This window comes from Cupriavidus lacunae, assembly GCF_003353055.1.
GTDB lineage: Bacteria > Pseudomonadota > Gammaproteobacteria > Burkholderiales > Burkholderiaceae > Cupriavidus > Cupriavidus lacunae.
Map to the genome: position 1 here is coordinate 1 of NZ_QKWJ01000055.1, position 49,254 is coordinate 49,254.

Below are 49,254 nucleotides of genomic sequence, written 5' to 3' on the forward strand. Positions count from 1 at the left end.
GGCCATCCGATAGCGCTCGATCACCCGACCCACGCGCAAGCCAATCTTGTCCTGGCCGCGCAGGCGATTACGGGGGCGTTCGGTAGCCTGCTCGATCGCGGCCAGCTCCACCTCGGTGGCCGCTAGCAGCTCGGCGCGCTTTCTCGCGCGCTCCTCGGCCAACGCCGGGTTGCGGCAGACCAGCAGCCGCTCACCCGGATAGCGCGCGCTATCCACTGCGATTAGGCCGCGCTCATCGAACAGCGAGGGCTGCCAGGGGCCGCGCTCCTCGATCAGCTCGGCAATCTGCGGCGAACGCAGCGCGGTGATCCAGCTCATGCCGGCCGGGCGCAGCACCTGCTCGATGCGCGCGGCGGTAATCATGCCGCGATCGCCCACCCACACCACTTGTGACAGGCCAAAGCGCTCCTTGAGCTTGCTGATCTGCACCGCCAGCGTGGCCGGATCGGCGGTGTTGCCGGCAAACACCTCGACCGCCACCGGACAGCCATCGGCGGCGCACAGCAAGCCATACACGATCTGCGGGTCATCGCGTTTGCCGTCGCGCGAGTAACCGTAGCGGGCCAGCGCGCAGTGCCGGCCGGTGACCCAGGTCGAGGTGAGGTCATAGAGCACCAGAACGCCTTCGCTCAGATGCTGGCGGGCAAGGCTACGCTCGATGCGCGGCTGCGCCGCGCCGAGCCAGTCCAACGCGGCGTAGAGCCGCTCGACCTCGAACGCGCCCAGTCCCAGCACCTGCGACAGCGAATGGGTGGCGCACTCGGGCTGCAACATGCGCCAGGTGGCCAGCTTGGAGCCTGGCGCCAGCACGCGCGCCACCACCAGGGCCAGCACCAGTGAGCGCACTGGGGCAGGCGNATAGAAACTCAACCCTGCAAATCAAGGAAAATATCGTCAAAAATAGATTATTTACATGGGAACAAATAAAACGATAGAAATGGCGCAAAGGCGCGCCACCTCTGGCTTGGCAGGGTTTCGGGCTCTCAAACTTCGGCCTAGTATTCAGAGTGGCCCGGAATTCTTTCCGGGCGCCTGGAAGCGGTGGAAGGCATTGTCGGAAATGGCAAGCACTTGCGGGATGTCTCCATCTTCAGGCGATGTGCCCTGGCTCTCAACCCTTTACCTGAGGAACTCTGCCATGAAGCGGATTCGCATTGCTGCCCTGGCGTTCGTGCTCGCGGGCTGCGCCATGAACCAGGGCACGCCAGGCAGCGCGCAGGCGTCGCGCACAGAGAGTTGCAAGGCGACGTCAGAGCAGGAAATCGCGGCGCTGTTCGATCGATGGAACCAGTCTCTGCAGACCGGCGATCCCCGCAAGGTGGCGGCCAACTATGCGGAGCGGTCGATTCTTCTTCCTACGGTATCCAACAAGCCTCGCCTGACCGTCGCGGAGAGAGAGGACTATTTCCAACACTTCCTGCAAGACCGTCCCTCCGGGAAGATTGACTTCCGCAGCATTGAACTGGGCTGCAATTCTGCCGTGGATGCCGGGCTCTACACTTTCACCTTTGCACGGACAGGTGCGGTCGTTAAGGCCCGCTATACCTACACCTATCGCTGGGATGGTACGCAATGGCTGATTACGAGTCATCACTCGTCGGCCATGCCGGAGAAGATGTAGCTGAGGCCGGCCGGCTCGCGCCGGGTTGCTCATCATTCGTGCCTGGCGATGAAAGCTTCAACAGCGTCGTGCAGTAGTGCGGGCTTTTCCAGGAAGATGAAGTGGCCACCGTCCAGGGTGGAAAACTCGGCTCCCGGAATCCGTTCCGCAAGCTCCGCGGAGAAGTGCGGCGGGGCGCAGAAGTCCCGCTCGCCCACCAGCACCAGGGTCGGTGTCGTGATCGAGGGAAGATCATCGAAGGCGTCGTGCCCCACGATCATGTCGATCCGGGCAAGGCCGATCTCCGGCTCGAATGTGCCAGCCGATGCAATGTTCACCCACGCCTGCACCTGCTCCGGGTGCTCGCGGTGGAATTTCGGGTCGAAAAGGAATAGTGCGTTTGCCTCGGTGGACGCGCGCAGCCCGGAATCCGCCAGCATGCGTCGCCGCATGTCGAACTGACGGCGGTAGAACGCGTCCGCGCGTGCAATCGAAGAGACGATGGTCGCGCTGCGCAACAGTTCGCGATGCTGGATCGCCAGCAACTGCGCGATGGCACCCCCGGTCGAGGAGCCGACCACGTGGACCGGCCCGCATCCGACCGCCTCGATAACCCGCGCCATGTCCCGAGCGTGTTGCGCAATGGTCATGTCGCGTGCGGTGCGCTCGGACTCGCCGGTACCGCGGTGATCAGGCACGATCACTTGGTGATGCCCGGCGAACAGATCGATCTGTGGGCCCCAGGATGCGCCCACTCCCGCAAGCCCCGCCAGAAGGAGAACGGGCGAGCCTTGGCCCTTTGCCTCGTAGTGGATCGAGACACCGTCGGACGTTACGTATGGCACTTTGCTTCTCCGGGTTCAATGCAACGTGAAGGAGAGGTCGAACGCGTCGACGATCGCGCCGTAGAATGGATATTAGCGCCGCCGGGCGTGTTTGCATCTGGTTGGTGCATCTGAACGTATAAGGGAAGGTCATCAGGCGGGTACCAACCAAAGGAGAAGGCACATGAAGTTCATGCTGACATTCGCGTGGGCTCCGAACACGCAGACACGGGCGGCAGCGATCGAGCGGTTCCTGGCAATGGGAGGGCTCCCGCCGGAGGGAGTCAGGTTACTGGGCAGATGGACGCAGACTGATCTCAGCGGTGGTTTCGATCTGCTTGAAACCGACGATCCGAAGAAGCTGACAGAATTCGCCCTTCAGTGGAGCGATCTGATGCGTCTGACGATTACCCCTGTCATCGAGGACCAGGAACTCGGCGAGGTTCTTGGGCGCGTGGTCAAGTAGATCCCTGCAAGCCACCCATCGGCGCCATTTTCCATGAACGCACCCGAACCCGCCCGCAGTTACCGCACGCGGCACCGCGATGCGCGCGTGGGTGGGTTTGGACGCCGCTGGCGTACAGCCCTGGTCGTCACGGCCTTGCTGCTGAGTTACGCGGCTGTCGATATTTTCTTGCCGCTCCGTCGTGACCTGACCCAGTTTGATCCTGTCGCAGTGGGCGAGCTGGAAGCGAAGATGTGGCGCTCTTACTATGAGCGCCGTCACGTTTCGCTGTTTCTCGAACTGGCGCAAACCTTGCGCACCCAGTATCGCTTCCCCTTGCTTCGCTCGTATGTCGGCGCCTATTACGGGGCATCGGCGGCATTTGTGTTCAAGGAAGGCAGAGAGCGCAGCGATTACGAGAAGGCATTGCCAACGCTGCGCACTTACTTCGGCATGATCCGGAATACCGGAAGCATCGATTTCGATGTTGGACGCGCCACCACGCTGGAGCTGGAGTGGTGGATCGTGCATCGGGAGCGGGAGCGCTATCCGTCTGATGCCTTGGGACATGCGTGCGCCGAAGCCGCGGCGGCACTCTACAGGGTTCCTGCGGCCTCAACACTCGAACATGGTCGCTTGCGCGCGCAAGCCATGCTCTTGCGCGATGCACGCGCCGAGGCCGGTGGTGTCACTGAACCGGAGTGGGCGAACATCGGGCTGCTATTGCAGCAAAGTTATCGCGCGCTTCGCGGTGCGGTTGCGTCGGCGTCAGGAACGTCTGGCAACCTTGACTCAGGCAAAGAACCCTGACGAGCTTCGACGCTGCGAGGAAATTTCTGGCGTTCGGTGATTGGCCTGGGCGCGTCGGATATGCGCACGTAGTCCCAACCGAGCTGGTCGGCATGCGGCGCCTTGCCGCTCAGTCCAGCGCAAGCCCAGCGTGCGCCAGCAACTGGCGAAACACAGCCAGGCGCGCATCGCCAGTCTGCGCCAGCCGGTCGCAGACATAGAGGTATTCAGGCATATCGCTGTGTCCGCGCAGCGCATCCTTGCACTCCCGCTCTGAGATCTCCAGGTGGACGCCAGTCAGCACCGCGCGGCCCTTGCCAACGCGTGTACTGACGATGGCGGGCGGCGTGCCATCGATGCCCGCGTAGACGGCCAGGACCTGCGTGTCGAGGCCGGGTGCGTCGCCAAAGTCGAAGCGGCAGCCACCGTGGTAATGCGTGTAGAGCGACATCGGCACATCGGTCAGCTTGTCCGTGGTCCGCAGTTCCACCGCGGCCGTGGTGCGCGGCGTGCCGTCATAGAGCATGCCGCCGGTCAGTTCGGGCAGCGAGCCCACTGCCACGGCATCGACAAAGCGTAGTTCGCGCGGGCCGCAGATTGCCCCCCTGGTGCCGGCATGAAAAGCCAGTTCCCGGCACGCGTAGTAAGCGCCCGCGCAAATCCCGAGGTAGACGCCGCCCTGCTCGACAAAATGCCGGATGCGTGCGTTCGGCGCGCCGTTGAGCAATGCGCAATAGGGAAGGTCGGCGCCACCTGGCATGACAAACAGCACCGCGTCATCGAACAGCGTGGCGTCGTGCCGGATCTCGTCTGCCATTACCGCACGGATTTCATAGGCGCCGGCATGAAGCTGGTGCCCGATGGTCCGCATCAGGCATGCGGTCCATTCGGAAGCACCGGCGTCGACATAGGTGAGGATCTGGGGTCTTGGCATGCCGGCATCCGTTTCTTGTAGTTTCCGACTTTAGCCGTTCCGGACCGAAAACTCCAAGCCGGGATCCTCGGCAGTCCTGGCCCCGACCGCGGGCGCCGCCGCGCCGGTCAAGGCTTCTGCGGCTGCCCCAAAGCCGGAGGCGCCGGTGGCGGCAGAGGCGTCGCCACGGGTTCCAGTCCCGTGCTGCTGACGATCGCGGCCGCCGCCGGCGAGGCCAGGAACCTGACGAAGCGGGAAGATGCCGGCGTCTGTCGGCCTGCGATCGCTCCGGCGGAAAAGTACACCTTCTGCTGCAACTCGGCAGGCAACGGACCGACGTAGTCCAGTTCCTTGAAGGGCAGCAGCTCGCTGACCTGCTGGAAGCCGATTTCGGCATCGCCTCGCGCCACCACGGTGCCGACACGCTCGCTGTAGATCTTGCGGGCCTTGTCCTTGATCTTGTCCGCGACGCCAAGCCGGGCGAACAGTTCGCTGGAAAGATACGTCCCGCTGGCGCTGGCGGAATACGCGATGGATTTGGCGTTGAGCAGGGTCTGCGTCAGCGCCTCGGTCGTGCTGATATCCGGCTTTGGCGTGCCCTTGCGCACGGACATGCCGATCAGCGAGCGGGCCAGGTCGACCCGGCTGCCGGCGGCCACCTTGCCTTCCGATACCAGCTTCTCAAGACCCGAGTCCGCCAGGATCACCACATCGAAGGTCTCGCCGCGTGCCAGCCGGCTGGGGATGGAATCGGGCGCATTGCCCATCGACGCACCGTAGGCCGTGATGACACGGTCCTGCGTGGCGGCCTCGTACAGTGGCACGAGCTGCTGGTAGGCGGCCGTAAAGCCGCCCGAGGTGATCACGCGGATCTCGTCTGCCTGGGCCGGAGCGGCCAGCCAGAGCATGAGAACCAGCAGGGCAGGCCTGGCGGCCAGGATGTTCAGCTTCATGTCGTCTCCCTGTTATTCACTGCTGCGGGCGGCGGCGCCCGTCAGTCTTCTTTCATATTGGCTGCGCGCGCGATCGGGCCGAGGCGAGCCTTTTCGCCTGCCAGGAACCTGGTAAAGTCCGCCCGCGTCCCGCCCATCGGCTGGATACCTTGCGGGATCAGCCTGGCGCGCAGTTCAGGGGACTTGATCGCGGCGTCGATGGCCTTGTTCATCTTGTCGAGGATCGCGTCAGGGGTCCCGCGCGGGGCGAAGACGCCGGACCAGTGGCCGATGAAGATGCCGGGATAGCCGAGTTCCGTGGCGGTGGGCACATCCGGCATTGCGGCAATGCGCGTATTCCAGGTGGAAGCGATCGCTCGCAGCTTGCCGCCCTTGATCTGCGGCAGCACCACGACGCTGGCCTCCGAGGTCGCGTCGACCTGTTTCCCGACCACGGCGACCATGCCTTCCGAGCCGCTCTTGTAGGGGATGATCTCAAGCCTTGCGCCGGTCGCCAGCTTCAGCATCTCCGCGACGAAGTGTGGCGTGCTGCCGGTACCCGCCGTAGCGAAATTCAGGCTCTTGCCGCCTTTGCCGCTGGCAACCAGGCCCTTGAGGTCCTTGATCGGGGAGTCAGCGGGCACCACGATGATCGACGGGCTGACCGCCAGCATGGCGACGGGGACCAGGTCCTGCTCCTTGTATGGCAGGTGGGTCTTGATCATCCCGTTGGTGATGACGCCGGCCGCCGGTGCCAGGAAGGTATAGCCGTCCGGCGCGGACTTGGCCACGTAGTCGGCACCCAATACCGAACCGGCGCCGGGCTTGTTCTCGACGATGATCGGTTGGCCGAGCTGCTTCGAGGCTGCTTCGGCCACGGCACGGGCAACCAGATCGTTGGCGCCGCCGGGGCCAAACGGCACGACGAACTTCACCGGCTTTGCGGGCCAGGCTTCGGCCCAGGCGGTCAGGGTGCAGGCGCTCAGGGTAAGGGCAAGCGCGAGATGGCGAACTGCGAGTTTCAAGGCAAGTCTCCGGGATCGGTCTCTTTCTGTGCGCTTTTCGGCACGACACGACGTCCCGATCAGGCATTGCAAGCCTACCGACGCGAGACTATTCTGTGAATTGCAATATTCTGATGACTCAATGCATGCCACGCATTAATTTCGCCCTGGAAGACTTACAGGCCTTTGTCGCGACGGCCGAAAAAGGAAGCTTCCGCATGGCCGCGGAAACCCTTCACATTTCACAGCCAGCGCTCAGCCGGCGGATCGAAAAGCTGGAAAAGACGCTCGGCTCTCGTTTGCTGGACCGGACCACGCGCCGCGTGGAGACCACGAATATCGGGCGGCAGTTCCTGGAAGAAGCCCGCGCCGCGCTGGATATCCTGGATAACGCGGTGTTCCGGCTCGGCGATGAGGCCACGCTGCAACGCGGCCTGGTGACGGTGGCGGCCATACCGTCCGCCGCACTGCATTTCCTGCCCCATGCGATCCACGTGTTTGCCAGCCGGCATCCGGGCGTGCGCGTGCGCGTGATTGACGAAAGCGCCAGCACGGTACTGGCCAGCGTCCTGTCGGGAGAATCGGATTTCGGGCTCAATTTCATGGGCGCGCAGGAGTCCAGCATCGAGTTCCGCGCCATCCGCGCCGAGCGCTATCAACTGGCAATGCGGCGCGACCACGAATGGTCCGCGCGAAAGTGCGTCGCCTGGGAGGCGTTGGCCGGGCAACGGATGGTCAGCGTGTCCAGGCAAAGCGGCAATCGCGCCCTGATCGAAAATGCCATCGCCCACCTCGAGCGACGCCCCACCATTCATTACGAAGCCAACCACGTCGTCGGCGTGCTGGCGCTGGTTGAAGCGGGTCTTGGCATGGCCGTCATGCCTGGCATGGCGGTGCCGCGGGATCATCCCCGGCTCTGCGCAATCCCCCTGGTCGAGCCTGAGGTAGACCGCGTCCTTGCGCTGATACGCCGTCGCGACAGGCCATTGCAGCCTGCCGCGCAGGCACTGTATGAGACGATCACGCTGGAAATGGCGGGTGCTTAGCTTGTTGCCTGTTCACCCGCGCAACATCTGCCCAGGCAGCAGGCAACTCACCACCACCTTATGCGACGGCCGGGAAATCCAGTGTCGTGTCGTTCACCCGATTCACCATGTTCGTGAAAAGAATCGCGCTTACCGCCTGAATCGCCTCGACGATCTGTCCATCGCTGTAGCCCGCCACGCGCACCGCCTCCAGGCTGGCCGCCGGCAGCGTGCCGCGGGTGCTGACCAGCTCCATCGCGAAGCGCGTCAGCGCGTCGATCTTCGCATCGTCCGGGTAGCTGCCCTCGCGCAACTGGCGCGTCTGCGCTTCCGTATAACCAGCCATCTTCCCCGTCAGCGTATGCGCGGCCACACAGTAATCACAGCCGCTGTGCTCGCTCACCGAGAGGTTAATCGCTTCCAGTTCGAGGGCGGACAGCGAGCCGCCCTTGAGCACCTGGTTGGTTTGCAGGGCCTGCGCCAGCACGGCAGGGGCATTGCTGCCGATGGTGGCATAGGCGTTGGGTACCTTGCCGACGGCCTTCCGGATGGCGCCGAACAGTTCGGCGGCCTTGCCTGTGGCTTGCGCGACGGGAGTGGTATGCAGGCGGGTGGTCATGAGCGATCTCCGGTTCATTCAAAGGTTGAGGGGAATCACCTGGGTTGACGTGCGGCGCTTCCTTGGACTTCATGGTAGGTGTCCCGGTGATCCGGAGGGATTAGAATCTGCTCATCTTTTTGCTCGATCGTCTCATCCCATGGACAGCCTCAGTGAACTGGTCCGCCTGCTGGCGCCTTCCGGCACGGTCGACCTGCATTGCCGCGTCGCCGGCGCCTGGTCTGCGCACAATGCGCAGGCCGCTCCCGGCCACGTGCCGTATCACGTGATCCTGGACGGCCGCGCGGAGGTCCTGTTTGGCAAGGAGGCCTTGTGGGTCTCGGCGGGCGATGTCCTGCTGTTTCCGCACGGGGCCGCGCACACTATTGTCGGCGTCAAGGGCAGGGCCCGGCGCGCTGCGGAATCGCGCAGTTTCAACGGCGTGATCACGGAAATCACGGTAGCCGGCGCTGCCGCGCCGCTGGACATCCTGTGCGGCACCTTTGTCCTCGGCAATTCCGCAGACATCCTGCTGCGCTCACTGCCCGAGGTGCTGTGCGTCACGACAGCCCCTCGCGACGCGGACACCGCCAGCCACGATTCCGACTGGCTGCGCGGTCTCATTGGCATGATGCATGTGGAGGCAGACCGGCCCCAGCCGGGCGGCGCGGCCATCATCGCGGACCTGTCCACCGCGCTCTTCACCATCCTGCTGCGCACGCTGATCGCGCGCGGATCGGTGGCACAGGGATTGCTCGCCCTGATGGCGGATGCCCGCATGGCGCAAGCCGTGGATGCCGTGGTGCGCGCGCCGGAGCAGCCCTGGAGCGTGGATCGCCTCGCGGCCGTCTGCAACGTCTCGCGCGCGACGCTGGCACGGCGCTTTGCGCAGCTGGGAGGCATCACGCCACTGGAACTGGTCACCACGCTGCGCATGGAGCGCGCCGCGCGGCTGTTGCGACAGGATGAGCTGCCCGCCGCCACCGTGGGCGAGCGATGCGGCTACGCATCGCAGGCCGCGTTTGGCCGCGTGTTCAAGCAGCATTTCGGCATGGGGCCGGGCGCATATCGGCGCCGGCATCGCGAGCAGCGCAGCGTGGCCCCTGATACCCCATAGCCCGGCGGCATGTCGGTCGCCGCATCTAGATCGCGCGTTCTTTTCCGGCCCGGTACGGCGCGCGGAGGTCCTTCTTCAGGACCTTGCCATTCGGGCTGCGCGGCAAGGAGGGCACGAGCGGCAATGGCCTGTGGCTGCTGCCGCCTGCGGAACTCGCCAGCATTGGCGGCAACTTTTCACAGGCGCTGCTGCGTGTCATGGCACTGCGCGATCCACCCGATCGCATCATCATCGAAGCGAGCGGAGTGTCCGACCCGTGGAAGATCGCCCAGGTTGGGCTGACGGGGCATCGCTTGCGCCTGGACTCGGTCATCGTCCTGGCCGATGCGACATCCGTTCGCCAGCAGGCCCGTGATCGTTACATCGGCGATGTCCTGCCAAGCCAGCTGTGCGCCGCCGACCTGCTGCTGCTGAACAAGACAGACCTCATTGACGAGCATCAGCGCTCCGAGGTTGCGCGCGTGGCTGGACACGGTGGCACCGCGAGCGCCCAACAAAGACACCGTGAACGGGGCCGTCTCCACGAACATCCTTCGTTTGCCACGAGTTGCCTGCGTCGGCTTGTTTGCAACTCGCCACTCGAGGAAGAAGAAAACATTGCCCCTTCCGCTTTTCGGAATGGTGCGGACGTGGATCCGTTGAATGCATGTCAGGCGGCACTAGAGCCAGAAGTGCCGGAGGATCTGCAATGGGCAGGTCTGGACGATCCCGGCAAGACGTGGGCGTGAGGCGTGGACGGTGAGGCCGGTTGCATAGGTCCCAATCCGTCCGCTGAACTCACGCGCCGCCGGTCGCAAGGCAAAGTTACTTCAGGTGAATGAGGACTGTTCCCTCCGATATCTCCGGCGCGCCCACGCCCGTGCTTCCGGCATTTTTCGCGATCCAGTCCTTTGCCTTCTGGACGCTTTCGTCAGTGCCTGTCTTGTCCTGGCAAACAGTCACCGAGAATCCGCCGTCGCCGCTGCGTGCGAGGGTGTAGCCGACAAAGCCATTGACCGAACGCATCAGTTCTTCGACCTCAGCCGTGCGCGTCTCCAGCAGATCGAACAACTCCTTTGCACCCTTTCCGGAAAATCTCCTTATAACAGTTTGCATGATTGCGTCCTCCTGTTTGACCAGTGAGACAAGCATGCCGCACGAACAATATTTGCAGCATGTAACTTCTCTTTCCGACAGCATGTAGTGCGTGGAAGTAATTGAGAGGGCCGTGCACCTGACGTCCGCGACCCATATCAAGTGTAGGAACTGTACCGTCGTAGTAAACGTGAGAAGTGGTGCAATATCCTGCTCTTCAGCCAACGTCTGCAATTGGCCGGAATGGGCCGCCACCGGAACATCGAAGTTCGGGCACGCGGGGGTTCTTGCATGGCCCGGCGGAAGCGGGACCGGCTCGGTGCGAACTGACAAAACCAAACAGCCTCCACGAAATCCCGGCGCGGTTCAGCTAGTATGGGAGGGCACCCTTGCTGAAGACAAGTGCTATGCCAAACACATGTGCGAGCACAGCGCACAAGCCAGCGCTTGTTCCTGGGTCACCTTCGTGAGGAGAGATCGCCATGAAAGGATCATCTATCAAGGTGGGGGTCATCACAGACCAGACCGGTCCGCTCTCGTTCATGGGTATCGCCAATGCCAATGTCGCGAGGATGGTGATCGACGACATCAATGCAAAGGGTGGCTTGCTCGGGCGACAGGTCGAGTTGTTTCTCGAAGACAGTGAAACCACAGATAGCGTGGCGGCGGCCAAAGCGACCACGCTGGTGCAGCAAGATCAGGTCGATGTAATCCTCGGCGGCATTTATAGCTCCACCAGGCAGGCCATCAAAGGTCCTGCGGTAGTGCAGGGCAAAAAGCTCTACATTTACCCGGAGCAATACGAAGGGCAGGAATGTGACCCGCTCATCTTCTGTACCGGTCCAGTGCCTGCCCAACAGGTCGAACCTCTCATTCCGTGGCTGATGCAGGAAACGGGGGTGAAAAAATTCTATTTGCCGTCGGGCGACTATATCTGGCCGCACACGATGAACAGGAAAGTCCGTCAGGTGGTCACGGATAATGGTGGCGAGATAGTCGGAGAGGAATACTTTCCACTCGATCACGCCGACTATGGCGGGACCATCGACAAGATCATGTCCAGTGGCGCGCAGGTGGTATTCAATACTATCGTTCCACCCGGGCTCACCCCATTTCTCGCCCAGCTTCATGACTCCGGCTTCGCGAAGCGAGGCGGACGCATCATCTGCACGTACTTCGACGAGAACTTCCTGAACCTGGTGCCAGCCGCACATGTGGAAGGTCTGTACAGTTGTCTCGACTACTACCACGACGTCAGCGACTCGTTCAGCAAGAACCTGGTCGGGCATTACGACACGCTCTATCCGGGCAGTGCCAAATTCACAGCTGGCAGTGCGTGTTCCGGGCTGTACCGAGGGCTGAGGCTCTGGGAGGCTGCCGTGAAAGAGGCCGGCTCGCTAAATCAAGACGATGTCATCAAGGCACTGGACCACGCGAGGATCGCCGAGGGACCGGGTGGTCCGGCCGAGATGGTTCCGGGCCAGCATCATGTCCGGATGAACATGTACCTTGCCCAAGCGTATGACGGGAATTTCAGGATCGTCAAGAGCCTCGGGGTCATCGATCCGAAAGAGTGCGTGCAGGGTGCCGGATAAGCCAACCGCCCGATCCGCTCAGTCGTCCGTCGACGAGCGGTTGGTGGGAACCGGCCTCCCCTTCTCAAAGAAAATGGGCTGTGAAGCGCGGGCCTAAACTTCCTTCGTGTCGAATATGAGCATGTCAACGCCGGCCTTGGCAAAATTGGCGACGTCTGCTGCCGCTGCGGCGCCCTCCGGCGAAGCCATTGCCTGCTGGAGCGCCGTCAGCGAATCAAAGCTCAGCACCGCAACCAGGTGGAACGGCGAATCGCCGCCCGGGCTTGCAACCGGGCCGCTGCTGACCTCGTAGCGCCGCAGGCCGGCGATCTTCTTGGCGATCGGAACATGGGTCGAGAAGTAATAGGAATCGAACGCCGCCGTGTCCGCAGGCTTCTTGTATAGCACCACTAGCTTTGCCATCGTGGTTTCTCCAAACGTGAGTTAGACAGAGCCTGAGCTCGCTAGGGATCAGTACAGGCATCAATGCAACCGGCTGGCAGCCGACCGTTGACCTGCATGCCGGGTAGTACTTGGGACTTGGCTTACGAGGGCGCGAGCCGGTTTCGTATAAGCTCGCTCACCTTGTTTGGGATTGTCGTGCTAGCCAAAGATATTGCGGCCGCTGTGCCTGGCGCGCTCCGTTTGGTCTTCGGCACAAGCCGACTGACTCTTACCGAATGCGGCGCACGGCTTCGAGCATGGAATGCCCTTGACTTGTCAGGCGGGGGTAGGCGTGGTCGCTAGCATGACCATGCTCCAACGTGACCAGCTTGTGCGCCAACAAGGTGTCCAGTTGCTCGGGCTCGAGGTCGTCGATCTCCTGCGCGTCGCCAAGCAGCAGTAGCGCGGCGATTTCATGCGGGCTTAACATGTCGGCCTCCTTTGTCGTGGTTGGAAAAAACGAACTACGACTGCTGCCCCGAGCTCGATGCCACAGTGGACGGTGGCGACGGCGGGGGGTGCCTCGGTGCGAGGATGCGCGGGGAGCGTGCACCGAACGGCCACAATAGACGTCTTTGTCGCCGGCATCAAGTCAGTTATATGCGGCAATGCCGCAAAGTGAGGCAGCGGCCAGAGTCTCGAAAGGTGGTTGCCACGGGCACGCGGCTTGCTCGCGGCAGGAATCCGGGGACGTTGCCCTCAGGTGATTGCCCTGAGCAGGCGAACGCAAACAATCTCCGGCGGCGTCACGATCAACGACTGCATCTGGCACTTCGGCCAGGAGTCGCAGCCTTTTGGCGGCGTGGGCGCCAGCGGCATGGGCGCCTACCACGGCGAATGGGGGTTCCGGACCTTCAGCAAGGAGAAGCCGGTCTTTCTGCAAGCGCCGGTGAATGGCGTCGGCTTGCTGCACCCACCCTATGGCAAGACGTTCGAACGGATATGGCGGGGAAAGCTGGACCTATCTGCAAACCGGCTACAAGGGCTCGTTCTGGACGGGCGCCGCTGACAAGGACGGGAATTTGCTGGTGGCAGGGATGCGGGGCACGATCTACCGTAGCGTCGATAACGGCCAGTCGTGGACCAGAATGCAGACCGGCGTCAGCAGTTCGATTACGGATCTGGTGACGACAACTGATGGCATTGCAGCGGTGGGGTTGGAGGGCGTTGCCTTGCAGAACACGAAGGGCGGGTCGTTCGCCCCGTTCACACAGGCGACCCAGGCGGATTGGGCCGATCTGACGGCGGCGGTTCTGGCAAAGGATGGGAAGCTGGTGATGTTCTCCGGCCAGGGACCGGTCAGTCCCCGCTGAATGATCCCAGGGCTATTGCCTTCCCGCATTGCAACAAAAATCGGGAGCCGCGCGACGATCGGCACGTTCGCTGTATATGGGGTCCATGGTGACAACACCAATGCTGTTGGCGAGTTCAACGTCTATGCTCTCAATGTCGGCAGGATGAAGGTGCCGGGGTGCTACGCAGACCGCTTCCGCCGTGGCTATAGCCAGGCAGAGACTGGGTTGGCGGGCCACAGCAGCGGCGACGTCGTTTGCGGCGCAGCAAGAGCAAGAGCCGGATCGGCGCTTGAGGGGTCAAGGATATCGAGGAGCAGCGGTGGATTCCTATGCCATTAGCGGTGAAACGCCAGGCGACTCGCACCTGCAGCAATCCCGCGCAGCCCTCACGCTTGCTGCCCTGGGCGTCGTCTACGGCGATATCGGCACGAGCCCCCTTTATGCGGTCAAGGAAACCTTCAATCCAGCCCACGGGATCCCCCTCGTCACCGAGAACATACTTGGCGGCATCTCCGCGATCCTGTGGGCGCTGATGGTGGTCGTTTCGCTCAAGTACGTGATCCTCATCATGCGGGCCAACAACAGAGGGGAGGGCGGCATCATGGCACTGCTCGCGCTCGCCCTGTCGTCCGTGAAAAAGGTCGGTCGTTCCCCGACGCCGATCCTGCTCGTGGGATTGTTCGGCGCCTCGCTCTTCTATGGTGATGCCGTGCTGACACCTGCCATGTCGGTACTCTCGGCGCTCGAAGGCATTGAGGTGGGCACTACCGCGCTGCAGCCTTATATCTTGCCGGCATCCGTGGGTGTGTTGATCGCGCTGTTCGTGTTCCAGCGGCATGGCACCGCCGCCATCGGCGCGCTGTTCGGGCCTGTCACGATCGTATGGTTTCTCGCTCTTGCCGCTGCGGGCATCCACGGCATTGTCCAGTATCCCGCTGTCCTGGGCGCGCTTAGCCCGCTGCACGCGCTCGGTTTCGTTACACAGCACGGGTTCGCCTCGTTCGCGGTGCTTGGGGCGGTGCTGCTCGCGTTCACCGGTGCCGAAGCGCTTTACGCCGATATGGGGCATTTCGGCAGTGCCCCGATTCGCCTGGCCTGGTTCGGCCTGGTATTCCCGGCGCTGGCGCTCAACTACCTGGGGCAGGGCGCCCTCATCATTGTCAATGCAAAGGCGATCGGGAACCCCTTCTACCTGCTCTATCCGTCGTGGGCCCTGTATCCGATGGTTGCCCTTGCAACCGCCGCAACAGTGATCGCGTCGCAGGCGACGATCTCGGGTGCCTACTCGCTGACGAAACAGGGAATCCAGCTAGGCTATCTGCCACGCATGAACGTGGTGCACACATCAGAACGTGCCATCGGTCAGATCTACATACCGACGCTCAACGGGATGTTGCTTGTTGCGGTTCTGGTTGCCGTGCTCGGCTTCGGATCTTCGTCCAATCTCGCTTCGGCATACGGTGTCGCAGTCACCGGAACGATGTTGACTACGACCATTCTCACCTTCTTTGTGATCCACTACGGTTGGCGCTACAACCTGCTGCTAAGCCTCTTCGCAACCGGGTTCTTTATCGCGGTGGATATGGCTTTCGTTTCCTCCAGCCTGTTGAAGGTTGCCGAAGGTGGCTGGTTCCCGCTCGTTGTCGGGGCCGGGATGTTCGTCGTGATGCTGACATGGGTCCGCGGCCGGCAAGCCCTGCTGGATCGGCTCCAAAGCACCGACATACCCCTTAAGTCGTTCCTGGATTCGCTGTTTCTCTCACCGCCGCCGCGTGTGCCCGGCACGGCGGTGTTCCTCACCCCGACACCGGATGTGGTGCCGCATGCGTTGATGCATAACCTCAACCATAACAGGGTGCTACATGAGCGCGTCGTGTTCCTTACCGTGAAGATGAAGGATGTGCCATCGGTGCCGGTGACCGAGTGCGCAGCCGTCGAAGCGCTTGGTCATGCCTGCTACCGGATGACATTGCGCTTCGGCTTCATGAACCGGCCCGACATTGCGCAGGCGCTCGCTGCACTGCCTCCAGCGTCAGGCCTGGAGTTTGACATCATGGAGACCTCGTTCTTCCTGAGTCGCGAGACCATTGTCCCTGCAGCCAGCGTCCCCAGTGGCATGGCGCCATGGCGTGAACGACTGTTTGCCACGATGACCAGGAACGCCGGCAACGCTGCCGATTACTTCAACATACCGGCAAATCGCGTGATCGAGATTGGCACGCAGATCCAGTTATAGATCGTCTCGTGCCCAGAGGATTATCGGGAACACGCAGCCTGGCTGTTCTCATCATGGATTCAAGGCTTAGGTCAAGGGGCGTTCTTGCGACGCGGGCACATCCTGCTCAACCGATGGTTGGGCGACTGCCGGAATCGGGGCGCCAGGAACGAGCCCGTAGCTGGACATGACTGCCAACAACTTCTGGCGGTCTGGCGGCCCGCCGGCGTTCACAACTCCCTGTACATCCAGAAAGTATTGCGCACCCAGGTCAGGGGTAAGGACGATCAGCGCCTTGGCAGTGGCTTGATGAGGGTTGCTGAACGCATGAACGGAGCCCTTGGGTGTGTGCATCCACTCACCCGGTGCCAGATCCCTGACAACACCGTCAACGGAATAACGGATGAGCCCCTCCAAGGCGTATATGCATTCTTCATTGTGGGTGTGACTATGTGGCGGCGGAACGTTTGCTCCCGGGGCGATCGTCAACTCGAAGACGCCCATGCCCTTCGTGGCGGATCCGTCTATGAGATAGCGCACTGTCAGGCCACCAATTGTGATTGGCTCAAGAGCGGATACGTCTGTGGTCATCGCGAATACTCCGAACAGGAAAGGTGTCATCAGCGGCGGCGCCGGGGCAACAAATCTGAGATGCCTGGCTACCAGGCCTGGCGCAGACGACTGGGTCGATAGTACAAGCATACTGTCTGCAGCCGAGCGCACAAGAATGTGCGGCCGCCCACGGAAGAAGCTGATTGAATCTGCAACCGGTTCGACCGTCTGGGTACACTGCCTGCCCTTGACTGCTGGACTGTGGGCACACCGTGGCGCATGCGGGCAGGCGTCGAGCTGTGTTTGCCAGTTGTTCGGCTCATTCTGGCATCCGTTCAGCGAGGTTCCAACGGCCGCAATTGGGGCCCGGCCAAGCCAACTTCCTGAAGAGTGTCTCCATCCTTGGCGGCATGCTGGTTATCCTTGCCACGGAATCATCGCGCGAGCAGGCAAAGAACTGATGACTGAGTCAGGCAGGCACAGGCTTGGCTTGCCACTGCTGGCGGCATAGCGCCGCTAACATGAGTACCGGCAGCAAGACACACCAGAAGCTAATGGCAGCGAATGCCAATGCACCCAGCACGGCTCCGGCAGCAAAGCCCGCCACAGCCGGCAGCATCTTACGCAGGCGCGCGCGGATCGCGCCCGCTTGCTCGGGCCCGGCTGTCAAGAGGTCAACCAAGTCGATCACGATCTGGGTAGTGTTACCGGTCATAATAGTGGTGGGTCCCAGGTCGGCCAGCGCGGTACGGGACAGTGCGTTCTGGATGCCCATCGCCACGACAGCTAACATGCCGGCCAGCGTTGCCAGCGAAGAGCCGGCACTGAGGCCCGCCCGGGCGAGCGTTGCCAACAGGCCAGTGCCCACAAACAGCAACAGGAATACGCATTCGATGGCAAGCAGCACGGCCACGGCCGGACGCCGGCGCTGCACCAGCCACGACTCGAGCAGCCGCGTTGTCGCAACCGCTCCAGCAAAAGCGGGCAAGGCAAGGAGCTTGGTCGCCAACCCCTCGGAGCTTCCTGTCAGTTCCACCCCGATCATGATGAAGTTGCCCGTGACGTGAGCCGTGAACAGCCCGAACAGGGAAATGAAGCCGACCACGTCCACAAAGCCAGCAACATATGACAGCACGCAGCCGTGCACGCTATTGTTAATGGGCTTGTGGCTCTCCGGAAACGATGTCCTCCCGACTTCCTTCATCGGCTTATCTCTGCTCGCGTCCGCGCTACGGCTCCCCATCAGCGTGAGACGTCGTCCCGTTCGACGGTGCCGTTGCTCCGGGTGCCTCCAAGTTCCGCCACAACCTTGGGCGGCGCGCCTGAGATCTTGGGCACGCATTCCGTGCGGAACCACGCCACGGTGATCGGCTCACCGGCTATCACGCGTTTGACCGTCGGCACGACCTGCTCGCCGATCAGCATGCCAAGCAGACCGAGCAGTGCGATTGCCGGTGGCGCGGGTGAACGCACTTGCAGTAGGGCATAGATGATCCCGACGAGGATCCCCGCTCCGAACGACACGAGATAGAGCTTCATTTCAGTCTCCCTGTTCCGATGCCGTCCGGCCGAGACGGCGCAGGTCGTGCCATGCCACCAGCACGAATCCCCCCGCCAGCCCGATGTGCTCGAAGAAGGCGTTCTCCATCATCATCCGATCGGGCATCGGCACATTCCAGAACGCGTTGGCCAGGAACGACGCCATCAAGGTGAACGCCGCCAGCGCCAGCGCCCCGACCCAGCGCCAGTATCCTGTCAGGATCATCGCCGACGCGCCGAGCTCCAGCGCGATGACCAGCGCCGCCATCGGAGCGGCCGGCCCCAGGCCAAAATGGTTCATTTCGGCGATGGCGGCCGGGAAGTCCAGCGCCTTGGTGAGCCCGCCCTGGAGGTAGGCGGCGCACAGTGCCAGGAGCGCCAGCCACCGGATTGCCGGCGTGGCCAAACGGGCCAGGCCGGCGCCCGCCGCTGCATGGGGATGCGGGATACGCTCGGTCATCGTTGCCGCCTCGCTGTCAGAATGCCCAGCAGGAACAGCCGAGCGCGCCCCAGAATTGCCGGTGGTCGGCAACCGGCACCTGCGCGGCCCAAGCGGCGGCATGGGCGTGGCCATGCACACCGCAACGGCGCGCGCAACCGCATGTCACGCTCAGCGCCGCGGCTGATTGAACACCCTGGCGGCGCGCCTGATAACCTCCGTACGTCCGCACCGGCGACCAGTCCGGCATGGCTGGAGGGATTTCGGGAGACAGTTTGCCGAAATCGCCATCGCCATAGACCACCTTGCCGCCGAGCAAGGTCAGTACCGAGGTGATATCCCGGATCTCATCGCCGGGAACGGTGAGGTAGTCGCTCGACAGCACGGCCAGGTCCGCAAGCTGGTCAACGGCAATCCGGCCCTTCTTGCCTTCCTCGTTGGAGAACCAGGTATTGGCCTCGGTCCAGAGCCGAAGCGCCGTCTCACGGTCGAGGAGATTGGCCTGCGGATACAGCGACAGGCCGCCGAGCGTCTTGCCAGTCGTCAGCCATGACAGTGACACCCACGGGTTGTACGAGGCGACGCGCGTGGCGTCCGTGCCTGCGCCCACCTTGATGCCGCGCTCAAGCATCTGCTTGATCGGCGGCGTGCGCTCTGCCGGCTTTGCGCCATATCGCTCGACAAAGTACTCGCCCTGGTAGGCCATGCGGTGCTGCACGGCAATGCCGCCGCCCAGCGCCGCAATGCGGTCCATGTTGCGGTCGGTGATTGTCTCGGCGTGGTCGAAGAACCAGTGCAGGCCGTCGAACGGCATGTCGCGCGCCACTTTTTCGTAGACATCCAGCGCGCGCGAGATGGTCTCGTCGTAGGTGGCATGCAGTCGCCATGGCCAGCGGTTCTCCACCAGCAGGCGGATCACGGGTTCGAGGTCGGCCTCCATCGACGGGGGCATCTCCGGCCGCGCCACGCGAAAGTCCTCGAAGTCGGCTGCCGTATAGACCAGCATCTCGCCGGCACCGTTGTGGCGGTAGAGGTCATCGCCCTGGCCTGGTTTGACCTTGGCGGCCCAGGTACGGAAGTCGTTGAGTTCGTCCTTCGGCTTCTGCGTGAAGAGGTTATAGGCGAGCCGCACGGTGAGCAGGCCCTCCTTGTGAAGTTCCTCGACCACGGCGTAGTCCTCGGGGTAGTTCTGGTAGCCCCCGCCGGCGTCGATCACGCCTGTCACGCCAAGGCGGTTCACTTCGCGCATGAAATGCCGCGTAGAGTTCTTCTGGTACTCGGGCGGCAGCCTGGGTCCCTTGGCCAGCGTAGCGTACAGGATGGTCGCGTTGGGCTGGGCCAGCAGCAAGCCGGTCGGGTTGCCCTGGGCGTCGCGCACAATCTCGCCGCCGGGAGGCTCAGGGGTGTCCTTGTTGTAACCCACGGCGCGCAGCGCGGCTCCATTCAGGAGTGCGCGATCGTACAGATGCAGAACGAACACCGGCGTATCCGGCGCCGCCGCGTTCAGCTCTTCGATGGTCGGGAGGCGCTTCTCAACGAACTGGTGTTCAGTGAAGCCGCCCACCACGCGCACCCAGTGCGGGGCCGGCGTGCGCAAGACCTGATCCTTGAGCATGCGCATGGCGTCGGCCAGCGAGCCCACGCCGTCCCAGCGCAGTTCCATGTTGTAGTTCAGGCCGCCGCGGATGATGTGCATGTGGCTGTCGATCAACCCCGGGATCACGCGCCGGCCTCCGAGGTCAATCACTGTCACGGAGTTGTCACCGAGGGGCATGACGTCCTGCTTGCTGCCCACGGCCATGAACTTGCCGCCGCGGATGCCTACGGCCTCCGCTTGGGGTCGTTGTGGATCCAGCGTGGTGAAGCGGCCATTCACCAGGATCAGATCGGGCTTCTCTGAGAGAGACATCGCAATCGCTCCTGCCGGCCGGCGGCGTCATGCCGCGCGGCCGGAGTCGGGGATATCGAAAGAGGGTGAGAGGGCTGCCGATCAACCGGCCGGCACCGCAGGCACGATCTCATGGGTACCACTGGCGCGCCGTGGCGCCTTGTGCACCATGGTGTAGGCGTAATCCACGCCCATCCCATATGCGCCAGAATGCTCCTTGACCAGCTTCATCACCGCGTCATACCCGGGAAGACGTCGCGGTCGCTCATGATGGTCTCCAGTCGACGACAGCAAGCGACCGTCCCGCGCCGGCTAACGGGCGGGCACGGACCTTGGCGAGTTCAAAAACGAGCGTGGGCCAGGCAACGCTTCACTACTATAGAAAGTCACGAGGATGGCGGGTCGTTTTTTTGGGCTTGCGGCGAACAGTCTGGCTGCTTGTGGCAAACACTCGCTTGTACCGGACGCCAATCGCTGCGAGCTCAAAGAACCCGGCTATTGGGAATGAACAGCCATCTCGTACATCAGGGCACGCGGCTCGGCGGCACAGGCCGACTGACCAACTACCGGACCGTCTTCGGTCTGCGCCGCGACGAGCCGCTGGCTTATGGACTCGCGCTTGACCCGGCAATCCTCCTTCTGAATAATCATAGATGCCCGGATCAGGGTCCGGCATGACGACGTGGTGTGTTGAGAGATCATGGGCGATAAATCCAGCAAGCAGACTATCGAATACGGCATCGTACCCGTCGACGTGATGGCATCGATGTCGGGGCTCGATTTTGTCCGCGCGATCTTCGCGGGACGATTGCCGGAGCCGCCGATCATGCAGACGGTCGAGCCGTTCGACTGCACGGCTGAGCCCGGCGCCGTGGTGATTCACAGCGTGCCGGGTCTGCGCCACTACAATCCGATCGGCTCGGTGCATGGCGGCTACGCCGCGATCCTCCTGGATTCCGCGATGGGGCTCGCGGTGCAGAGCACGCTTCCCGCGGGCACTGGCTACACCACGCTGGAATTCAAGATCTCATTCGTGCGCGGCATGAGTGAGACGAGCGGCGTGATCCGCACCGAGGGCCGCGTGCTCAACGCCGGCCGCCGCGTCGCCACTGCCGAGGCGCGCATCACCGATGCAACAGACCGGCTGCTTGCGCATGCGACGACAACGTGCCTTGTGTTCGAGATTCCGAGGGGGAACGCGACAGGCTGAGGTTGAATTGGAGACCTTTGCCGACGTTACGAAGGGCTTAGCTAGCACTGACTGGAGCACTGACGCTCCAAAGTATTTCGAAGAGGCTCATCTGAAAAGCAAAGAACTCCGGGCTTTGGATCGACAGTGCGTAGTGTTCGGCGCGTGAGGAAATGATGGACACTTTGTCGTCGAACAGATAAGTTGTCACACCGATTTCAAAGTCCTCCGGTGCGCACCGGAGTTCTCGCCGGTCTTTTTTTGACGATCGCCATAAATCCCGAGAATCGCCCGGCCCAGTACGAATGACGCGCATATTGATCCCCGCCTTCGCGCGACGGGCTACAAGATCATTGATGAATTCAAAGCCTGGGGTACGGAACAGTTCGCTGTTAGACATGATCGCGCTGACTTCCTTCGATTGACATTCCAGCGTTTCACTCATGACAGTCTTGATGCCCTCCATTCCCGAGAAAAATCTGACTTTCGGTTTTCCTCCAGAGGAATTGTGAATGGAGCGGAGTTGAGGGAGAACCTCCTGAATGATCTGACGCTGAGATTCGATCTTGCGTAACAGCATGATCGGATCCTGTGGAATGACATAAGAGCGCGCGCCTTTCTGGATCGTCGATACGAAGCCCGACGCTGCGAGCCGGTCCAGCACTTCGTAGGCATTAGTTCGCCCGATACCTGCTTTTTGTGCGATTGCAGCAACAGTTGCTTCGCCCAGTTCCAGTGAGGCGAGGTAAAAGTCGGCCTTGTGGCCATCAATGCCCGCCGCTTGCAGCATTTCAACCATGTTCATGGATCGGATCCTCTGCTAGTCGACGCTCCAGATTTGAGGCGAATGGCACACCTGGCTCGCTCGGGGTGCCGCGCCGACCCCAAGAGGGACTACCGCCATTACCGGACCGTAAGCTAGACAAAATGTGGCCCATTGCCAGCCGTATTTTAGCTCCACCCCAATGTAGTCCGAGATAGCGGCCGGTGTTTTGGCGGAGGCAATCATGCGCGGGTCTCCTCGTTCTTTGCCGTCTTGCGAACAGCCATAGTGCCGGAGACGCCTTGCTGCAATGTGCCGGACGCTGCGATCGCGTCGTCTGATGCGCGCTTCACGGCAGAGTGGATGGCGCCACGGAAATATTGTTGACTGATCGGTATGAACTGCTCTCCGGCAAGCATGCCGAGCAGGCCGACCAGTGCAACGAGCGGCGGAGCCGGCGACCGTACGCCGATCAGGTAGTAGATGACGCCGACCAGAACGCCGGCACCCAATGAGAACAGATAGATTTTCATCGGCACATTTCTCTTGCAGTTTCTGGGCACGACGGTCCGGCCACGCCATTAGGCGGTATGGGGCCGGACGCGGGCCATCAAATGAGACGGAGGGCCGCCGATTACTTTGCCGGAACCGGAGGCAAGATCTCGTGAGGGCCCACCGCTCGCTGTGGGGCTTTGTGCACCATGGTGTAGGCGTAGTCGACGCCCATTCCGTATGCGCCGGAGTGCTCCCTGACTACGCTCATGAGGGCGTCATATGTATCGCGACGCGCCCAGTCGCGCTGCCATTCGAGTGCCACCTGTTGCCACGTCACGGGTACGACGCCGGCCTGGATCATGCGCTGCATGCCGAAGTCATGTCCTTCCTTCGTAATGCCGCCCGAGGCGTCGGCCACCATATAGATCTCGTACCCGGCTCCGGCCATGGCGCTGAGCGCGAAGGTGTTGTTGCAAACCTCCGTCCACAAGCCCGAGACCACGATCTTCCTGCGACCGTTCGCTGCCAGCGCGTCACGAACCTTCTGGTCGTCCCACGAATTCATCGAGGTGCGCTCGAGCAGGGGCTGGCCGGGGAAAACGTCGAGCAGTTCCGGGTAGGTGAATCCCGAGAAGCTTTGCGTTTCAACGGTCGTGATGGTGGTTGGGATGTTGAAGATCTTCGCTGCCCTGGCGAGGCCAACGACGTTGTTCTTCAGCACCTGCCGGTCCATGGACTGGACGCCGAATGCCATCTGCGGCTGGTGGTCAATGAAAATCAACTGGCTGTTTTGCGGGGTCAGTACTTCAAGCTTGGGATTGCTCATGATGGGATCCTGTCAGGGTGTAACGGTTAGGCTTGCTTCAGCGCGTCGATGGCATCCAGCACGTGTGTGCTGTACGTCATGGCGGCGCCGGCGTTCAGGTTGATGGCGACGCCGAGCGCCTCTGCGATCTCTTCGTCGGACACACCGAGCTTGACTGCCTCGGCTGCATGGAAGGCGATGCAACCATCGCAGCGCGTGGTGACTGCGACGGCCAGCGCGATGAGTTCACGCGTCTTCGCGCCGAGTTGCTCGGTTTTGGCGCCCGCACCAGCGATAAGCCCAAAACCGCGAATAGTGTCCGGCGTGCGCGTTGACAGTTCTTTGAGGCGAGAACTGATGTCCTGTATTTCCTGTTTCCACTCAAGCATGGGATGACTCCGTGAGATGACTTCGAAAGGGATGTTTGTGGCCTGGTCCGGCAGCTCGCGTCGGCGCGTGCAAAGCGCGCGACGGTTGCGTCGAGCTACCGGTTACGTTCAACGCTGGATGCAGAACGAGATCACGAGGTCCATCCTAGGAGTCGGACATTTGACTGTCAAAGCTGCACGCATCAACTTCCATAAATAACATTTAACTATATGATTGATAACGATAATATGTGTACTATAGTGGCGAACGAAACGGCATGAAGTGCGTTCACAGGCGTTGGGGGACGAGCGATGCATGAGACCGGCGTCGACAAACCGCGGGTTTCACGCAAGCAGATCCCGCGACGACTGATACGCCCACGAAGGCGTAAGAATTGTTGAGCCTGGAGGGCTCCGGCTTGGTCGCTTGGGTATTGCGAGATGTGCAGAGAATCGACGGGCCGGACGCATCGACGTAGGACACTCGGTCATCGTCATCGCCGTACGCGATGACTGGGGCGTTGGGTGTGCGCCGTCGATTGAGATCGACACCTCGGCATTGAACGATTGCCACGTAGTTTGGGCATCTGCGGGTAACAGCAACTCAGAGCCGGATCAACGACGCCCATCCTGATTCTCGTGCTAAGCGGAAGACTTCATAAGGTAAGCATTCGCGCGACTACGGTTGCAAGGGTTCCACTTACCAAACATAAGCCTACCCAGCCCGCCAGGATAAACACGCTATCTCGTAAGCGCATCTTGCACTCCAATTCAGATTCTTCCAGGCCGAAAATGAGAGCTACGGAAAGCCTCTCACCTCGGCTCGGTCCGAAATCATCGTCACGCGTTCTCGCCCTCGCTGAAGACATCGAACTGTCCCTGGGCCTCTCATCGCCGGATATGGCTACGCGATCGACGTCTCGATGCTGTGTTCCGGCGGCGCCGACGGACCGGTTCGATCCCAGCCGGAAAGTGTGCGGATTGATTCTGCCGATGGGCCAGCCTGCTCGCCGGGAGCAGCCTCAGTGCCAATGTCCGGCCCGCAAGCCGGCGATGCCGATACTCCGGTAAGGTCGCGTCCCGCGACGATCCGTGCGGCGTCGGCAAATGGGTCAGCGCTGTCGCGGCGTGTGCCGTCTTTGGGCTCCGCGGCCTGGGCGAGGCCGGCCGCCAGGGCAGCGGCAAAAGTACCCGCGATCAGCAGAGTCTTCAAAGGGTGCAGTTTGTTCATGATGCTCTCCGGCATTCCGGTGATGTGGAAACGATCGGAAACTGACGATCGTGTGTCCGCTGCACGTGCGTGCGGCGCATGTCGAGTCACCCGTTCAGCCTCCACCATACAGCGCGTTCAAACGGTCCAACGTGCCATCCTTCTGAGCACGGATCAGCTCCTGACGAACCTCTTCGCGGGTCTTTCCCATCGGAGCCGGGCGAGCCGTCGTCGGCATCGGGGCCTGACCTGCGGCCGGGGCCGCCTGCGACACCGTGGTGCCGTTTTCGTCGGGGCCGGCAGCCACGTCCATGTCTGCGGCATACACGTGCGCAGCCGCCAGTGCGAGGGTAGCGGCAGCAATCAGTCTGAAATGTTTCATGACAATCTCCAATGCAGTGCAATCAGGAATCCAAAGTCCTATCTGGCAAGTGTGGCGCTCTGGTACGTCGCGTCGCACGAGTGGCAGGGATCTCTTCGCTCCTTGCCAGGCGTCCGGCGTACACCAGTCAAACCACGGCAACGTCCGTCTTATTCCCGATGCGCACGTTTGGTAGCGTCCCGCGTCCCGACAGCGGTTCTGCCGATACTGAGGCAAGCGGTGAGGTCATCCGGACAGGGGTTGCTGCGCCGATCAACGTCTTGACATCGGTGGCCGGTGACCGTGGCGCGGAGGGGGTAGTCAGGCCCGGGGCATCTGCGCAGCCTTGGACAGCACGCGAACGGGCACCGGGTCATCGCGACCTCGCAGGCGTGCCACAAGCTGCGGCAGGTCTGCGGCTGAAACGCCGGCAGTCTGGAAGACTTGTTCTGAAATGATCGCCTCGCAAGCGATCTCTTTTGTCAACTGCTCAAGTCTCGAGGCCACGTTCAACGGATCACCAATCGCAGTGAACGTGACATGCTCGCGAAAGCCAATCTCACCCATGATCGCCCGGCCGCAATGCAATCCAATGCCAAACCGGATTTTCGTTTGCAACTGCTGTTCGAGCGCAGCGTTGAGTTCCTCAATATTGGCTGCCACCAGCGGCACTGCGTCGAGCGCCTGACGGCAAGCGGCGGACGGCTGGCTGTTCAGGCCAAAGATCGCGAGCACCGCGTCTCCCAGAAACTGGTTTGGCAGGCCGCCCGCCTGGACGACCGCGGCGCAGACAGAACTCAGGAAGCGACTGACCACGAACAGGCTGTCGAACGGCAATTGTGCCGCCGCAAGCTTGGTGGAGTTCCGCATATCCACAAACATGAACGCCGCGAACCGCTCTTGCGGCATGACGTCCCGCTGGCGCCGTTGCAAGAAGGCCGAGGCTGCCGCCGGCGGCACCAGCGGCCACACGGAGAGATCGTGGGTCGGCCGCAACTGGCAGGCGAGGCGCACGGTTTGCGGGTCAGCTCCCAGCCGCTCCAGAACGCGCCGCTCCGCCTCGGCCGGCGCGGGCAGCGGCACATCGCTGAGCACGCGCACGCGGCACAACGTGCATCGGGCGCGGCCACCGCAGGTGCTGGCATGGGGAACGCCGGCCATGCGGCTAGTCTCGAGCACCGAAAATCCGAGCGGCGCGAATACCTTGCGCCCGTCTGGATACAGAACGCAGAGCCGCCCGACACGCCGCTCCCGCACCGTGCGCACCAGCCGCGCTGCGAGCACCAGCAGCAGCGCACCACCATCGAAAAGCAAAAAGTCGTTGCGCAGCTCGGCGAGCCAGAGATTTTGCGGATCCGTTCCGATGATCGTCGGACGGGTCGCCGCGGCGCGCCAGACGGGGTCCTGCGCGAGCGCGATCACTTGCCGTCCGCCCTGCAGGAAGCCGAGCAGGGCGAGCACCGGGAGCAGCACAGCGAGGCTCAGCAGCACGCTCCGCCATGCTCCAAACCATGGTTTCAACCGCAACCAGTACCAGATGCCATAACACCCATGCAGCCAGGCGACCACCAACAGCATCAGCTGAATACGGCCGAAGAACGGTGAAGCGATCCAGAACGAGTACAGCAACTGCGCGTAGCCCTTGTCGAGGCCGAACGCGGCAAAGGCAACCCGCGTATTCACAACATGGTTGGCCAGCAGCGGCGGTATGCACAAGCCGAGGACGAGTTGCGCCACCTCGCCCGGCGTCCAATGCAGCGAGCGCCGTTCGTACAGCGCCCACAGACCCAGGAAGAAATGCGTCACCAGCGCGCTGTACAGCACGGTCGTTCCAAGCCATCCCTGCCAGATGAACTTCTGCACAAGCAGATCGCGCTCCAGCCATGCGAGCGAGATATTCCCCAGCGAGTGATTCAGGAGGTGCGTGCCTACGTAGGTGAACAGCACTAGTCCGGAGGTCAGCCGGACCGATCGCACACCCGCCGGCCGTAACCTTTGAAGAAGGGGAAAGAGTGACATGCTCTACTCTCCACGCTCTCGATGCGCCAGCTCTTGCCCACCGGGCGCTTGCATTGCCGGGCCACCTTCTGCAGTGCACGCGGCAGCTTGCGTGCCCCCCGGCGTCGGGACGCAGCCGAATTCGTATCTTACCGTCGCCGGCGTGGAAGGGGCTGGTGCGAGAGATGTAGGAGGCGCATGTGGAGCATGCGCCAGCCGCCCTCGCGATGGACGTGGTGCGGCTGGTGATGGTGCATTGCGTGGAACTGGATGCCGCGGTGCGGGCCAGGTATGGCTGACTGTGAAGCAGTATCCGACCAGGGCGGGCAACGGTGCGTCGGGGGGCGTCGGCTCCGGTCTTGAGCGGATTCCCCCTTCGCCGGCTCACGCCGCCCGCAATGCGGCGCGTTGCGAGCGGGCTGGGGCCATGATCGCAGATCTGGCACCGTCCTGGCTATGCGCCGTCGGTGAAAGGATCGCGCCGATCCGTGACTTTTGCACCCTCTGAGTAGACACCAAATCTGTCTGCCTTCGCGCCATCGGTGTAGGGATCGCGCGGCCCGTTGATATGGGTTTTACTGTCTGGGGTCACGGCTTCGGTGGGGAAGCCGGATGCATGGGCCAGGGCTGCGAACGATGCCAGTGCCGCGACAGCGGCCGAAATCAGGATCTTCATGACGATCTCCAAATACAGTACGGATAGCTTCCAAAGCGCATCGCCGTGAAGGCTACGATTGGGCGCGCGACGCTTGCGGTTTCCGGGATATCGATCATTCCCGGGAACAGGTTCGCCGTGCATCTGTAGAACTGCCCAGCCGCCAGATTTATTCCCACTGGCGTGCCGCAGGGATGAATTACCGAGCGATTACGGTTTCCAGCGAAGCTGCACTGAACGGCTTCATATCGGACCTGCGTGCGCAGCGCGGTGTTCGCGGTGGAATAAAACGGATGCTCCGGCAGTCTTCCTCATGAACCCAATCGGGAGGCCCGTCGGATAGTCCGGCGATCTGCCTCTCGATCCTTACTCGTGAGGGCACCATGTCATCAGATCTTCCATCCAATCCGTCGCGCCGCGGTGCGTTGAAGTGCCTCGCCTTCGGTGGTGCGGGCACCGTCTTTGTCCTGGCCGGCGGTGTCCTCACGCCGGTGGAACTTGCCTTTTCCGCCTCGGGGAAGGGGCCGCCGGCTGCCGCGGGCGTCCCCCTTTTCCTGCAGATCAGCGACACGCATATTGGCTTCAACAAGGAAGCCAATCCCGACGTCGCAGGTACGCTCAGGCAGACGATTGACTTCGTCAATGCCATGCCGGTCAAGCCGGCGCTGACGATTCACACGGGCGACATCACCCATCTTTCCAGGGCGGAAGAGTTCGATCACGCGGCCCAGTTGATGTCGGGGCTGAATATCACCGAGTTGCATACCGTGCCGGGCGAGCATGATGTCACCGATGGGCCTGGGGCGGAGTACTTCAAGCGCTTCGGGCAAGCCTCCGACAATAAGGGCTACTACAGCTTCGACCACAGTGGCGTCCACTTTGTCGGCCTGGTCAACGTGATGCATTTCAAGCCGAACGGTTTGGGGGGCCTGGGCGACGACCAGCTCGCCTGGCTGAAGGCCGATCTGAAGGGCCGCTCGTCCAGCACGCCGGTCGTCGTCTTCGCGCACATGCCAATGTGGACGATCTACCAGCCGTGGGGTTGGGGCACCGGCGATGCCGGCGAGGCGATGAGCTATCTGAAGCGCTTCGGTTCGGTCACTGTCCTGAACGGCCATATCCACCAGATCGTCTCGAAGGTGGAAGGCAATATCACCTTCCACACGGCGCGCTCGACGGCCTATCCGCAACCGACGGCAGGCAATGGGCCCGGACCCATGCCGCTGACTGTACCGGGCGATCAGCTTCCCAGGATGCTTGGCGTGACCAGCATCAAGATCATGCGCCACCCGTTCCAGGCGACGCTTGCCGACACGACGCTCGCCTGAACTCCAACCACTGCTCACCAACCAGGGCCAAAATCATGCTAACGACTATTCTTCGCCGCTTCTTCGTCGTCCCCCTCGGGGTCGGGATGCTCGTGGCGGCATCGGTTTCTGAGTTCCCCGTCGCACAAGCGCAGGAGAGCAATGTCGTCGTTGTGAAGAATTTCATGTTCTCGCCGATGGCGCTCACGATCAAAGCCGGCTCGACCGTGACCTGGAAAAATCTTGACGGCGAACCGCACTCGATTGTCAACGACGCCGGCCTGTTCCGCTCCAGTGCGCTCGATCAGAATGACACCTTCAAGTTCAAGTTCGATAAGCCGGGGGTCTACAAAGTCTTCTGCGGCATACATCCGAATATGAAGGCGACAATCACCGTGCAGTAGCGAGCTCCACAGGCGTTAGCGCCGCCAGCCGAGGATGTGATGCATCCGGACCCTGCAGCGTCGTCGCGCGGGGTAGCAGAGCGTCGTGCGACGTTCCGCCGCACGTCATCGGCGGCGCCGCTGCGCGCCGTTCGGTGGGATATTCTCGTCAGGCCCGAATGCGGCCGCGGGTCAGGCGCTCGACGCCAGCCTGCAACCCGGTACCGGCAGCACTGACCTGATCCTCGGCGCGTACTATTACCAGCCAGTCAGCCAGAATTTCGACGCCTTCGTCAACGGCCAGTTCCAGGCGGCGGTGATGCAGCGGCTGCGTGACGTCAATGCGGACTATGCCTGGACACTCCGGATTCCATCGCTGACGTGCGCAAGATGGCTTCCAGCCTCGCCTTTCCGGTCGGGCTGATGGGGAGTGCCTACGCGGGTGGCTACGGCCGGATCTGGCGCCTGCCCGTGAACTTCACCATCGATCGCGCAGGGGTGCTCGCCGATAACGGGTGGGACGATGCCAGTCCGGCCTGGACAGCGGAGAGGCTTGAGCAGGTCGTCACGCCCCTGCTCAAGCGGTATTTGGAGCTTTCCGTTTCCTGAAGCGATCCCAAGGTCAATTGCCGCCGATCGGGCGCAACGTCCAGACGGTTGCGGTATTCGTGTTGTCGTTCACCGCCGCGAATTGTGACTGGCCACTGCTGCTCAGCCCGAATGCGAGGCCGAACGCGGAGCCAGGCGTCGGATCGACCTGCATCTGCGCGATGAATTGCCCTTGGGGCGTGAACTCGACAATTTCGCTCGCATGTGCCGGATCAGGGTTAACCGCGTCGCCGTTCGCTGTGACCAGATCTCCGTTCGGCGCAAGCGCCAATGCCAACGGCCCGTGAAGGTGGCCATTGTCTTGATAGATCACGCTTCCCGGCCCATTGTCGTGCGTGAGCGCCGCAGCGCCCGCCACTGCGAACACCGCATTGTCGTTGGTTGATGCGACATAGAGCACATCGTGGGCCGAGTCATAGGCCAGTCCTGTTGGTCCGAGAACGAGCGCTGCGGGATCGGTTCGGTGCGCGTAGCCGGACGCAATGATATGCGAGCTGTTCAAGAGCGTCGCGCCGCTCGGGCCAATGTTGATGTCGATCCTTGCCACCGTTCCGTTCAACACGTTCGATACGAACGCCGTGACCTGCGATCCCTGATCGAGGATGACCGTCATGTCCCACGGACCGTCCAGGAGGGTTGGATCGTTCAGCTGGCTGAGAAGCTCGCCTTGCGGGGTGATCACCAATAGCGAGCTGGTTGAGCTGATGGCTGAGCCATTCGTCGTCGGAAGATTGCCGACCAGAACGAACCCGCTGTTCAGCACAGCCAGTGCGGTGGTGAGCCCCAGATTGTGCCCCTGGAAAAAGGTGACTGGCTTGCCGTCGGTCACCAGCTTGACGATGGTCGTTCCCGTGCCTTGCTTGTTGGAAGGTGCGTTGAAATTGGACACCACGACGTCCCCCGGCTTCAGTGCATTCCCCGCCGGTACGCCGGCAGGCACGAAAGCAATGCCGTACGGATTGAGGTCATGGTTGGTCGGAACGGTCGACGCGACCGTGGATGTCGGTGGAATGATCGGTTCTCCACCTGCAGGGGAGGATCCCAACGACAGTACAAGGAGGCCGACGCCACACATGACGCCGCATAAATGTCGGAGCATGAACCGGGTTGGGGGAGGGACTTCCGGCGCCTGGATAAATCGCGTGGGTGATTCGAAGGCAAAGAAGTGACGCGAGGCTTCCATTGGGCACCTCCTTCTTTTGAGGTACACCCCGGCTGCGCAATGCTCAACGCGAAATGGCGCTCAATACAAGCGTGGCAGGCGCCTCATTTATTCCCTCAGATGTCCACAGCGCAGCCAATACTTACCCACCTCCGCGCATCGAACCGGACCCAGGGCGATAGCCGCCTCCGCATAAGGGCGACTGTGAATAATTCTAGTTTATCGGGCCCTTCTGTTCGGTCCGGTGTCGACGTTGACGGAGAGCATGCCGACCCAGTCTTCAGGCGTTCATGAACCAGAGCATTCTCGCCAGTGTCGCTGACGCAGCTCTCGCTAGTCAGGATCTGGTGCGCCGGCACGCACACCGTAATCTGTTGCAATCCTGCTCAGTCCGGTGAGACGAGCGAAGGAGCGATACAGTAGGCCGAAGGGACCGGCCACACCACCGAAACACTATCCCAGGGCCGCGGGTCAACCATGACGACGCCGATGGCATCCCGGTGATGCGGCCAGGCAGCCAACTTACTCGGTCGTGCTCGGACTCCAGAAGGCTTGGCCGATCGCGTCGGACGCGGCCAGTTGCGCCACGATGGCGTCGAGCTGATCGCCATCGACGGAGGTCGACATCAGCACCGCTTCGATCTCAACGTCCTGCTCGCCAAACGCATGGACGACCAGGTCGCGGGTCGGATGGTTGCCCGCCTCCAGAGCATCCTCCAGCAACCGCAACGCTTCTTTTTGGCGTGGCCGCGGTGCAATGACGTACACGGTATTGGTGACTTCCACCGCGGGGGTATCGATGGGCTGCTGGTTGATGCGGTTGACCAGCGGACGCAGCAGCGTGTTGGACGCCAGCACGAACAGGCAGCCGAGCGCAGCCTCCAGGATCAAGTCTGCGCCGGCGCTGGCGCCTACCGCGGCCGAGCCCCACAGCGTGGCAGCGGTGTTAAGCCCCCGCACGTTGCCTTCTTCCCGCATGATCACACCGGCGCCGAGAAACCCGATCCCCGAAACCACATACGCCACCACGCGCACGGCACCATCGTGGCCTGCCAGCCGGTTGGCCATATCCACGAAGATGGCCGCGCCCACCGCCACCAGGACGTTGGTCCGCAGGCCGGCGGTGCGCTGCCGGTACTGCCGCTCGTAGCCGATCACCGCACCCAGCACGAATGCCGTGGTCAGGCTGATGCCGGTATCGAGCAACGATTCGAGATTGATGTTCTGGATGGCTTCAAGGGTCATAGCTGATATGGAGCGGGACCAAACCGGTCCCTTTTACCTGCCAGGAATGGCACGATTGTGTCACGCGGCCGTCATGAAGCCCGGCAGCGCGGCCGGGTGTCGACCCGGCCGGAGGTACGGCTTACTGCCAGCCGAACCGGCGGATGTAGACCCGCTTCATCGCCGTGGTCAGCAACGCATAGCCCAGCACGATGCCGACCATCCAGGGGAAGTACGCGGGTGGCAGGACCTGCAGCTTGAAGTACCCGGCCAGCGCTCCCATCGGCAGGAACACCCCGATGGCCATGACCAGGCCGGTCATCACGAGCAGCGGCGCGGCCGCGCGGCTTTCGACAAAGGGCAGCTTGGGGGTGCGGATCATATGCACGATCAGCGTCTGCGTCAGCAAGCCCACCACGAACCAGCCGGACTGGAACAAGGACTGCTTGCCCACGGTATCGGCGCCAAATGCGAACCACATGACCAGAAAGGTGGTGATATCGAAGATCGAACTGATCGGTCCGAAGAAGACCATGAAGCGCCCGATATCACCGGGATTCCACTTGAGCGGCTTCGCCACCAGTTCGTCGTCGACGCGGTCGAACGGAATCGCGATCTGCGAGATGTCATACAGCAGGTTCTGCACCAGCAGTTGCAGGGGCAGCATCGGCAGGAACGGCAGGAAGGCGCTCGCCACCAGCACGGAGAAGACGTTGCCGAAGTTGGAGCTGGCCGTCATGCGGATGTACTTGAGCATGTTGCAGAAGGTGCGCCGCCCTTCGATCACGCCTTGCTCCAGCACCATCAGGCTTCTTTCCAGCAGGATGATGTCGGCCGCTTCCTTGGCGATGTCCACTGCACTGTCCACCGAGATGCCGATGTCGGCCGCGCGCAGCGCCGGCGCGTCGTTGATGCCGTCGCCCATGAAGCCGACAATGTGGCCGTTGGCGCGCAGGGCGTGCACCAGGCGCTCCTTGTGCAGCGGCGACAGGCGCGCGAACACGTTGTGCGTCTCGACCGCCCGCGCGAGCGCGGCGGCGTCCATCTTCTCGACCTCCGGCCCCAGCAACACGCCTTCGATCGCCAGCCCGACCTCCCGGCAGATCTTTGCGGTCACCAGTTCATTGTCCCCGGTGAGGACCTTGACCGTGACGCCGTGCGCCGCCAGCGCCTGCAAGGCGGGAGCGGTGGACTCCTTGGGCGGATCGAGAAAGGCGATGTAGCCGACCAGGGTCAGGTCGCGCTCGTCGGCCACGCCGTAGGTGGCCAGTCCCGGCGGCGTTTCCTTCATGGCCACGGCCACCACGCGCAGGCCCTCCTCATTGAGGTCGTGCGTCACCTGCCGCACCTGCGCCAGCAGCGCATCGTCGAGCGGCAACACCTCGCCTTTGACCTGCACGCGCGTGCAGACACTCAGGATTTCTTCGACGGCGCCCTTGCAGATCAGCTCGTTGTGGTCTTCCCGTTCGGACACCACTACCGACATGCGGCGGCGCTGGAAGTCGAACGGGATCTCGTCCACCTTGCGGTAGTCCCGCACCGGCATCAGCTCCTTCTGCAGCTCGGCATGCTCCAGCACCGCGCGGTCCAGCAGGTTCTTGAGGCCGGTCTGGAAATAGCTGTTCAGGTAGGCATGCTTGAGCACGTCGTCGGAGCCATGGCCAAGCACATCGGTGTGGCGCTCCAGCACGATCTTGTCCTGCGTCAGCGTGCCAGTCTTGTCAGTGCACAGCACGTTCATGGCGCCGAAGTTCTGGATCGCGTCCAGCCGCTTGACGATGACCTTGCGTCGCGACAGCAGCACTGCGCCCTTGGCCAGCGTCGAGGTGACGATCATCGGCAGCATTTCCGGGGTCAGGCCCACGGCCACGGACAAGGCGAAGAGGAAGGCCTCCATCCAGTCGTGCTTGGTGACGCCGTTGACCAGCAGTACGATCGGCACCATCACCAGGGCGAAGCGGATCAGCAGCCAGCTCACCTGGTTCACGCCGGCCTGAAACGCGGTGACCGCGGGCCCGGCGGCCGTCACCCGGGCCGCCAGCGTACCGAAATACGTCCGGTTGCCAGTCTCCAGCACCACCGCGGTGGCTGCGCCGGAGACCACGTTGGTGCCCATGAAGGCGATATTGGTGAGATCCAGCGGGCTTTCGGTATGGCCGCGTCGCTCGGCGAATTTCTCCACCGGCAGCGATTCACCCGTCATGGCCGCCTGGCTGATGAACAGATCCTTGGCGGACAGGATGCGGCAATCGGCGGGGATCATGTCGCCGGCCGACAGCGCCACGATTTCCCCTGGCACCAGGTCGCGCAGCGGCACTTCCATCTTGGCCGGCGGCCGGGAGTGCAACTGCACATTGAAGTATTGCGCGCTGGTTTCCGACGCCGCGGCCGCCAGGTCGCGCCGCACCACGGTGGCAGTGGTGCTGACCATGGCCTTCAGGGCTTCGGCGGCCTGGTTCGAGCGGCGCTCTTGCACGAAGCGGATCAGGGTCGACAGGATCACCATCGTGCCGATGACGAGGGTAGCCTTGATGTCTTCCGTGAGGTAGGAGATCACGGCCAGGACCGTCAGCAGCAGATTGAATGGGTTCCGGTACGAATGCCACAGGTGCAGCCACGCCGGCAGCGGCTTTTCGTGATCGACTTCGTTGGGGCCAAAGCGCTTCAGGCGCTCCTCCGCCTCGGGGCTGGTCAGACCGTCTTCGTGCGAATGCAGCCGCACCAGCACGGCGGCCACGTCGTCCCTGGCCGCCCGCTTCAGGTCGTGCGTCAGGTGCTCCGGCATGGCCCGCGACGGGCCCGGCTCGCCCAGCGATTCGAACAGCGCCAGCCGGCGGAAATGGTGGGCGACCCGGCGCGAGCGAAGGAACCCGCCGAAAAAGGTCGTCAGGAATTGAAGGTTCATGGGATCTCCCTCACGCGCTTCTAAGGCACGCGTAGGCACGGACGACCGGCGGCAAAGGGCTTGAGCGCGGACGAAAGTCGCCCGGCGCTACCCTCGCGGTGCAGGTCGCAAACAAAAAATCGGGAGATGGGCACGCAGAGAACCTGCGTGGATGCCACTACCCGCCGTTATCGGCTAGGCAGTGGCGAGACGTCGCCTTGACTGACTAGCCGTTCAGAGTTCGGCCTGGGGCCGAGCAGAACAACTGTCCATGGGAAAAACCCGTAGTGATGACGGGCCGAAGCATAGCAAAAGGCCACAGCGGCGAGCAAATGATTTTCGCGGCGAACGGGGCCCGCGCGGCGCATTTTTTCCACACCTCACTACTTCCGGCACTTCCCGCCGTGCAATCGCACTAGGGGCCGGTCGTTTTGCCCTCCTGCTGCCCGGCCACCGGGCGCTCCTGCCCCTGCCTGGGCTGCTCGGCCCGCTCTTTCCTCCGCTCCCGCTTCCGGCCTTCATACGGTTCGGCGGGCTTGGGGCTTTGCGCGCGGGGTGCCTCGGCGTCGGAAGCCGCGGCGTTCACAGCGGCTGGCCAGATGAGTGTGGCGAGTGCCACCAGGGCAAGGCCTCTTGAGAAATTGTGCATTTCGAGGCATCCCGCAAAGGAAGGCGCCTGCCGAGGTGGACTCCCGCCGGTCTGGATGGCGCAAGTTCAAGGTGCCTCCACAGGAAAGAGGGAAGACTCCGCCGATGGCGCGCCGGGGCGAGGCCGCCAGCGCGGCCACGAGCGGCGCTTTCTCAATGCACATTAGCAGCTCCGCGCCAATGCTGCGGTAGTGGAACACCTGGCGCATCAGAACGACCGTCACCGCTCCCCATGCGGCGTTTCAGGTCTGAATCAATCTTCTTTTTGATCCATCCGTGCTGCAGTCCGTCGTTTGGTCGGTACCTATTCTGCTTCGGCGTGTACAGAATCCAGATACGACGCCAGCGCTCAGACCAACCCCACTCTGGAATCACCAGGGGCGAACCAGGATCGACCCGGCACTGGCTTGATGGTTGAAGTCCGGTCGTGGCTGACCAGCGTATTCCCGGGCCGCCAGTGCATCGCCCGGAGTTCCTGAACGCTCACCTGTCTCGGAGCCTTCGATGCAACTAGTCATGAAATTCCTGCACCGCGATATCGACGCCGAACCGCGCCACATGAGCGAGGTTGCCCCGCGTCAGCAGGGGCAGATCACCCACGCCCTCGACGGCCGCTCGGTGCCTTTCGCGTTATTCCTTGGCGTGCTTTGCGCGGTGCCGGCTGTATTGGTTGGCGTTCTGCTGATCGTGATCCGAGTGTAAGCCTGCCGCCCATACAGCATTCAGTGTGTTGCACCGACTGGTTGATTCCACAGCTGACTTCGACCGGCCAAGGGCAGGTCTCGGAACATCAAATCTCATTTTTTCGCCTACGCTAACAGTAGCGTGGGCTGACAGGCGGCCGCCTGGGCGGTTCCCGAGAAGCCGGCTGCCGCGCAACCCACGGAATCGCCCGCGGGCAAGGACTTCACGCCATGTCCGGCAATTGTCGCAGGTCGAAATCCCAGTCTTGCTGTTAAGCCACGAAAATGCTGGCCCCTTCTGGTCGTCGTTCCGAGGGCAGTGACCGAACCCTGCTGTATTTCGGCTTGCTGACCCTGTTCATCGCTCTGGCAACGCCGGCCGGCTACCTCGTTGATATACAGACGTCGTACATACTCAAGAACCAGTTGCATGCGACGGCGACGCAGATCTCGACATTCCGGCTGGTCACAGGCATACCCGTGTACGTTGCGTTCGCTTTTGGCCTGGCGCGCGACCAATGGAACCCGCTGGGATTGCGGGACCGCGGCTTCTTCCTGATCTTTGCTCCGGCGACCGCGGTGGCACTCGTCTGGATGGCGTTTTCGGGCTTCTCATACGAGGGACTGGTCATCGGGATGCTGCTGGCAATGCTGTCGTCCCGGTTTATCGCCGCAGCCTATCAGGGGTTGATTGCCCTGGTGGGCCAGGAGAAGCTCATGTCCGGGCGCCTGAGCGCGCTGTTGAACGTAGTCGGCTCCGTCCCGGTCGTTGCCGGAGCGTTTGCCTCCGGCTATATCTCCGATCATCTTGCCGCGAAAGAAGCCTTGCTCCTGGTGGCGATGGCTGCTTTATCGATTGCCGTGCTGGCGCTCTGGAAGCCCGTTTCCGTCTTCGGCCATATCTACGAGAAGCCGCAAGCCAGGGGCGCGGATCTCGTTGGGAATGTCAGGCGGCTGGTGAAGCACAAGGCCGTTTATCCAGCGGTTCTCATCTGCTTTCTGTGGAACTTTGCGCCAGGAGCGGCCACGCCGCTGCAGTTCTATCTGACCAATGAACTGCATGCATCGGATGCCGTTTATTCGTACTACAACGGTATCTTTGCCGCCGCGTTCATCCCGACATTTTTGCTGTATGGCTTCCTGTGCAAGCGGGTAGCGCTGAACAAGTTGCTGTGGTGGGGAACGATCATCGCAGTGCCGCAGATGATTCCGCTGGCATTCATTCACTCAGCCAATCTCGCGCTTGTCCTAGCGGCACCGATAGGGCTGATGGGCGGTGTCGCCACGGCTGCATACTTCGATCTCGCGATGCGGGCCTGTCCGCCAGGTCTGCAAGGAACCTTGATGATGCTGGTGGATGGCGTTCTCGCGCTCTCGGCGCGTGCCGGCGATCTCTTGGGCTCATGGATCTATAACAGCAGCCCAACGTACGGCTTCACATACTGTGTGATCGCGACGACCGCGGTGTACGCGCTGATCCTGCCTTTGATCCCGCTCACGCCGAAAGCATTGATTGCTACCAGGGATGGCGAAGCCAATCCGGAAGTCGAGGCCGAGGTGCTGGACCAGATCCGGGGAGCAGAGCGTACATAGTCACCCATGACCTGGGCGCAAGCACCCGCATCCGGTGGTGTCGTGCTGGGTTCGTTACAGCGCCATGAGCGTGCGGACGCCGCCGCAGTCCGTGGCCGCGTGGACGGCTTACGCAAGTACGTGGAACGGGCGCCGGACGCCGGCGGGCCCGGCGTGTTGCTCGGGCGGGGCTTCCAAAGGGGGCGGAAGGTCCAGCAGCGCGCGCACGTCCCGCTCGATCGCTGCGAGCGATGCGGATCTGGACAGGGAGCGGGCAAAGCGGCCGTCGAGGCCTGGCGGCAGGCGCTGCCACATATTGTCCGAGACCAGCAGCAGGCGCCTCGGCTTTAGCACCAGGCTGGCCAGGCGCAGCAGCTGCCAGCCGTCGGCAAGATCCGGCGGCATGCCGAATACGAGCAGCGCCGGCGCCGGCAGGCTTGCGTTGCGTGCCGCCAGCGCGTTCGGCTCCACCAGTTCCACCCGGCCAATGCCCGGCATTTTGCCTAGCAGGTGCATGACGCCGTGGCGGTAAACCGGCATGTCATCGATCACCACGGCATGTGCCTCGCGGCTGCGCCCCAGGACCTGCTCCCAGGCGGCCGCTCCACGGTTCGTCCAGTTCATCGTTGTTTCCCCCGTTTTGCCGGCGTTGGCTTCGTGGCCAGCGTTGGACCAGAACCTGCAAGGGCAATGCCAGCTCTGGCAAGGCAGTCTCGTGCCATCGTGGGCAAGCGCGGGAGCCAGGCCTGTCGCGGGTTTCCGGGAGATTGACGCAAACCTGCCGGGCTTTGCGGACGACTGGGAGCCCGCGGGAGGGTGTTACGTGTAACGTAACGTGTTCCGCGACGGACCCGGGCCGGAAGGTTGGAGGCTATCGCGCAACACGGCCTATCGGATCGAGGGGGTGATCCATGCGGCGCATTCGGTTGCTCCGCTATCTGGACGTCATCTCTCCCGGTGCAACACTTGCAGGTTGGCCCGGTGACGCACTTCACAGGCGTCTCGCCCGGTGGAAGGTGACGCTTGCATCTTCGATCGACACGGCCACCGCGGCGCGGACATCCGGCCCGAAGACGAGATCGAGACACGTCCAGCCGGAAATAGTCTTGCCACGATGCGAAGCACACCAGTGGCCCGCGCCGAGCAGCAAATCGTCTTCCGTCGTATAGGCGTTCGGCTCGCCGGAGAGACCCGTGCCGAGCGCCTTCAGCAGAGCCTCCTTTCGGGTCCAGATACTGAGCAGGGTGGCAGCCGCATCGGGTCGCATCCGGTCAAGCGCCTCCTCCTCGATCAGAGAGAATATCCCGCGTCCAAGGCCGCCAACGTCCAGGCCGTCAATTCGCCGCTCCACGTCCACGCCGATGCGGCAGTCCCATGCGAAAGCGAGCAGCGTCATCCCGTCAGTGTGGGAAACGCTGAATGCGATCCTTGCAGCGTGCGGCCACTGCACGACGGGCTTGCCGAACGGCGTAACACTAAAGCGCAGAGATTCGGGTTTGCAGGCCAGATAGCCGCCGATCAGCCAGCGGAGCAGGCTCCGCCGGGCAATGAAGTCATTGCGGTGCCATTCGTGGATGTAGGCCTGGGCACGCTGTTGCTCATCCGGGGAAAGCGTGTGCGCGAGCGCCGAACCTACTGGTTCGACCAGAGCGTCATCCAGTACCCACACATGCACGGCGCTTTGCGGCAACGAGAGGCCGCCCGGTTCAGGCAGAGAAAGCGACGCGGTACGTCCTGCGTCCCGTGCGGTGACAAAATCGTGCTGCATATCGTCCGATCCCCGCTCGCGCCTTGTGGCGCCTCTCCAAACACGCCAGCCGTGTCACGCGTTCGCCAAGCCGTCGTCCAGTACCGCGGCGACGACCTGTAGATTCGGTTCGAGGAGCATATCGATATGGCTGCTGGGCACTTCGGCAATCAACAAGCCGCCGCGCGCGACACGCTGCCACAGCGATATCGGGTCGCCGCGATGCTCCTGTCGAATCGCCGCGCGCACATAGGCAATCGGACCCGCGTGATACGGCAGCGGCCGATAGGCCGTCATTGCGAGTCCCATCGTTTCACGCACGCGCCGAAGCGCAGGCGGCAACGATTCGGTGAAGGCGTCCGGCTGGGGCGTCATGCGCCAGGGTCTTATTCCCACGCGACCGGCCGCCTTCCCGAGCAGGTACGTCTGGTAAGCAAAAAGCTGCGACGCAGGCACGGCGCGCAGCTTGCGCCACTGCCATCCCAGATAGCTGCCGCAGTACCGCATCCAGGCACCCCATGGCAGGAAATGCTCGCCCACATAGGTATCGAGCAGGCACAGGAATTTGACGTGCTCGCCGGCGCGCGTCAGCTGTTGCGCCATTTCGAATGCGACCAGTCCGCCGAACGAGTAGCCGGCCAGCGCGTATGGTCCGCGCGGCTGCACGGTGCGCATCTGTTCGATGTAGCTCGCCGCCATATCTTCGACGCGTAGCTGTGTCGGCTCGCCATCAAGGCCTTGCGCCTGCAGTCCATAGACCGGGCGCGAACTGCGCAGCGCGTAGACCATTCCCCAGCATTCCATCACCGAGCCGCTCGCGCCATGCACGATGAATAGCGGTGTCCCGGCGCCGGCGCGCACGGGCACGAGGATCGGCGACCGAGGCGTTGCGGCCTCGTCGATCGCCGCGGCGAGGCGCGCGATCGTTGGCGCGATCAGCAGCGTCGCGAGTGGAACTGTGCGCCCGGTTGACCGATGCACATCGGCGAGCAACCGCGCCGCGAGCAACGAATGACCACCCAGTTCGAAGAAGTTGTCATCGCGACCGATTGGCGCGAAATCGAACAATTTCTCCCATAGCCCCTGCAAATGACGTTCGAGTTCTTCGCGCGCCTCGCCGGCGGATGCCAGTTCGCGCGCCGCCAGGTTCAGTGCCGGATGGTTCCGGATCGCGTCGAGGCACCCCGGATTGCGTAACGCCGCGGCATTGCCGACCGGCAGGCCGTTGACCGCATTGCGCGCGGCCGCTTCGGACAGCTTGCCGTTATGCGTGACCGGCAACTCGTCGACAGCGATGATCCGGTCGGGCACGTGGGCCGGCGACGCGCGACGTGCGAGCTCGCGGCGCACCCGGGCGGCCAGCGCGCCAGTCAGCACGGCGCCATCCTGCAAGACCAGCAGCAGGACGATGTGCTGGTCGTACCTTTGCGCGTGCGTGCGGTCAGGCGGCGCGGTGGGTGAGCGCTGCTCGACCACCAGCGCCTCGCGAATGTCCGGGATATCGCGCAGCACACGATAGATTTCGCCGGGACCAATGTTGACGCCGCGAACATTCAGCACGCCATCGGAACGGCCATGCAGCCGCGCAGTGCCTTCCGGCGAAAACTCGATGCGATCGCCGTGGGTCCAGACACCCGGGTTGCTGCTGAAATAGGCAGCGTGAAACCCCTTGCCGTCCGTGTCGCCATAAAAGCCGAGCGGACGTGACGGAAACGGGTTCGCGCAGACCAGTTCGCCGATTCCGCTGGTGCGGGCACCCTGTTCCCACGCCTGAACATCGAGCGCAAGGCTCTTGCATTGGGCTTCCCCCGCATAGACCGGCAGGTTCGGGTTCCCCAACACAAAGCAGCCGAGAATGTCCGTGCCGCCGGAGATCGACTGCAGGGGCAGCGGCTTCACGTGATCGCGCACCCATTCGAACTGCGCGTCGAACAGCACCGCGCCGGTCGACATCATCGCGCGCAGTGCGGCGAGATCGAATTGCCGCCCTGGCACCAGGCCAGCATCCTCGCACATCTTCAGGTAAGCGGGACTTGTGCCGAACACGGTGACGCGCTCGTCGGCGACGAGGCGCCACAACGCATCGACCGTCGAGATCGGGCCGTCATACGTCACGATCTCGACCCCGGACGCGAGCGCCGACAACTGCCAGTTCCACATCATCCACGCACAGGTGGTGTGAAAGTACATTCGATCGCCGGGCCGCAGGTCGCAGTGCAGCCGATGCTCCTTCAGATGCTCAAGCAGGCTGCCGCCGGCGCCGTGCACGATGCACTTCGGCTTGCCCGTAGTGCCCGACGAGAACATGATGAAAAGCGGATGGTTGAACGGGAAGTGCCGCCACACGAAGTTTCCGGCATCACCACTGCCGATCAGTTCGCCAAGCGAATAGACCCGCTGCCTGACCGTGTCCGGCAAGGTTCCGTCGTCGAGCCGGACGATGCCCTGCAGCGACGGCAACGCAGCAGCCAGACCGGCGACCTTGTCCGCCAGCGCCACGCTCTTGTCGAACGCCCGCTCCGCAGTGTGGGCGAACAGCAGTCGCGGCGCCAGCGGCGCGAAGCGATCGAGGATCGTCTCGACGCTCATCTCGGCCGCGGCAGTCGAGAGCGTTGCACCGAGCGCGGTGACGGCCAGCGCGGCAACGACCGCATCCGCGTCGTTGCGCATGACACCAGCCACGCGGTCCCCTTCGCGCAGCCCCAGCGCCGACAGCGCATGCGCGAGACGAGCTACCCGATTGCGCAGTTCGCCGCGGGTCAGGCGTACACGCCGGCCATCTGCGTAACATGCGGTCAGCGCGGGCGTGTCGGGCGCCGCGACCGCCAGGCCAAGCAGGTTGTCCGCGTAGTTCAGCTGGACCTGCGGGAAGAAGCATGCATGCTCGCACTCGTCGCCGACGCAGACCGGCTCGGTGCTGCCGGACCACGCGAGCCCCTGTGACCACTGCAGGAAGCATTGCCAGAACGTCCGGTACTCCCATACCGAGAAATCGTGCAGTGCAGCGTAGTTTTGGAAGCATTGGCCGGTGTGCGCCTGCAGGGCCGCGGTAAATGCGGTCATTTGCGATGCGGCGGCGCGCTCAGGCGTGCCGCTATAAATGGGAACGCGTCCCATGATCACGCTTGGGCAGTACGACGCGTCTAACAGGTAAAAACGATCCATCCGATCCTCCACGGAGACCGGTACGCCCACTCGAGGCAGCGGCGGGTTCTGATGATCCAGACTAGTGGCCCGCGATCTTTTGCTCTGTACGAAATCGCACCAATTATTACAAGACCGTCAGCAAGGACTGGCCAGCTCGTGTAGACATGGCTGGCGCTTCTGGTATTCCGTTCTTCCTGTTGTCTGCCAAGTGTTGCGTTGGCGCTGTCGGGGGCTTGAAGCGCTTCGGTGAACACAGCATCATGGGCGCCTGGCATGCGCAATCGGGAGCACCGCTATGCAACATCGCCTTGTGTCCGGCCTGTCCCATTGGGACGGCCTGCGGGCGGGCGGTAGCATCGACACCAACACCTGCCGTACGTAGACCTCACGGCCACTTATCTGAACGAGGGCGATGCCCGGGTCGTGCGCCGGCAGGGCCGGGCAGCGCAAGCCTGGCTGGTGCGGCCATTCTTCAATGACCATCTGGCGCTTGGAATCGGCTTTGGTCCGTATTCCGCGCGGGACCATGACGACGGTGGCGGCGTCACGCGTACGCTTGGCCTGTTCACCATGTCGGCGAGCTATCGCATCAGTCCGTCCTGGACTACGCGCTTTTCCTGGCATCGCACTGTCACGACCAATAGCCGAGATACCGATGTGATGGTGCTGGGCCTGGGGTATCGGTTTTAGCCTGCCGGAGACGCCAATCGAGTCGGGCTGGACAGGCTCTGGGCGGCGGCATGGCTGTCGTCCATGGCGGAGCGCATGTGCATCATGACCTGATGTCTTGCCGTGCCATCCGCGCTTGGGGCCATATCGGGACATACCCCTAAGCTATGACCTTTGAAAGCCGTCTGAAAGATTGGCTTTCTAACTTCGATCCATCCCTTCGGGTGTGCGCCTGCATGCCCGGAACACTCTGCGCCTGAGGCTGCGCGCAGTGCGGCGTCGCATTTCCTGTACTGTGAGGAGAATCGCTTTGCGCATACGCAGCCAAAAGGACTTTGCCTCCGGCCTGATGTTCATTCTGGTCGGATTCGGCTTTTCGTGGGTCGCACGCGGCTATTCCATGGGAACGGCCGCGAAGATGGGGCCCGGATACTTCCCATTCCTGCTCGGACTGGTGCTGGCACTGCTTGGTGTGCTGGTGCTGATCGGTTCGTTGTCGTCCAAGGGCGAAGAAGACCATCTCGCACGCTGGGACCTGAAGACCCTGCTCTGGATCCTGGGTTCGGTGGTGCTGTTCGGCCTGCTGCTCAAGCCGCTGGGCATGGTGCTGTCGGTCTTCTTGCTGGTACTGGTCTCCTCGATGGCCAGCCACGAATTCAGCTGGAAGGGTGCGCTGCTCAACAGCGTGGTGCTGGTGCTGATCAGCCTGGGCGCCTTCGTGTACGGCATCAATCTGCAGATGCCGGTATGGCCGGCATTCATTACGGGTTAAGGAGACGGCCAAAAATGGAACTATTCGAACATCTGGCCCTTGGATTCTCCACGGCGCTGACGCTGCAGAACCTTGCCTATTGCTTCCTCGGCTGCGTGCTCGGTACGCTGATCGGCGTGCTGCCGGGCATCGGGCCGCTCGCCACCATCGCCATGCTGCTGCCGGTTACCTACACGCTGCCGCCGGTGGCCGCGCTCATCATGCTGGCCGGGATTTACTACGGCGCACAGTACGGCGGCTCCACCACCGCCATCCTGGTCAACCTGCCGGGTGAATCGTCATCGGTGGTCACCACTATCGACGGCTATCAGATGGCGCGGCGAGGACGAGCGGGGGTGGCGCTCGCCACAGCAGGCCTGGGCTCCTTCTTCGCCGGTTGCGTGTCCACGCTGATCCTGGCTGCGTTCGCCACGCCGCTGTCGGAACTGGCGTTCAAGTTCGGTCCCGCCGAATATTTCTCGCTGATGTGCCTGGGCCTGATCGGCGCCGTGGTGCTGGCCTCGGGCTCGCTACCCAAGGCGGTCGCGATGATCGTGCTGGGGCTGCTGCTGGGGCTGGTCGGCACCGACGTGAACTCGGGAGCCGCGCGCTTCAACTTCGATGTGCCGGAGTTGACCGATGGCGTCGATTTCGTCGCGCTGGCCATGGGCATGTTCGGTTTCGCGGAAATCATCGCCAACCTCGAACAGAAAGAAAATCGCGAAACCTTCACCGATCACGTCACCAACCTGTGGCCCTCCAAGGCGGACTTCAGGCGCATGGCGCCGGCCGTGCTGCGCGGTACCGCGCTAGGCTCCATTCTGGGCATCCTGCCCGGCGGTGGCGCGGCGCTGGCGTCGTTCGCGGCGTACTCGCTGGAAAAGAAGACCTCGAAGTACTCGCATGAGTTCGGCAAGGGTGCCATCGAAGGCGTGGCAGGTCCGGAATCGGCCAACAACGCCGCGGCGCAGACGTCTTTCATCCCGCTGCTGACGCTGGGCATCCCGCCCAACGCGGTGATGGCGCTGATGGTGGGCGCGATGACCATCCACAACATCCAGCCCGGCCCGCAGGTCATGACCAGCAACCCGGCGTTGTTCTGGGGCCTGATCGCCTCGATGTGGATCGGCAACTTCATGCTGATCATCCTGAACCTGCCGCTGATCGGGATCTGGGTCAAGCTGCTGCAGGTACCTTACCGCTTCCTGTACCCGGCCATCCTGACGTTCTGCTGCATTGGCGTCTTCTCCGTCAACAACCAGACCTTCGACGTCTTTACCGCCGCTGGCTTCGGTGTGATCGGCTACCTGTTCATCAAGCTTAAGTGCGAGCCGGCACCGCTGCTGCTGGGCTTCGTGCTCGGACCGATGATGGAGGAGAACTTCCGCCGGGCGCTGTTGCTGTCGCGGGGTAACTTCACCGTGTTCGTGACGCGTCCGCTGTCGCTCAGCCTGCTGATCGCCGCGGCTGTGCTGGTGGCCGTGGTGGCGCTGCCGTCGATCAAGGCCAAGCGCGAGGAAGCGTTCCAGGAAGAGTAGTGCCCAGGCGCCAGGGGCCTGCGAGTACGCCCATGACCTGACCGACAACGCGACATGCCCAGGGCGCACTCAATCCCACACGGTCGACGCTTGCAACTCCCAGCGCTGCAGACGAATCCGTGTCAGATTTTTCTCTATTTCTCCCGGGATCGCTCTTCTGGATAGCACCTCGCTATAGTGGAGACCCATAAGCGCCTTGGCGGCGCCTGCAACAGTGCAGGGGGGAGAAATGGATTGCACGTCGTCCGGTCCACGAGGGTCTAGGGGAACTTCGCGAATCGCACAACAAGCGCGGGCGCCACGCGCAACCCTCGGACAGCCGGGTGTGGCGGAATTACTGCTAAGGTCGGTGATGGAGTCGACGTGCGGCGCATTCAGCCCAGTCGTGTTGACGGCCCACGTTGGCAGGCCATTGCATCAGGGCAGATGCGACGTCGACGCACGTCTGAAGCACGGGGACGGTCGGCAGCAGCGGTGGTTGGCCGAGCTCAGGCAGGCGGGAGCCATCGTTGGTAGCGCGCATGTTGTCCTGAATGGCGAGCTACCGTCAAATAGCTACATGCCATGGCGTAGCGGAATGCTGCCATTTGCGACAAGGCACGACGATGACTTTGCGCAGAGCCTGGCGGTGGCCCGGCTATGCGACAAGTACTCTCAGGGAGAAGCGGCATCAGGTCCAGCATGGCTCACCATCCGCTATTTCCTGGACTTTGGGCAGAGTACAGCGATGCGGCAAGCCCTGACGGTTTCGCCGGTGCGGCATCAACAGCTTGGCCCCTTGTGCCAGCGCGACCTCGAAGTATTCGAGGCAGGAGCCAGGGTCGCTACGCTAACCATTGTCCATGAGAGCCCCCACGGCCAGGCGCTCAAGTGACCCGTGGACGGTCTTGATCGCGGCGGTGCGGCTCATTCCTTCTGCTGCAAAGCGAGCAACTCCCGCTTCGCCGCGGCCAGCACTGCGTCGGCGCGCTTTTCGTCGGCCATCACACGAGACACCACCAGCGCCCCGATCATGGCGCTGACCGCGAACATGGCCTTGTCCGGATTGTCCCCGCCCAGCGCGGCGTCCATCCGGCCGATGAACCGTTCGATGTGGGCCGACATCGCCTCGCGCGCCGGCTCGTCGGCGCGCGCCACGTCGCCCGCCAGCGCGGCGATTGCACAACCGGTCGTGCGCGCGTCGCGGTGCTTGCGGCTCAGATAGCTGCGTACCGTCACGCTGTACTCGAGCGACGCCCTCCCGTTGTTCGCATCGAACGCGGCATTCCCGGCATCGAGCGCGCGTTCGAGCGCGTGCAGCAGCAGGTCGGCGCGCGATGCGAAATGCCCATAGAAGCCGCCGTGCGTCAGGTTGGCGCTACGCATCAGCTTGCCGACGCTGACGGACTCGAGTCCGCGATCCCGAATCTGCTCCGCGGCCTGTTCCAGGATGCGCTCCCTGCTTTGCGCTTTGTCCGCTTGTGAGTGGCCCATCTGTCAAATCCCATGGTTTTTCTTGACTTTCTGCATTGTGATCGTCATTCTCCTGCATGACAACCATCATTTACATAGCAGGTAGCCGCCATGGCCGGGCTGGACGAGATGAACGTTGACCTGGACGACTACGAGGTTCCCTTCAAGGGGATCGTCGAGCAGTCCGTCGCCGGCATCTACATCCTGCAGGACGGCCGCTTCCGCTATGTCAACGAGACTTTCGCGCGCATGTGCGGTCTCAGTCGCGAGAAGTTGCTCGGCGCCCGGCTTCGCGACGTGGCGAACCCCTCGCAGCGCGATGCGCTGATGGCCCGGTACGAGCGCCAGATCAGGGGCGTTGGCGCTGCCGAGCAGTTCGTCATTCGCCGGACCTCATCCCGCAACCCGGGCTCATTCGAAACCCATGGCACCCGCGTGATCTTCCGCGGCCGGCCCGCAATCGTCGGCCTCGGCATCGACACTACCGAGCGCGAGCGGCAACGCGCTGAGCTGGTCGAGGCCAGCGAGCGCCTGCAGGAGTTGGTCGCAAGCGCCAACAATGTCCGCGAGAACGAGCGCCACCGCGTGGCGCGCGAGTTGCACGACGTGATCGGCGGGATGCTGACGGCGATCAAGTTTGACCTGTCGCGGCTGTCGCGGGGCATCGAGGCGCTGGACCGCTATCGCACGCCACGGGCGCGCCAGGATGGCGCGGCGGCGCCGGCGCTCGCCACGCTGGCGCTGACCGCAGCCCAGACCCTCCAGCTCACGCAGGAGACCATCGAAACCGTGCGCGTCATTTCCGAAGGACTTCGCCCGGGGGCCCTCGACCACCTGGGCCTGCAAGACACGCTGTGCCTCGACCTCGACCGCTTTGAGCGTCGCTACGGCATCGCCACGCGCTATAGCACCACGGGCGCCGCGCGAAGTATGGACCGCAACCGTGAGATCGGCATTTACCGGATCTTCCAGGAAGCGCTCACCAACGTCGCAAGGCATTCCAAGGCGACAGAAGTCACTGTGAGCCTTGACTGGGCAGCCGATCGCCTTGCGCTGGAAATCTCGGACAACGGCCTCGGCTTCGACCTCGATCGGGTCGCGGCCGATGGCCATCTTGGCCTGCTGGGCATGCAGGAACGCGCACGCGAGCTCGACGGCACCCTCGTTCTCGACACCGGACCCCGCTGCGGCGCGTGTCTGCGGCTCGGCGTGCCGGTCGCGTCCGCCGTCCTCAACGAAGACACCAACTATTGAGATTTACAAAAAACATGACAACGGATTCAGGGCTGGCGCGTTTCATCTCTAACGGGTTGATTGGAGATACGCGCCGTGTCGAAGAAGCCGTTAGACGATGCAACGAAGAAGCG

Annotated in this window: 47 protein-coding genes and 5 pseudogenes; 22 read left to right on the forward strand and 30 right to left on the reverse strand. The window is 62.8% G+C overall.

What is annotated here, in order from left to right; genetic code table 11:
* A pseudogene (locus tag DN412_RS29600) lies at positions 1-855 on the reverse strand (IS1634 family transposase); the annotation flags it as partial.
* Between the two features lie 283 nt (positions 856-1,138).
* On the opposite strand from DN412_RS29600, the gene DN412_RS29605 reads away from it, so the two are divergent.
* Positions 1,139-1,621, forward strand: coding sequence for an SgcJ/EcaC family oxidoreductase (locus DN412_RS29605; RefSeq protein WP_115214821.1), 483 nt, complete (start codon positions 1,139-1,141; stop codon positions 1,619-1,621).
* Positions 1,622-1,653: 32 nt separating this feature from the next.
* Here DN412_RS29605 and DN412_RS29610 read toward each other — a convergent pair whose 3' ends face one another.
* Positions 1,654-2,445 (reverse strand): alpha/beta fold hydrolase, encoded by a 792-nt coding sequence (locus DN412_RS29610; protein WP_115214822.1) that lies wholly within the window; start codon positions 2,443-2,445, stop codon positions 1,654-1,656.
* 163 nt (positions 2,446-2,608) lie between these two features.
* On the opposite strand from DN412_RS29610, the gene DN412_RS29615 reads away from it, so the two are divergent.
* Positions 2,609-2,890, forward strand: coding sequence for a DUF3303 domain-containing protein (locus DN412_RS29615; protein ID WP_115214823.1), 282 nt, complete (start codon positions 2,609-2,611; stop codon positions 2,888-2,890).
* A 33-nt stretch (positions 2,891-2,923) separates the two neighbouring features.
* A complete protein-coding gene (locus tag DN412_RS29620) occupies positions 2,924-3,679 on the forward strand; it encodes a hypothetical protein (protein ID WP_244222822.1) in 756 nt (251 codons plus the stop codon).
* Positions 3,680-3,788: 109 nt separating this feature from the next.
* On the opposite strand, the gene DN412_RS29625 is transcribed toward DN412_RS29620, so the two are convergent.
* The 3 genes from DN412_RS29625 to DN412_RS29635 all read right to left on the reverse strand — a co-directional run bounded on the left by DN412_RS29625 (position 3,789) and on the right by DN412_RS29635 (position 6,528).
* Positions 3,789-4,592, reverse strand: a complete 804-nt coding sequence (locus tag DN412_RS29625; RefSeq protein WP_115214824.1) for a BPL-N domain-containing protein — start codon at positions 4,590-4,592, stop codon at positions 3,789-3,791.
* Positions 4,593-4,699: 107 nt separating this feature from the next.
* Positions 4,700-5,524, reverse strand: a complete 825-nt coding sequence (locus DN412_RS29630) for a substrate-binding domain-containing protein (RefSeq protein WP_115214825.1) — start codon at positions 5,522-5,524, stop codon at positions 4,700-4,702.
* Between the two features lie 41 nt (positions 5,525-5,565).
* A complete protein-coding gene (locus tag DN412_RS29635) occupies positions 5,566-6,528 on the reverse strand; it encodes a Bug family tripartite tricarboxylate transporter substrate binding protein (protein ID WP_115214826.1) in 963 nt (320 codons plus the stop codon).
* Positions 6,529-6,653: 125 nt separating this feature from the next.
* Here DN412_RS29635 and DN412_RS29640 point away from each other — a divergent pair, with 125 nt between their 5' ends.
* The gene (locus DN412_RS29640; protein ID WP_115214827.1) at positions 6,654-7,553 is read left to right on the forward strand and encodes a LysR family transcriptional regulator; all 900 of its coding nucleotides are present in this window, start codon (positions 6,654-6,656) and stop codon (positions 7,551-7,553) included.
* A gap of 58 nt (positions 7,554-7,611) precedes the next feature.
* Here the strand turns inward: DN412_RS29640 and DN412_RS29645 are convergent, their stop codons facing one another.
* Positions 7,612-8,151: a carboxymuconolactone decarboxylase family protein gene (locus DN412_RS29645; protein WP_115214828.1), complete on the reverse strand. Its 540-nt coding sequence runs from the start codon at positions 8,149-8,151 to the stop codon at positions 7,612-7,614.
* 139 nt (positions 8,152-8,290) lie between these two features.
* Between DN412_RS29645 and DN412_RS29650 the strand changes: the two genes are divergently transcribed.
* Together DN412_RS29650 and DN412_RS29655 are read left to right on the forward strand one after the other, a co-directional pair.
* Positions 8,291-9,247 carry an AraC family transcriptional regulator gene (locus DN412_RS29650; protein ID WP_115214829.1) on the forward strand — a complete coding sequence of 319 codons (957 nt, stop codon included), beginning with the start codon at positions 8,291-8,293 and terminating at the stop codon, positions 9,245-9,247.
* A gap of 83 nt (positions 9,248-9,330) precedes the next feature.
* On the forward strand, positions 9,331-9,975 hold the full coding sequence (locus tag DN412_RS29655; protein ID WP_115214830.1) for a GTP-binding protein: 645 nt from the start codon (positions 9,331-9,333) through the stop codon (positions 9,973-9,975).
* Between the two features lie 76 nt (positions 9,976-10,051).
* Here the strand turns inward: DN412_RS29655 and DN412_RS29660 are convergent, their stop codons facing one another.
* Positions 10,052-10,342: a hypothetical protein gene (locus DN412_RS29660; RefSeq protein ID WP_078201356.1), complete on the reverse strand. Its 291-nt coding sequence runs from the start codon at positions 10,340-10,342 to the stop codon at positions 10,052-10,054.
* A 461-nt stretch (positions 10,343-10,803) separates the two neighbouring features.
* Between DN412_RS29660 and DN412_RS29665 the strand changes: the two genes are divergently transcribed.
* Complete coding sequence (locus DN412_RS29665; protein ID WP_115214831.1) at positions 10,804-11,916, forward strand: substrate-binding protein; 1,113 nt, start codon at positions 10,804-10,806, stop codon at positions 11,914-11,916.
* A 93-nt stretch (positions 11,917-12,009) separates the two neighbouring features.
* On the opposite strand, the gene DN412_RS29670 is transcribed toward DN412_RS29665, so the two are convergent.
* Both DN412_RS29670 and DN412_RS29675 read right to left on the reverse strand, forming a co-directional pair.
* On the reverse strand, positions 12,010-12,318 hold the full coding sequence (locus DN412_RS29670; RefSeq protein WP_078199210.1) for an EthD family reductase: 309 nt from the start codon (positions 12,316-12,318) through the stop codon (positions 12,010-12,012).
* A gap of 250 nt (positions 12,319-12,568) precedes the next feature.
* Entirely contained in the window at positions 12,569-12,769 is a 201-nt protein-coding gene (locus DN412_RS29675) for a hypothetical protein (protein WP_115214832.1), read from the reverse strand.
* 297 nt (positions 12,770-13,066) lie between these two features.
* On the opposite strand from DN412_RS29675, the pseudogene DN412_RS29680 reads away from it, so the two are divergent.
* The 3 genes and pseudogenes from DN412_RS29680 to DN412_RS29690 form a co-directional block, all read left to right on the forward strand.
* A pseudogene (locus DN412_RS29680) lies at positions 13,067-13,348 on the forward strand (hypothetical protein); the annotation flags it as partial.
* Positions 13,260-13,652: a WD40/YVTN/BNR-like repeat-containing protein gene (locus tag DN412_RS29685; protein ID WP_133303103.1), complete on the forward strand. Its 393-nt coding sequence runs from the start codon at positions 13,260-13,262 to the stop codon at positions 13,650-13,652. The pseudogene DN412_RS29680 and the gene DN412_RS29685, both read left to right, overlap by 89 nt.
* 316 nt (positions 13,653-13,968) lie before the next feature.
* Positions 13,969-15,870, forward strand: coding sequence for a potassium transporter Kup (locus DN412_RS29690; RefSeq protein WP_115214864.1), 1,902 nt, complete (start codon positions 13,969-13,971; stop codon positions 15,868-15,870).
* Positions 15,871-15,936: 66 nt separating this feature from the next.
* Here the strand turns inward: DN412_RS29690 and DN412_RS29695 are convergent, their stop codons facing one another.
* The 6 genes and pseudogenes from DN412_RS29695 to DN412_RS29720 form a co-directional block, all read right to left on the reverse strand.
* Entirely contained in the window at positions 15,937-16,470 is a 534-nt protein-coding gene (locus tag DN412_RS29695; protein ID WP_244222823.1) for a cupin domain-containing protein, read from the reverse strand.
* A 400-nt stretch (positions 16,471-16,870) separates the two neighbouring features.
* On the reverse strand, positions 16,871-17,605 hold the full coding sequence (locus DN412_RS29700) for a YoaK family protein (protein WP_115214866.1): 735 nt from the start codon (positions 17,603-17,605) through the stop codon (positions 16,871-16,873).
* 38 nt (positions 17,606-17,643) lie between these two features.
* Positions 17,644-17,940: a XapX domain-containing protein gene (locus DN412_RS29705; RefSeq protein ID WP_115214835.1), complete on the reverse strand. Its 297-nt coding sequence runs from the start codon at positions 17,938-17,940 to the stop codon at positions 17,644-17,646.
* A gap of 1 nt (position 17,941) precedes the next feature.
* The gene (locus DN412_RS29710; protein WP_115214836.1) at positions 17,942-18,400 is read right to left on the reverse strand and encodes a DoxX family protein; all 459 of its coding nucleotides are present in this window, start codon (positions 18,398-18,400) and stop codon (positions 17,942-17,944) included.
* A gap of 16 nt (positions 18,401-18,416) precedes the next feature.
* Positions 18,417-20,288: an amidohydrolase gene (locus DN412_RS29715; protein WP_115214837.1), complete on the reverse strand. Its 1,872-nt coding sequence runs from the start codon at positions 20,286-20,288 to the stop codon at positions 18,417-18,419.
* An 81-nt stretch (positions 20,289-20,369) separates the two neighbouring features.
* Positions 20,370-20,510 (reverse strand): annotated as a pseudogene (locus DN412_RS29720) (hydrolase); the annotation flags it as partial.
* 261 nt (positions 20,511-20,771) lie between these two features.
* On the opposite strand from DN412_RS29720, the gene DN412_RS43540 reads away from it, so the two are divergent.
* Entirely contained in the window at positions 20,772-20,945 is a 174-nt protein-coding gene (locus DN412_RS43540; RefSeq protein WP_161564061.1) for a hypothetical protein, read from the forward strand.
* Positions 20,946-20,967: 22 nt separating this feature from the next.
* Entirely contained in the window at positions 20,968-21,477 is a 510-nt protein-coding gene (locus DN412_RS29725; protein WP_167471149.1) for a PaaI family thioesterase, read from the forward strand.
* Positions 21,478-21,514: 37 nt separating this feature from the next.
* On the opposite strand, the gene DN412_RS29730 is transcribed toward DN412_RS29725, so the two are convergent.
* From DN412_RS29730 to DN412_RS29770, 8 genes are all read right to left on the reverse strand, one after another.
* On the reverse strand, positions 21,515-22,261 hold the full coding sequence (locus DN412_RS29730; protein ID WP_115214839.1) for a TrmB family transcriptional regulator: 747 nt from the start codon (positions 22,259-22,261) through the stop codon (positions 21,515-21,517).
* A 200-nt stretch (positions 22,262-22,461) separates the two neighbouring features.
* Positions 22,462-22,752 carry a DUF1427 family protein gene (locus DN412_RS29735; protein WP_115214840.1) on the reverse strand — a complete coding sequence of 97 codons (291 nt, stop codon included), beginning with the start codon at positions 22,750-22,752 and terminating at the stop codon, positions 22,462-22,464.
* A gap of 101 nt (positions 22,753-22,853) precedes the next feature.
* Entirely contained in the window at positions 22,854-23,540 is a 687-nt protein-coding gene (locus DN412_RS29740; RefSeq protein ID WP_115214841.1) for a hydrolase, read from the reverse strand.
* A gap of 26 nt (positions 23,541-23,566) precedes the next feature.
* Positions 23,567-23,908, reverse strand: a complete 342-nt coding sequence (locus tag DN412_RS29745) for a carboxymuconolactone decarboxylase family protein (RefSeq protein ID WP_115214842.1) — start codon at positions 23,906-23,908, stop codon at positions 23,567-23,569.
* Positions 23,909-24,791: 883 nt separating this feature from the next.
* A complete protein-coding gene (locus DN412_RS29755) occupies positions 24,792-25,118 on the reverse strand; it encodes a hypothetical protein (protein WP_115214844.1) in 327 nt (108 codons plus the stop codon).
* Positions 25,119-25,212: 94 nt separating this feature from the next.
* Positions 25,213-25,479 (reverse strand): DUF4148 domain-containing protein, encoded by a 267-nt coding sequence (locus tag DN412_RS29760; protein ID WP_115214845.1) that lies wholly within the window; start codon positions 25,477-25,479, stop codon positions 25,213-25,215.
* 300 nt (positions 25,480-25,779) lie between these two features.
* Positions 25,780-27,477 carry an adenylate/guanylate cyclase domain-containing protein gene (locus tag DN412_RS29765; RefSeq protein WP_244222824.1) on the reverse strand — a complete coding sequence of 566 codons (1,698 nt, stop codon included), beginning with the start codon at positions 27,475-27,477 and terminating at the stop codon, positions 25,780-25,782.
* Positions 27,478-27,910: 433 nt separating this feature from the next.
* Positions 27,911-28,132 (reverse strand): hypothetical protein, encoded by a 222-nt coding sequence (locus tag DN412_RS29770; protein WP_115214847.1) that lies wholly within the window; start codon positions 28,130-28,132, stop codon positions 27,911-27,913.
* Positions 28,133-28,494: 362 nt separating this feature from the next.
* On the opposite strand from DN412_RS29770, the gene DN412_RS29775 reads away from it, so the two are divergent.
* From DN412_RS29775 to DN412_RS29790, 4 genes and pseudogenes are all read left to right on the forward strand, one after another.
* Positions 28,495-29,439: a metallophosphoesterase family protein gene (locus tag DN412_RS29775; protein WP_115214848.1), complete on the forward strand. Its 945-nt coding sequence runs from the start codon at positions 28,495-28,497 to the stop codon at positions 29,437-29,439.
* A gap of 35 nt (positions 29,440-29,474) precedes the next feature.
* Positions 29,475-29,822, forward strand: coding sequence for a cupredoxin domain-containing protein (locus tag DN412_RS29780; RefSeq protein WP_115214849.1), 348 nt, complete (start codon positions 29,475-29,477; stop codon positions 29,820-29,822).
* Positions 29,823-29,964: 142 nt separating this feature from the next.
* Positions 29,965-30,153: pseudogene (locus tag DN412_RS29785) on the forward strand (transporter); the annotation flags it as partial.
* A pseudogene (locus DN412_RS29790) lies at positions 30,138-30,410 on the forward strand (hypothetical protein); the annotation flags it as partial. The pseudogenes DN412_RS29785 and DN412_RS29790, both read left to right, overlap by 16 nt.
* 13 nt (positions 30,411-30,423) lie before the next feature.
* On the opposite strand, the gene DN412_RS29795 reads toward DN412_RS29790, so the two are convergent.
* The 3 genes from DN412_RS29795 to mgtA all read right to left on the reverse strand — a co-directional run bounded on the left by DN412_RS29795 (position 30,424) and on the right by mgtA (position 35,701).
* Positions 30,424-31,593, reverse strand: a complete 1,170-nt coding sequence (locus tag DN412_RS29795) for an NHL repeat-containing protein (protein ID WP_244222825.1) — start codon at positions 31,591-31,593, stop codon at positions 30,424-30,426.
* Between the two features lie 501 nt (positions 31,594-32,094).
* The gene (locus tag DN412_RS29800) at positions 32,095-32,817 is read right to left on the reverse strand and encodes an MgtC/SapB family protein (protein WP_115214851.1); all 723 of its coding nucleotides are present in this window, start codon (positions 32,815-32,817) and stop codon (positions 32,095-32,097) included.
* 121 nt (positions 32,818-32,938) lie between these two features.
* Entirely contained in the window at positions 32,939-35,701 is a 2,763-nt protein-coding gene (gene mgtA, locus DN412_RS29805; protein ID WP_115214852.1) for a magnesium-translocating P-type ATPase, read from the reverse strand.
* Between the two features lie 1,143 nt (positions 35,702-36,844).
* Between mgtA and DN412_RS29815 the strand changes: the two genes are divergently transcribed.
* The gene (locus tag DN412_RS29815; protein WP_133303104.1) at positions 36,845-37,030 is read left to right on the forward strand and encodes a hypothetical protein; all 186 of its coding nucleotides are present in this window, start codon (positions 36,845-36,847) and stop codon (positions 37,028-37,030) included.
* A gap of 266 nt (positions 37,031-37,296) precedes the next feature.
* Entirely contained in the window at positions 37,297-38,604 is a 1,308-nt protein-coding gene (locus tag DN412_RS29820) for an MFS transporter (protein WP_115214855.1), read from the forward strand.
* Positions 38,605-38,712: 108 nt separating this feature from the next.
* Here DN412_RS29820 and DN412_RS29825 read toward each other — a convergent pair whose 3' ends face one another.
* The 3 genes from DN412_RS29825 to DN412_RS29835 all read right to left on the reverse strand — a co-directional run bounded on the left by DN412_RS29825 (position 38,713) and on the right by DN412_RS29835 (position 43,495).
* On the reverse strand, positions 38,713-39,207 hold the full coding sequence (locus DN412_RS29825; RefSeq protein WP_115214856.1) for a DNA-binding response regulator: 495 nt from the start codon (positions 39,205-39,207) through the stop codon (positions 38,713-38,715).
* Positions 39,208-39,574: 367 nt separating this feature from the next.
* A complete protein-coding gene (locus DN412_RS29830) occupies positions 39,575-40,351 on the reverse strand; it encodes a 4'-phosphopantetheinyl transferase family protein (protein ID WP_167471150.1) in 777 nt (258 codons plus the stop codon).
* Positions 40,352-40,405: 54 nt separating this feature from the next.
* On the reverse strand, positions 40,406-43,495 hold the full coding sequence (locus tag DN412_RS29835; protein WP_115214857.1) for an acetoacetate--CoA ligase: 3,090 nt from the start codon (positions 43,493-43,495) through the stop codon (positions 40,406-40,408).
* Between the two features lie 961 nt (positions 43,496-44,456).
* Here DN412_RS29835 and DN412_RS29845 point away from each other — a divergent pair.
* The 3 genes from DN412_RS29845 (at position 44,457) to DN412_RS43130 (ending at position 47,309) form a co-directional block, all read left to right on the forward strand.
* A complete protein-coding gene (locus DN412_RS29845) occupies positions 44,457-44,918 on the forward strand; it encodes a tripartite tricarboxylate transporter TctB family protein (RefSeq protein WP_115214858.1) in 462 nt (153 codons plus the stop codon).
* Positions 44,919-44,932: 14 nt separating this feature from the next.
* Positions 44,933-46,435: a tripartite tricarboxylate transporter permease gene (locus tag DN412_RS29850; protein ID WP_115214859.1), complete on the forward strand. Its 1,503-nt coding sequence runs from the start codon at positions 44,933-44,935 to the stop codon at positions 46,433-46,435.
* A gap of 577 nt (positions 46,436-47,012) precedes the next feature.
* A complete protein-coding gene (locus DN412_RS43130; RefSeq protein WP_133303105.1) occupies positions 47,013-47,309 on the forward strand; it encodes a hypothetical protein in 297 nt (98 codons plus the stop codon).
* A 32-nt stretch (positions 47,310-47,341) separates the two neighbouring features.
* Here DN412_RS43130 and DN412_RS29860 read toward each other — a convergent pair whose 3' ends face one another.
* A complete protein-coding gene (locus DN412_RS29860) occupies positions 47,342-47,908 on the reverse strand; it encodes a TetR/AcrR family transcriptional regulator (RefSeq protein WP_115214861.1) in 567 nt (188 codons plus the stop codon).
* A 90-nt stretch (positions 47,909-47,998) separates the two neighbouring features.
* On the opposite strand from DN412_RS29860, the gene DN412_RS29865 reads away from it, so the two are divergent.
* The gene (locus DN412_RS29865; RefSeq protein WP_115214862.1) at positions 47,999-49,141 is read left to right on the forward strand and encodes a PAS domain-containing sensor histidine kinase; all 1,143 of its coding nucleotides are present in this window, start codon (positions 47,999-48,001) and stop codon (positions 49,139-49,141) included.
* Positions 49,142-49,254: the final 113 nt, after the last annotated feature.

Coding starts and splice junctions, on each gene's coding strand:
- DN412_RS29825 (WP_115214856.1), bottom strand. CDS start 39,207: ATGAACTGGACGAACCGTGGAGCGGCCGCCTGGGAGCAGGTCCTGGGG.
- DN412_RS29795 (WP_244222825.1), bottom strand. CDS start 31,593: ATGGAAGCCTCGCGTCACTTCTTTGCCTTCGAATCACCCACGCGATTT.
- DN412_RS29760 (WP_115214845.1), bottom strand. CDS start 25,479: ATGAAACATTTCAGACTGATTGCTGCCGCTACCCTCGCACTGGCGGCT.
- DN412_RS29670 (WP_078199210.1), bottom strand. CDS start 12,318: ATGGCAAAGCTAGTGGTGCTATACAAGAAGCCTGCGGACACGGCGGCG.
- DN412_RS29625 (WP_115214824.1), bottom strand. CDS start 4,592: ATGCCAAGACCCCAGATCCTCACCTATGTCGACGCCGGTGCTTCCGAA.
- DN412_RS29665 (WP_115214831.1), top strand. CDS start 10,804: ATGAAAGGATCATCTATCAAGGTGGGGGTCATCACAGACCAGACCGGT.
- DN412_RS29860 (WP_115214861.1), bottom strand. CDS start 47,908: ATGGGCCACTCACAAGCGGACAAAGCGCAAAGCAGGGAGCGCATCCTG.
- DN412_RS29770 (WP_115214847.1), bottom strand. CDS start 28,132: ATGAAGATCCTGATTTCGGCCGCTGTCGCGGCACTGGCATCGTTCGCA.
- DN412_RS29650 (WP_115214829.1), top strand. CDS start 8,291: ATGGACAGCCTCAGTGAACTGGTCCGCCTGCTGGCGCCTTCCGGCACG.
- mgtA (WP_115214852.1), bottom strand. CDS start 35,701: ATGAACCTTCAATTCCTGACGACCTTTTTCGGCGGGTTCCTTCGCTCG.
- DN412_RS29605 (WP_115214821.1), top strand. CDS start 1,139: ATGAAGCGGATTCGCATTGCTGCCCTGGCGTTCGTGCTCGCGGGCTGC.
- DN412_RS29740 (WP_115214841.1), bottom strand. CDS start 23,540: ATGAGCAATCCCAAGCTTGAAGTACTGACCCCGCAAAACAGCCAGTTG.
- DN412_RS29615 (WP_115214823.1), top strand. CDS start 2,609: ATGAAGTTCATGCTGACATTCGCGTGGGCTCCGAACACGCAGACACGG.
- DN412_RS29620 (WP_244222822.1), top strand. CDS start 2,924: ATGAACGCACCCGAACCCGCCCGCAGTTACCGCACGCGGCACCGCGAT.
- DN412_RS29715 (WP_115214837.1), bottom strand. CDS start 20,288: ATGTCTCTCTCAGAGAAGCCCGATCTGATCCTGGTGAATGGCCGCTTC.
- DN412_RS29765 (WP_244222824.1), bottom strand. CDS start 27,477: ATGTCACTCTTTCCCCTTCTTCAAAGGTTACGGCCGGCGGGTGTGCGA.
- DN412_RS29745 (WP_115214842.1), bottom strand. CDS start 23,908: ATGCTTGAGTGGAAACAGGAAATACAGGACATCAGTTCTCGCCTCAAA.
- DN412_RS43130 (WP_133303105.1), top strand. CDS start 47,013: ATGCTGCCATTTGCGACAAGGCACGACGATGACTTTGCGCAGAGCCTG.
- DN412_RS29800 (WP_115214851.1), bottom strand. CDS start 32,817: ATGACCCTTGAAGCCATCCAGAACATCAATCTCGAATCGTTGCTCGAT.
- DN412_RS29630 (WP_115214825.1), bottom strand. CDS start 5,524: ATGAAGCTGAACATCCTGGCCGCCAGGCCTGCCCTGCTGGTTCTCATG.
- DN412_RS29700 (WP_115214866.1), bottom strand. CDS start 17,605: ATGAAGGAAGTCGGGAGGACATCGTTTCCGGAGAGCCACAAGCCCATT.
- DN412_RS29865 (WP_115214862.1), top strand. CDS start 47,999: ATGGCCGGGCTGGACGAGATGAACGTTGACCTGGACGACTACGAGGTT.
- DN412_RS29730 (WP_115214839.1), bottom strand. CDS start 22,261: ATGAACATGGTTGAAATGCTGCAAGCGGCGGGCATTGATGGCCACAAG.
- DN412_RS29820 (WP_115214855.1), top strand. CDS start 37,297: ATGCTGGCCCCTTCTGGTCGTCGTTCCGAGGGCAGTGACCGAACCCTG.
- DN412_RS29710 (WP_115214836.1), bottom strand. CDS start 18,400: ATGACCGAGCGTATCCCGCATCCCCATGCAGCGGCGGGCGCCGGCCTG.
- DN412_RS29725 (WP_167471149.1), top strand. CDS start 20,968: ATGGGCGATAAATCCAGCAAGCAGACTATCGAATACGGCATCGTACCC.
- DN412_RS29755 (WP_115214844.1), bottom strand. CDS start 25,118: ATGAACAAACTGCACCCTTTGAAGACTCTGCTGATCGCGGGTACTTTT.
- DN412_RS43540 (WP_161564061.1), top strand. CDS start 20,772: ATGAACAGCCATCTCGTACATCAGGGCACGCGGCTCGGCGGCACAGGC.
- DN412_RS29780 (WP_115214849.1), top strand. CDS start 29,475: ATGCTAACGACTATTCTTCGCCGCTTCTTCGTCGTCCCCCTCGGGGTC.
- DN412_RS29830 (WP_167471150.1), bottom strand. CDS start 40,351: ATGCAGCACGATTTTGTCACCGCACGGGACGCAGGACGTACCGCGTCG.
- DN412_RS29695 (WP_244222823.1), bottom strand. CDS start 16,470: ATGACACCTTTCCTGTTCGGAGTATTCGCGATGACCACAGACGTATCC.
- DN412_RS29675 (WP_115214832.1), bottom strand. CDS start 12,769: ATGTTAAGCCCGCATGAAATCGCCGCGCTACTGCTGCTTGGCGACGCG.
- DN412_RS29735 (WP_115214840.1), bottom strand. CDS start 22,752: ATGAAAATCTATCTGTTCTCATTGGGTGCCGGCGTTCTGGTCGGCGTC.
- DN412_RS29640 (WP_115214827.1), top strand. CDS start 6,654: ATGCCACGCATTAATTTCGCCCTGGAAGACTTACAGGCCTTTGTCGCG.
- DN412_RS29645 (WP_115214828.1), bottom strand. CDS start 8,151: ATGACCACCCGCCTGCATACCACTCCCGTCGCGCAAGCCACAGGCAAG.
- DN412_RS29850 (WP_115214859.1), top strand. CDS start 44,933: ATGGAACTATTCGAACATCTGGCCCTTGGATTCTCCACGGCGCTGACG.
- DN412_RS29775 (WP_115214848.1), top strand. CDS start 28,495: ATGTCATCAGATCTTCCATCCAATCCGTCGCGCCGCGGTGCGTTGAAG.
- DN412_RS29835 (WP_115214857.1), bottom strand. CDS start 43,495: ATGGATCGTTTTTACCTGTTAGACGCGTCGTACTGCCCAAGCGTGATC.
- DN412_RS29660 (WP_078201356.1), bottom strand. CDS start 10,342: ATGCAAACTGTTATAAGGAGATTTTCCGGAAAGGGTGCAAAGGAGTTG.
- DN412_RS29685 (WP_133303103.1), top strand. CDS start 13,260: ATGGCAAGACGTTCGAACGGATATGGCGGGGAAAGCTGGACCTATCTG.
- DN412_RS29815 (WP_133303104.1), top strand. CDS start 36,845: ATGAAATTCCTGCACCGCGATATCGACGCCGAACCGCGCCACATGAGC.
- DN412_RS29705 (WP_115214835.1), bottom strand. CDS start 17,940: ATGAAGCTCTATCTCGTGTCGTTCGGAGCGGGGATCCTCGTCGGGATC.